Raw genomic sequence first — 57,671 nt, forward strand, 5'->3', positions numbered from 1 at the left:
CCTAGAACCTAGAACCTAGAACCTAGAACCTAGAACCTAGAACTAAGAACTACGCGTCAATTAAATCTTCAACACCAACAATCAGCCAAGGCGCATCATCGCTGGTGGCACGCTCTAAGTGCCAAATTTCTAAAATAGGCTGTTCTTTATTATCGCCTAAGTCACGGTACTTCCCTTTAAAACGTACACTTACTTGCCATTTTTGTGTGTCGGTATCGGCACGTACAAGTTCTGCATCAATAAACATCACGTCAGTTGCAACGCTGTCAATCGCTTCACGTTCCGCTTTAAATTCAGCGACTAGTTCAGGGCTTAAGTATTCAGCCATCGTTGCATAGTCAGCATTATTCCATGCTGTTTGCAATGTATGATAATGGCTACGCGCACCTTGTAAAAAGCCGTTAGTATCAAAGTTAGCGGGTAAATTAAACGGTACGTCATTGGTTTGACTAAATCCACTTGTAGTGGTGTGCTCAGGCGCAGTTTGTCTCATTTTCGGTGCAGTAAATGCTCCTTGGCCGTGCGCCATTACAGGGGCGTTTTTACGACGTATTATACCGATGATAAGTTTAAAGATAATAAAGGCAATACCTGCCATTAAAATTATCTCAAGTAGTTGCATCCCTTCAAAGTCATCGCCCATCATTGCGGCGATTAATCCACCGGCTAATAAGCCGCCAAAAATACCTGCCATCATGCCTTTTTTGCTTGATTTTGGTTTTGCAGCAGGGGCGAGGGTATTGGTATCTGTTTGTTGTTTTTGTGCGGTTTGTTGTGTTTCTGGTGTTTGGCCACGTTTTTTACTACCAAACTTTTTACGTGCTTGTGCATCAAAACTTGCAGTACATAGTAGAGCAAGCAATGAAAATATAACAATCAGGTTTTTCATGAAGTTCCTTAAAACAAATTAGAACGGCGATTCTAAAGTAGTTCAGGAATTAGATAAATAGCGACAAACGGAATTAGCTCTAAAATGCTCAGTAGCTTGGTCAATAGACTAATTTAAAAGCAATTATTGGTTAAAGCGGGAAGTATATAACGATTGTTTCGTGAAGGTATAAATTGCATTGCCGCCATAATAACGGCAATGCAAAAGGAAGGTTAATTTAACCAGCGGATCGCACCATTAATACGATCATTGTAATTTTCTAATGGCGCACCAAGACTTGCTACTAAAATAGTATCTGCGTCAGCACCACGGTTAATATGGCCTTCAAAACGATCGTCTTGAAAATCATCGTCGCCGATGCCAAACGATTGCTGTTTTGATGGCACTATAAATACCGTCATCGGGCCATAGTCTGATTCAAAAACCAGGTGTAATCCCTTTTGGCCTTTAAAGTCACAAAACATTAGGTAAGTCACTTTACCTGGCAATTCATCTAAATGGCCGCCTAACACAGCAAATTTTTCATTTACCGTTGCTAAGCTGATTGCTTCGGTCTTTTGCAGCGAATTAATTTCATAGTAAACATGAGCAAGCGCATGTTCGCCAGCTGCGTACGCGACATTTTGTTCGCTGCTAAATAAAAATGCTCCCACAGCCACTAATACTGAGGCTGCCATGGCAAGTGGTAAACGAGCACGTTTAAAACGTGTACTTGCCTCAACTACATTATCTGTTCGTTGCGGCGGTGTTTGCGCGCTGGTATCAGCTGGTGCTTGGTTGAGTTGCTCAGTTGTGACCGACTCGTTTTGTGCATGCGCTGCGGTGTTTGCTAAAATACGCTCGGCAAGACCTGCTGGCACCGGTACGTCAAGTGCATTGGCAAGCTCTAAATCAAAGGCCTGCATATCATTAATAAATTCTTGTCGCTCAGAGTGTTGCTCTGCAAACTCCACAAGCTCCTTATCTGTGCTGTTTGGGTGTGCGCTAATTCGGCGACGAAACTCGAGATCATCCATTAATTTGATGCCCCTTTAAGTTGTTCATCATCACGGCTCAATGCCTCTTTTAACTGGTTTCTGGCGCGGTATAAACGCGTCATAACCGTGTTTTTATTTAAATCTAATATTTCTGCTATCTCTTCACCGGAGCAGCCCATAACGACTTGTAATAATAATGGCTCGCGGTATTCATCAGGTAACTTAGCGATTTGACGTTGGATCACTGTTTGTTCCATTTCGTCATCCAAGGTGACACTTTTTTCGTCAACTAAGGTGTCGTTTTCAACATCGCTATAATCAAATTGTTTGCGTTCAAAACGACGGGCATTTTCCCGGCGTAAAATCGTCAATAGCCATGGCTTAGCTGCTTTTTGATCTAATAATGAATCCAGAGATCGCCAAGCACGTAAAAATGTTTCTTGGACAAGATCTTCGGCAATATTAGGGTCGCGGCAGAGCCAATAAGCAAAGCGATATAATTCGCTATGATAAACATGAACAAGTTTTTCATAGCGTGTTTTTTTCTCTGCCATATCAACTAAGACCTGACTTTTAGAGTTTTCATTTCCAAGCATAAGCACTTTTTTATTTATTTTAAGTTATTTACTATTTGAGCGCGGGGATTGCTCCCCGTCACTTAAACTCTATTTATAAAGTCCTTTTAATACAGCTTGTTGTGATTTTTTTTGTACTTTACGTTGCTCTTCTAACATGCCGACAATCGCAATTAAATCAACATCTGTATCATTAGGACTATAGAGTGCAGCCCTTAGTTTAGCAATATGTTGACTAAGCTGTGCATTATCAGCTAGTTGTTCGAGCTTGTCTATTGCACCGCTCGATTGTTTTGTTAAGTGCATTGCGTAACGATTTAGCGCCTGATAAAAGGCACTTACATCATTGCTTTTAGCGTGTTTCTTTAATTCATCTAATGAAATTGATGAATCACTATGGGTTACTGTCGGCTTTGCTTGCATCAAGCTGCGCTGAGATTGACTGCGCCACCATAAAATCAAGGTAATAAACCATAATAAATAACCAATCACACTGATAATAATTAACCATAGCGGATACTGATTTATCGGCGTTGCTTGATAACTTATTGCTGCAGCATCTGTTGTTGCGCTTTGTGATGGCGTAAGTGGCTGCGCAGCAACGGCTGCTGGAGTGCTTGTGCTACTAGGTGTTACTGTAATAGTACGAGCTGGTAGTGTTGCATAACTGATCCGGTTAATCTTGGTGTTATACCAAGGCACGCTTACCTCTGGCAGTGTATAAGTGCCTGGCATCTGTGGTAACAAAGCGTACGAGGCTGTTTGTTGTGATATTACACGACCATCGCGAACCAAGTGATTATTTTCTTTTTCATCTGGGTAACTGCGAATACCTTTGATTTCAGGCAGTTCAATATCAGGTAGTTGCTCTTTGGTGATACCAAGTGCAGTTAAGGTCAGCGTTCGCGTAATAGGTGTACCCACTTCTACTGTGTCGTCAGCGGGTTGCCATTGCTCATCTAAATTAACTAATTCACTAGGCAGCCATGCACCTTGGTAGTCACTTGGTATCGGTTTAATTTCAATATCGACATTATCACCCAGTGCAGATACATCTAATTGGCGATAGTCTTGGCGAATTCGACCTTGAAAAGTTGGTGCTTGAATCGTGTAACTACCACTTTTTTGGGGCTGTACTAAATACTCGCGAGTGATCACTAAGTAACGCTTACCATCAACAAGTTCATAGTTTTCAGTCTGCTTGCCGATTTGACTTAGCTGCGCATCGGGCATCGCGGGGGCACTTAAATTACCATCAAGTAACTCTTTGGCAAGATATAGCTTAACCGTGTAAAGCCCTGCCTCTTGAACAAATAGGCTGTCACTTGAAAGCGATGCTTTAATAAAAATATCGTTGTTTTGCTGCGCATCTTTACTGCGTTCAGCCACTTTTAATGCAATGGGCGCAGAGCTGACACCAGCTACACTAAATGCTGGGATTGTATAATCACCGGCAGTGCGGGTCATAAGTTTAATAGACCAAGTGGTTTCTTTTGAAATACTACCATTAATGATGTTTGTGCGGGTGCTGACACTGGTGCGGCCAACCACGAAGTCTTTTAACAGGACTGAGGTATCAGGTTGATCATTTTTTATGGTGTCATCTGCACTGATATTGAGCATAAAAAATTCACCCGCTAGTACCGGGTTTTTATCAACACTGGCTTGTAATTGCGTAACGGCCCACGAGGGCATAGCGCTGATAAGCAATAAACAACAGATTAATCGCATTACCATGATTTTTCGACTCCTTGTGGACGGCGTTGATTGTTTCGTTTTTGGGCTTCTAATTGCATTTTGTTACGTAACAGGATTGCGGGATCATCGGGTACTTTTCGCAATAACTGACTAAGCTGCTGCGCTTTCTCTTTCTCTTCGTTGGTAAGCTCTGCGGTTTGTGCTTGCATAGCTTGTTGCTTTGCCGCTTCTTCAGCTTGTTGCTGTTGTTCAGGAGTCATTTGTGGCTGCGCCTGCTTATCATCGTTTGCAGAGTCATCTTGGGGCTCGGTTTGCGCATCTTGTTGCTGTTGCCCATCAGTTTTATCACCTTGCTCAGGTTCCGCCTCCATTTGTGGCTCGTTTTGCTTGTCAGTTTGTTGATCAGATGGTTTGCCATCTTGCTGATCATCACTTCGCTTAGATTGATCGCCTTGTTGAGATTGCTGGTCCTGATTTGGCTGTTCACCTTGCTGTGACTTATCTTTATTTTGCTGATCTTGACCTTGTTCACCATCTTGGCTTTTTTGATCTTGGTTTTGTTCGCCGTCTTGGCCTTGTTGATTTTGCTGCTGTTGCTGTTGATTTTTCAATTGCTCAACGAGTGCCTGATTTTCTTTTGCTTGGGTAAAGTCGTCTTGCAAAGTTTGTGCTTGCTGATAGGCGGCAATTGCTTCGTCTAGCTTGCCTGCCTTTGCTAGAGCATTACCGTAATTATATAAACCAGTGGCGCTTTTATCTTGGCTAAATTGTGCCAATGCAGCATTAAAATTACCTTGCTGGTAAAGCGCCGCGCCTTTTAGTTGACTAGAATCTGCTGTGGCAGCTTGCTCATATTCACCTTGTTGATAGGCGTCCAGCGCACGTTGATCTTGATTTTTAAATACCGAAGGCAGCTCTACTGCATAAGCATTGTGTTGCGGTAAAAAGCTCACCACTAAAAATGCAGCTGCAAAAGCTCCTCGGCGAAAAATCCACAGCATCATTGGCAGTAAAATAAACAAGCCATAAATCCCCGCATCAATACGCCAGAGCGCTTGACTTTGTTTTTCATTTTTCAGTATTTCACTATTTGCACTGGGAGCAAAAATTTGAATATCGCGGGCACTCGGTTGATAAGTCGCAAATTTACCGCCACTGTTTCTTGCTAGACCATTAAGCATACTGATGTTGATGGTGGGCACCACAATTTGCCCGTAACTATCTTTTAAAAACCCACCTTCAGGAAGTTTAATTGGCGCGCCTTGCTCTGTTCCGATACCATAAATGTTTAATCGATAAGGGTTAGCGTCTGTAAATTGGCTGATATCTTGTTGCTCACTTTGTTCAATACCATCTGTTACTAAGATAATATCGCCTTCAAGATATCCGGCTTGTGTTAATAACTCTTTTGCAGCATCAAGCCCAGCAAGTACGTTGGAGCCTTTATCAGGCATGATATCTGGGCTTAAACTTGGGATCAGGTTTTCAAGCGTCGCGGCATCATTGGTTAGCGGCGAAATGGTATAAGCAGTGCCTGCATAGGCCACTAACGCAGTGTCACCTTCTTTAAATAGTTTGATCATATCCAGCGCTTTGAAGCGCGCTTGCACTAAACGACTGGGCGCAATATCCGTGCTGTACATCGATAGCGACATATCCATCACAATTACACGGGCATTTTTGCTTTGAAATACCGGCACTTGTTTTTCTTCAAAACTGGGCCCTGCGCTAAAAATGACGGCTAACACTGCAAAGAGGGCAATTAGCCACATGGGTTGCGTGTTTTTTTGGTTGTTGGTGTTGATCACAAATTTTGCTAAGTGAGCTGCTATTAATTCACCTTGGCTGGTTTTCTTGTGCTTTATTATTGCAATAGTAAACACTAAACACACAGGAACTAATAACCACAATACGGTCGGGCGGATAAATTCAAAGTCCATTAGGCCTCCTGTCTTAATGCTTTTGCACTGATAAACATAACGCGCAGACCAATCAAGGTCAGTGCAATTAATAAAGGGAAGTAAAATAACGCACTTTGTGGGCGAAAGGTTTGCTCATCAGCGCTGATCGGCTCAAGTTTATCAAGTTCTTGATAAATTTGTTGTAAGCCGGCAACGTCTTTTGCGCGAAAATAAAGGCCGCCAGTTTGTTCGGCAATACGTTTTAGCAGGGTTTCATCTAAACTACCTCCGCTCATGCCTCCCATATTAAATAAGCTAAAGCCACGCGGATTATCAGAGCCTACGCCGATGGTATACACTTTAATGCCTTCTTCGCGGGCAAGCAGTAGGGCTTCTTCTGGATCTAAGTTACCGGCGGTGTTTTGACCATCTGTTAATAACACCACAATGCGATTGCTTTCATCTTTACTGGCAAAACGTTTTACTGATAAGCCCAGTGCATCGCCAATGGCGGTGGCACGGCCAACCAAGCCTATTTGCGCTTCTGATAGCATTTGGCTTACGGTTTTAACGTCTCGCGTTAGTGGTGTTTGTAAAAATGCCGTATCACCAAATAAAATCAGCCCTAAACGATCGCCTTGACGTTGCTCAATAAAGTCACTTAATACCGCTTTTACCATAGTTAAACGGTCAACATATTGGCCCTGATAAGCCATATCTTGCTCGGTCATTGATCCTGACAAATCCACAGCTAGCATGATATCGCGGCCTTCGTTAGGTAAGGTAATTGGCTCATCAAGCCAGGTTGGGTTAGCTAAAGCGGTGACTAAAAGCAACCAAACCAACCATTCAAATATACTAATACCACGCGCCTGTTGCTGGACAACTTGCGCGCCTAAATTGTGTTTGGCGAAGCTTGGAATACGTAAGCGGGTATTGCCTTCACTGTGCACTGGCTTAAATAAGCGCAACAACCAAGGCAGCGGTAATAATACAAATAACCAAGGCCAGCTAAATTCAAACATTCAGCGGCTCCTTTAATTTAAATTGCACAATGGCGAGTTTTAATTTCTGTGCCAGCGCAGTTTGATTGCTTTGTGATTGATAAAGGCTCATCAGCTCGTGTTCAGTAAATTGTTGTCCGGTCAGCTTATTTAGAGTAATACACCATTGTTTCGTGCCTTGTGATGCAGCACTTTGCTGATAATAGTGTAAAACCAGGCGTTTAATTAAAATATGTAGTTGCTGGGCATCTTCTGCGTGTTGTTCACTGAGGGAAATAGCTTGGCGTTTAGCTTTTTTAAACTGCCGTGCCCGGTACAACTGGTAACTTATAAAGCTTACAGTTACGAGTAACACGACAATGATGAGCCACCAAATAGGTGCTAAAGGCCACCAAGAAACATGGCTTGGCACAATCACATCATGGAGGCCAGCTAATGGAGAGGTTTGCATATTACTTTCTCACTAATTGCAGCTCAAGAGGTGTGGCTGCATTGAATGATATTAAATTAAGACCCGATTTAGTTAAGCGTTGCATTCGTGTGGTAAATGCTTGCTCAGCAGTTTTAGCAAATTTATCACGAAAACTTTTATCCATCAGCGGTAACGCAAAGTCACTGCCGTTGGCGCTAACCGTTACTGTTTGTTTAAACGCCGGTAGCTGATGCTCAAATGGGTCGCTAATATGGCAGCCGATCAGTTCACAATGTCGACTCAGTATTTCTAGTTGTTTAAAACTGGCATCATCAAGGGCGCTAAAATCTGACACTAAATAGACTAAGCTGCCCGGCTTGGCTAAATGATTCAAACGTTTTAGATTATCACTGAGTTTATTGTCTGCGGGCTCATCAATCTGCGCGAGTGCTTGCTGGTGGTTATTACACAAATTGTGGCATAGTTTTAACACGGCTTTTTCGCGGGCGCTGGGCTTGAGCTCTAAATGACCGTGTTGATTAAACACTATGCCACCGATGCGATCGCCGCGTTGGCACGCTGACCACGCAACCAAGGCACTGATATGCGCAGCTTGCACAGATTTAAGTAATAGCTTTGAGCCAAACAGCATTGAATTAGAAAAGTCTGTAAACACAAACACTGGCCGTTCTTTTTCTTCTTGAAACAACTTAGTGTGTGTTTCGCCAGTACGTGCTGTAACGCGCCAATCAATTGAGCGAATATCATCGCCTTGTTGATAATGACGTACTTCAGCAAACTCCATACCACGGCCTTTATGAGGCGCGAGATATTGGCCGGTCAGGCTATTTCTAATTTTAACTTTTGGCGCAAGCTCTAATAAGCGAGCTTTCGCTTTATAATACATCAGCTCTTTCAAGCCTAAGTCGACCCCATGGCTATGACTTAGGCTGAGCCACTGTTGGTTATCTAATTGGCTTTGCATGGTTTATGGCACGGCAACAAGTTCTAAAATACGGCTAATGACTTGATCTTTAGTAACGCCATCGGCTTGTGCTTCATAACTTAAAATAATGCGATGGCGCAGAACATTATGTAACACAGCTTGAATATCATCTGGAGCAACAAAGTCACGACCTTGTAACCATGCATGAGCACGGGCACATTTATCTAAGGCGATGGTGGCACGCGGACTTGCGCCATATTCAATCCAGCTGCCTAATTGGGCGTCTAGTTTTGCGCCTTCACGCGTTGCAATAATAAGTTGCACTAAATATTGCTCAAGTGGCTCAGCTAAATACAGCCCTAAAATTGCTTTGCGAGAGGCAAATAAATCGCTTTGACTAATTTGTTGTGCTGGTGCTTGATGCTCGCTCAACGCTTCGCCACGGGTAAGGCGTAAAATATCAAGCTCATGCTCGGCGCCTGGATAATCAATACTTAGGTGGAGTAAGAAACGGTCTAATTGCGCCTCTGGTAGCGGGTAAGTGCCTTCTTGCTCCAGTGGATTTTGGGTTGCCATCACCATAAATAAATCCGACAGCGGATAAGTGTTTTTACCAACCGTGACTTGGCGCTCAGCCATGGCTTCTAATAAGGCTGATTGTACTTTAGCTGGGGCACGGTTAATTTCGTCGGCTAAAATTAGGTTATGAAATAGTGGGCCTTTCTCAAAAACGAACTCGCTGGTCTGTTGGCGGTAAATATCAGTACCGGTTACGTCAGCAGGTAATAGATCTGGGGTAAACTGTACGCGTTGGAATGAGCCTTCAACGCCTTTGGCTAATGCATTTACTGCGCGAGTTTTAGCAAGCCCTGGAGGGCCTTCTACTAATAAGTGACCATCGGCTAAAATAGCAATAAGTAGTGCTTGCGTTAATTCTGGCTGGCCAATAATTTGGCTATCTAAATAAGTTTTTAATTGTGAAAATACGTTAGTGGCCATAGTAAAAAAACTGTCCTGATTTGCAAGGTTTATAAAAGCTTAACTAGTAATATGGGTAAATAGTTTATAACACAAGTGTTAGACTCAAGTTTTCAAAATAGTTCGTTATTTTTTAACGATTTTTACCCTAGCATAGAAAGCGCAGTATTTTTTGTAAATATGCTAAAAAAAGCCTATGGTTGGTAACTAATTATACTATTTTCAATTTCGCTATTGGCTTTAGCACACGGGTTGTTTAGAATCGAGGAAACAAACAGGTCAGACCTGTCAGCGGGAGAGCATTAATGTCTGAGCAAAATATACTAAAAACAGCAAAGGGCGATCGTATTGCCATCGTCAGTGGTTTACGTACGCCATTTGCTAAACAAGCAACTGCATTTCATCATGTACCAGCCCTTGATATGGGGAAGTTAGTCGTTAACGAAATGCTTGAACGCCTTAACTTTGATAAATCTGAAATTGATCAATTAGTGTTTGGTCAAGTAGTACAAATGCCAGAAGCGCCAAACATTGCCCGCGAAATCGTATTGGGTACTGGTATGCCAGTATCTGTTGATGCGTACTCCGTATCACGTGCTTGTGCTACTAGTTTTCAGGCGATTGCTAATGTGGCTGAATCAATCATGGCAGGTTCGGTGCAAGTGGGTATTGCTGGTGGTGCAGACTCGTCATCGGTATTGCCAATCGGCGTAAGTAAAAAATTAGCAGGTAGCCTTGTTGATCTCAATAAAGCACGTACCTTAGGTCAGCGCTTAAAAATATTCTCTAAGCTGCGTTTAAAAGATTTATTACCAGTACCGCCTGCGGTTGCAGAATATTCAACTGGTTTATCTATGGGTCAAACTGCCGAGCAGATGGCAAAAACTCACAGTATTAGCCGTGAAGATCAAGATGCCTTAGCACATCGTTCACATACTCTTGCTAGCCAAGCATGGGCAGATGGTAAACTTGCTGATGAAGTGATGACTGCACATTTACCGCCGTATAAAAGTTTTATCGAACAAGATAATAATATTCGCCATAATTCAACGGTTGAAGGGTACGCTAAATTAAAACCAGCGTTTGACCGTCAGCATGGCTCAGTCACTGCTGCAAACTCAACACCGCTAACTGATGGTGCAGCAGCGGTATTAATGATGAGCGAAAGTAAAGCCAAAGCATTAGGCTATAACATTTTAGGTTATGTACGTAGCTTTGCATTCTCTGCCATTGGTGTGAATGAAGACATGCTAATGGGGCCGGCTCATTCAACGCCTGTTGCCTTAGCGAGAGCTGGCATAACGCTTGCCGATCTTGATTTAATTGAAATGCACGAAGCCTTTGCAGCACAAACGTTAGCGAACATGAAAATGTTTGCCTCAGATAAGTTTGCGCAAGAAAAACTCGGTCGCAGCAAAGCGATTGGTGAAATTAACATGGATAAGTTTAACGTTTTAGGCGGTTCGCTTGCATATGGTCATCCATTTGCAGCCACCGGCGCACGACTTATCACCCAAAGTTTACATGAACTCAACCGCCGTGGCGGTGGCTTAGCACTAACAACTGCGTGTGCCGCAGGTGGCTTAGGTGCAGCCTTTGTATTGGAGAGTGCGTAATGACACAGTCAGTATTTAATTTAGACGTTGATGATAGCGGTATTGCCGTTGTCACCATTGATGTGCCGGGCGAAAAAATGAATACCCTGCGCGACACTTTTGCAGATGATTTAACAGCCTTACTTGATGACGCAAAACAGCAGTCAGTGAAGGGCATGGTATTCATTAGTGGTAAAAGCGATAACTTTATTGCTGGTGCTGATGTAAAAATGCTTGATAACGTGCAAAGTCGTGATGATGCACTGGCGATCAGCGAATTATGCCACCGTGCATTTTTTGATATGAAAAAACTGCCATTTCCAACTGTTAGTGCCATTCATGGTGCGGCATTGGGTGGTGGTTTAGAATTTGCCTTGGCGTGCGATTATCGCGTATGTACAGACAGTGATATCACTAAACTAGGCTTACCTGAAGTACAACTTGGTTTATTACCCGGTGGTGGTGGAACGCAACGCTTGCCTAAACTGGTTGGTTTGCAAAAAGCCCTTGAGTGGACGTTAACAGGTAAACAAATTCGCGCTAAACAAGCTAAAAAATCGGGTTTGGTAGATGATTGTGTACCACAGACCGTATTGCTAAAAGTAGCAAAAGAATTTGCTTCAAAAGGTAAAGCGAAAGCGGCCAAGCCTAAGCTTGATCGTATTAGCCAATTATTAGAATCGAATCCGTTTGGCCGAAACTTCATCTTTAAAAAAGCACAAGAAAATGTACTGAAAAAAACCGGTGGTCATTATCCTGCGCCGTTGGCTATTATCAAAGCAATACGCGCAAGTGTTGAGCTGGATGAACTAAAAGCTTATAAAACAGAAGCGGAAGGTTTTGCTACTTTAGTAATGAGTAGCGAATCAAAGTCATTACGTGGGATATTTTTTGCCACCACTGAAATGAAAAAAGAGTGGCGCAACGACGACGCTCCAGCAATCACTAAAACAGCCGTACTAGGCGGTGGTTTAATGGGCGCAGGTATTGCCCATGTTAGTGCTGTAAAAGCCGGTGTACCAGTTCGTATCAAAGATGTTGCAGAGCAGGGCATAAGTAATGCCATGAATTACAGCTATAAAATTTTAGATAAAAAGCAAAAGCGCCGTATTTTATCTAAGGCTGAACTGCAACAAACTATGAACCGAATTACTGGTACAACTAACTACAGTGGTTTTAAACACATTGATTTAGTGATTGAAGCGGTATTTGAAGACCTAAGCCTTAAGCAAGGTATGGTGGTAGATGTAGAACGTGAATGCCAAGCAAACACAATTTTTGCTAGTAACACGTCATCATTGCCTATCTCACAAATTGCGGCAGAAGCTGCCCGTCCAGAGAATGTAATTGGCTTACATTATTTCTCACCAGTTGAGAAAATGCCATTGGTTGAAATCATTCCACACGAAGGCACCTCAGAAGAGACTATCGCCCGGATTGTAAATTTTGCCCGTAAGCAAGGTAAAACACCAATCGTTGTTAAAGATAGCGCAGGCTTTTACGTTAACCGTATTTTAGCGCCTTATGTGAATGAAGCGGCTAACTTATTACTGGCAGGTGAGCCAATTGAAAAGATTGATGCGGCACTCGTTGAGTTTGGTTTCCCTGTTGGACCATTAGCACTATTAGACGAAGTCGGCATTGATATCGGCTCTAAGATTGCGCCAATTCTTGAAAAAGAACTCGGTGATCGTTTTAAAGCACCCGATGCGTTTTCACGTTTAATTGATGCCAAACGCTTAGGCCGGAAGACTGGCCGTGGTTTTTATCTTTACGATAAGAAAGCTAAAAAAGTAGACGAATCAGTTTACGAATTACTCGGCGTGAGCCCATCACCACGTTTAAATAAAAGCGAAATTGCTAAACGTTGTGTGGCACAAATGCTTAACGAAGCTGCCCGCTGTTTAGACGAAGGCATTATTGCCAGTCCTCGTGATGGTGATATTGGCGCAATCTTTGGTATTGGCTTCCCGCCATTTTTAGGTGGTCCATTTAGCTATATGAATAAACTTGGCGCAAACAAAGTAAGCTCAGAAATGGCTACTTTTGCTAACTTTAACTCGGTATTTGCGCCGTGTGCAGCTTTAGTTTCGATGGCTGATGCTGGTGCAAGCTTTTATCAGCCTGAGTCTACACAGCCAAGTAAAGCAGTTGTGGTAGAACAAACCGTGGCGGCTACGCAAGACGTTACCGATGTAGAACCTGTCGAAGCGGTTGAGGCTCAAGAAGTTATTGTTCCGCCAGCGCCAGCTACTGAAGCTGAATCGGTAACCGACACGCCCCCAGCCGATGCAAGCGATGATAAAGTGAAATAGTATTTAATTGCTAGTTATAAAAACGCACGGATAGTTTGAAGTGCGTTTTTTTATGCCTAGAATTTAAAAAATTTAGTTGCTGAAATCATTTTGCTTTGTTGTTATAACAGGGGCATCCCTAACTGATACCGCGTAAAGACGAATAATGAACATCAGCACTGCAAGATTACAATTGAGGCTCCTTGAACAAGACGATTGGGCGTTTTTTTTAGCTTTGCATGATGAGCCATGCGTTATTGAAAAATGTTTTGACAGGCCTTCTGATACGCAAATACGTAATAAGTTTATGCAGCGGTTGGCGCCGGGGCACCCTACAGCCAATAAGTCTTTGTGTTTGATGATCATTGAAATAAAAACAGGCAAAAAAGTGGGCGTTACAGGGCTTACAACATCCTCATCAAACACTCCCGAAGTTGGTTATCTGTTAATGCCTGAGTTTTATGGTCAAGGTTATGCAACTGAAGCACTACAAGCATTTTTAACATGGGCGACGACAGCGTTTAACATTCAACAATTTACTGCTGTGGTTACGAAAGGGAATGTAGGCTCAGAAAAAGTGTTGGCTAAATGTGGCTTTAAGTTAGTTAGCGTTGAACCGTCAGCTTACGAAATTGGTGGGGTATTATTTGATGATCATCATTTTTTACTAACGTGTACGGAGTAAGGCTAAGTTGTACTGAACAAGTAGCTTGCGCAGTACAACATAAAATTGTGACTTACATATGAATTTCAATCGCTTTGCGATCTTTTTCCGGCATATTGGCAACCACTAAGTTAAATGAATTATCAATCATACGTTCAATTTCACCTTGCGGGATTGAGCCATCTAAAATAACAGTATTCCATAACCGTTTATTCATATGATAGCCCGGGATCACTGAAGGAAAAATATCACGAAGTGATTGCGCTTCATCCGGGTCGCATTTTAAATTCATCCACCAAATAGGGTTGCCGTCTTCGTCAGTTTCCCCTTCGTTGCCAACCGATAAAGTGGCAAACATTTTATGGTTTACTTTATATACATCAACTTCTTGGCCGAAAGGTTGGGTAACCATAACCAGAGGTTTTTTTGCTAAATACTCATGTGCAGTGTGCTGATCCATGATCCAGTCCTTGAAGTCATTTTTGGTAGTTTAACCATAGCAGCTTTTTCGTAGTTTAGTCATGAAAAATCGATTAATAGGTAAAATTTATGAGTAAATACAGGCCCTACGAGAAAAATAGCGGTATGTGATATTTTCTTATTGAAGAAAATCCAGTTCGTGGTATGTTTCTGGGGATTTATAAATTATAGGGAATACACTGATGCCAAAGGCAAGTGAAGTTAAAAAAGGTACTGCGATTGAGTTTAATGGCCGCGTTTTAGTGGTTAAAGATATTGTTCGTTCTGTACCACAAGGCCGTGCTGGTGGAAGTTTGTACCGTATGCGCTTATACGATGTAGTAACTGGTAGCAAAGTAGATGAAACATTCAAAGATAGCGACATGTTAAAACTAGCTGATTTAACTCGTCGTGAAGCAATGTTCTCGTATTTAGATGGCGAAGAATACGTATTTATGGATAACGAAGATTACACGCCATATAATCTTAATAAAGAAGCGATCAGCGAAGAAATTTTATTCGTCAACGAAGAAACCCAAGGCGTGCATGTCATTGTAATTGATGGCGCACCAGTGGGATTAGATTTACCATCAAGTGTTGAACTTGTGGTTGAAGAAACAGACCCTTCAATTAAAGGTGCTTCAGCGAGCGCTCGCTCTAAACCTGCACGATTATCAACTGGTTTGATCATTCAAGTGCCGGAGCATATTTCTACAGGTGACCGCATCCGTATTAATACCGCAGAGCATAAATTTATGGGCCGTGCTGAAAAATAAGTACGCTGCCTGTATTGATAAAAACCGACATCTTTGTCGGTTTTTTTATATCATTATAATTTATGCTCATTATTTGCCCGCAGTACTTTAAATCAGTGCATGCTTTGGTTACACTGCGCGCTCATTTTTTAAACTGAAAGAACGAGGCTGCTTTTGTATTTTCTGCTCAGCGTAGTATCTATTGTCGTTATGTATTCACAGGCAATTAAAAAAGGTATGCCAGTTAAACGCTGGTTGGTGCTAGCAGGGTTGTTAGGCCCCGTTGCATGGTGCTTGTTTAACTTACATTATCGTCGTGCACTAGTGCGCTGTGTGGGTATACAAGCGTGCACATGGCGACCATAGGCTGTCATTTATGCCTGTTGTACTAAACTAAGTGCCGCTTGGTTTTGTTGTTTCTTCAAAAATTCTGTAAATTCAGCTCGCGATAAAGGTTTTGAATAATAGTAGCCTTGCATCGTTTCGCAATTAAGCTCTTTTAAGATTGCAATTTGCTCTGCTTGCTCAACCCCTTCAGCCACCACATGTAAGTCTAAGTTATGTGCAATGGTAACTATTGAGTCAACCATATTACGGCCTCGCTCTGTTTGCATATCATCAATAAACGCTTTATCAACTTTTAGGGTATTAAGTGGAAACTGCTTTAAATATGCAAGTGATGAGTAGCCAGTGCCAAAGTCATCCATGGCTAAATGAATACCACGGGCACTGAGAGAGCGCATGATCGAAATAGCATCTTGTGGGTCGTCCATTACCGTACCTTCCGTAATTTCAAGTTCTAAAAAGTACGATGGCAAGGCGTGATTTTGTAAAATCACATCAATACGAGTAGTTAGATCCGGTAAGCTAAATTGTTTAGCAGACAAGTTTACCGCAACTCGGCCATTAAATAAGCCAGCATCCAGCCAGGCTTTAACATCACGGCATGCTTTATGAAGTACCACTTCACCAATTTCGATGATTTGCCCGGTTTCTTCTGCGATGGGAATGAACACGCCAGGACTAATAATGCCTTTTTTCGGAGTAATAAAACGCACTAAGGCTTCCATTCCAGTGAATTTACCGGTGCGGATATTCATTTTTGGTTGGTAGTAAACTTCAAAATGATCTTCTTTTAAACCAAATCGCATTAAGTTTTCAATTTGCAGGCGTTTTACTGCTTGGCGGTTCATGGTGTCGTTAAAGAATAAGTAGCTATTACCTTTCTTTTTCGCATGGTACATCGCAGTATCGGCATTTTTAAGCAGTAGTTCTGGGGTATTGCCATCTTCTGGGAATAACACAATGCCGACACTTGAAGTGATCACTAATTCGTGACCTGCCATTTTAAATGGCGTGGCAATGGCGGCTAAAAACTGTTTTGCCATTCTGGTAATGGTATGAATATCGTTAGTGCCAGACATAACTAAGGCAAATTCATCGCCACCTAAGCGGTAAAACACATCTTTTTCACGGGTGAGTTTACTCAACCGCATTGCTAGTTTTGCCAGTAAACTGTCGCCTAGTTGATGCCCTAATGAGTCATTAATTTTTTTAAAGTTATCTAAATCAAATACTAGTAATGCATGGTGGCTGTCTTGTTTTGCCAGCTTTTTAAGATCGGTAAAAAATAGATTTCGGTTAGGTAAGCCAGTTGTACGATCGCGATTTGATAAGTTATGTAGTTGTGATTCGGCTTTTTTACGCTCGGTTAAATCTGAATATACAATGACATAGTTACAAATTTGATTATGTTCATTCTTAATTTCATCGATTGAGATTTCAATCGGTAGTAGTTTTCGCTCACTGTTGCGCAGTTTAACTTCTTGTTGCCAATGGTCGGTAAGACGAACAGTATTTTTAATATCATCAATATAACTTTGCTCGTAACCTGGTAAGGTAAATGGCTTGTTTAAATAGTTATCTCGGTTCCCACCAAACTGCGATAAAAAGCTGGGATTAAGATCAACCAGGTTAAAGTTTTTATCGTAAATGGCTAATGCATCAGTGAGTGATTCAACACATTTAGCGAATAAGTTAAGGCGTGCCTCGGTTGATTTTAATTGCGTGATATCGCGTACCGTGCCAGTCATTCTTAGCGGGTTTAAATTGGTATCTTTTTCAATGATCTTGCCTCTGTCGAGTACCCAATGCCAGCGATCAAAGCTGTCTTTAATGCGATAGCTGGCTTCAAAGAAAGCGGTTTGCTCCGCAAAGTGTTGCTTTAACAGTAATTCAACTTGCGCTATATCATTAGGGTGAATAAGGGCTTTATTAGGTGGAACATCAATGATGGTATTTCTATCCATCATGTATTTATCGTTAATGCGCAGTACTTCACCAGTTTTGATATTCCAATCCCAAAGTGTGTCACCACTGCCTTCAACCGTGCTTTTTAAACGCCGTTCAGAAATACATAATTGGCGTCGTGAGCGGCGTAATTTGTAGATTGTGAATAATAAGTAAGGCAGCACTAACGTAACAAATGCACTCGGTAAATAAAGCATTAAAGTTTGCTGATCGACTAATTGCTCGCTATAGCCCAATGGGCTAAAGCAGAGTAATAATGAGGCGAATATGAATGTGTTGAATATTATTTTTATTATTATCATAGGGCACTTCTGTATTTTGCACTAGATAATCTAATTGAAGCACGGTGTTGTGTCAAAGAGAATGAGAAGAAATCAGCTTTTTTGTCGTTTTGTTTGTTTTAGGTACGCTTAGTAGCTCATATCTTGGTCTATGTTCTGCAAATGTCTCGCGAATATAAGTAACTATCTGCGCAAGACTAAGGTTTTCCAATGCTTCTAACAATTTTTGTTGCATATGAAAGTGATGATCTTGATTACCAATGGCAAGCCACAAGCGTTGTGAACGCAGCCGGAGGTTTTTATCTTTTTCGGCGATGTGGGTGGTTAAGCCATGTTTTTGTTGCTGCCATTGCTCTTCATTTAATTGCTCTAATGAAGCAAGGAATTGCTCAAGAAACGCATTATGACGCTCAAAAATCGCGGTTGCACTGTAGTTAGGTGACTGCACGTAGAAGGCGATGCCCGCACGAGTATTAAAGGGCGCATAACCTGCGCCCACTAGGTAGCCTAACTGTTGTTTGGTACGAAGTTCATTAAAGTAATCTTGATTAATAAGATGGTTTAGCGCCATCATTTTTACTTTTTCAACAACGTCATCGGTTTGTGCTTGGTAATAAATAACCATCGCATGATCGCTACAATTTAGGGTCAGTTGCGAGCGGGTTATTTTGTCTATTTCAAATAACGGACGGGTTAGATCTTCAATCGTTGCTGATTTAGCTAAGTGGTGAGCAATCTTTTTTTGAAACTCAATTGCATCACTTTCTCGCCAATTACCGTGCAAAAATGACTCTACATGCAAGGCATTAAAAAACTCGCGGCGAAAACAATTAAACTGATGAAAGCTGGTATCTTTAAGTGCCACAGCAAGCTGCTCTGGTTCTGGATTCCACGGCATTATTTTTGCACCCAGCACGCTAAATAATTCACCAACGGGTTTATTTTGATTGCTGTTACGCCAATGACGGACTAACTGTTTTTTATACTCGGCAAAACGTTTAGCGCAAATATCGACGTTAAATAACGCTTGGAGTAATTCATCAACTAATTCTAATTGGCTCGATGAGAGTCCCGCAGTGTGCAGGGTTAAACCACCTTGATGTGAGGTTAAGTGATAACTTAAACCAGCTAACTCTGCCGGGTAAAATTGTTCTGCAACACTATCCATAAATAAGTCTGCAAATAGACGAGTAAGTGCCATGTGTTTGATATCTTTAACAGCAAAGTCAGAATCCATCGCCAAATAAAAGTGCCCCTTGGCAACTCGAAAAGTGTTGTCTTGTTTAAACCAAAAATCAAAGCCAGGTTCTTTTACTAATAGTTGTGGGTGATTTTGTGGCTGCTCAACGTCATACAATGACACTTCTTTGGTTAAATAAGGGTTTGCTGTAGGTAATAGCATTTCTGGTAGTGGAGTATTAATTTCGCACAGCGCTTCCAGCCAACAGCTAGAAATACTTTCGATCCGATAGGGCGTGTGATACCACTGAGTGGTATGCTCAGGTTCAACATCAGGATGGATCAACACCAAGCGCATATTATGCGGCGTTAACCATTGCATTGCAGTTTCATGAGCCGTTTGATTAAAACCATCCATGAGATAGTCACCTTGCACATAATTGGCTTCATCGTAGTGTTGCATGTTGATGCTTAAATTACTGACCCAATCGATTAAGCGGGCTTTTTCTTGGTTATCAAAGGCGATTTGTAATAGATTCTTTTTATCTTGATATAAGCGCGGTAATTTATCGATGTTTTGATTAATTAAACAAATATATTCAAACACCATTTCAACGATGTCTTCATAGTATTCAATTCCTTCATCGGTCAGTGCCATGCTGATATTAAAATCTTTAAAGTTGCTACCGTTAATGCCACCTCCAGCAGAGAGGGCATTGATCCAACCTTGCGCTTTTAAAATAGAGTAAAGCGATCCTTGCCCTTCATACCCTAATAAATGCGCAATAAAACTAACGGTTTTATGGCGATAAAAATCATCAATATTAGGCATCGCAAAACTTACTATGAGTTTTTGCATATGCTTATGCGGTTCTATATGCAGTACTTTGCAAAGATCTTGCGCGCGATAAAGTGATGCCTCAATGACGGGTTTTGGTTGCTGCTGACCTTTAATATCATTAAATAATGTAGTTACCCATTGCACCATAGTGTCAATTTCTGCATCAGCGCAGATCACTAGGCTCATCCACTGGGCTTGATAATGGGTGTTAAAAAAATCTCGCAATTCTTTGCTTACACAGCCATTACGATCCGCTAAGGTTTGCTGATTACCCACTGAAAATTTAGCAAATGGATGAGCAGGATTAACGGTTTCTTTGTGTGCTTGATAGATGCGTCGGCCATCGTCTTTTATTTTTAATTTAAATTCAGCATCAATGGCATTACGTTCTTTTTCAGTTTCGCCAGGGTTGAGAGAAGGTGCAATAAAAAACCGGCTAAATTGGCTCAGTGCTTGTGCAAACTCTTGATTGTTAATATCGAAGAAATAACAAGTGTGCTCGGTGCCGGTCCATGCGTTGGTGTTGCCACCGGATTGGGAAACAAAATTACCAAACCCGCCGGATTCCGGAAATTGGTCTGTGCCTAAAAAAAGCATATGCTCTAAAAAGTGCGCGAGCCCTTGTCTATCAACAGGATCGTCAAAGTGACCAGCATTCACGGCCATCGATGCAGCGGCTTTAGTTGAATCTTTATCTTGCACTAACAGGACTTTTAGACCATTGTCCAGTGTGAGGGCACGGTATGTTCTGTTATCATTGCGGCTGATATTCAAATGATGCTCCTGAAACGTTAAGTTTACTCGTTAACAACAATGATAACTTCAGGGCTGCGATTAAATTGCTTGGCGATTTTTACCTGAATATCATAAGCGAAATGTGTGACGTTGTTTTAATATAGCGGACAAACAGGCAAACTGGCTACTGTTTTATATTCTTTAATCGGTTGATTTTTTATGAAAACAATCTTAATAATGCGCCACGGCGAAGCAACACCGATGCAAGCTGACGATGCAAGTAGAAATTTGACCTCGGTTGGCCAACAACAGGCCGAAAAAATGGGTTTATGGTTGCAAGTAACGCATACCCCAACGGCATTGTTAGTAAGCCCTTACATTCGTGCTCAGCAAACAGCTGAAGGAGTAAAAAAGCATAATGCTTTTTTATTCGAAGAAACTTGCAGCGATATAATCCCTGAGGGCAATCCACAAATTGCCGCCGATTATCTAGAAACTCTCATCGCGATGCATCCACAATGCGATACCTGGTTGGTCGTAGCTCACATGCCAATAGTTAGTTATTTAGTTGACCAATTGAGTGCTGGGAATATGCCGATATTTAACACTGGAGCGGTTGCCGTATTGAGTTACGATGAAAGTCGCCATAAAAGCCAATACCTCAGTATTCATGCACCTAATAACGTAGCAGTTTAGCCTCATACCCAAACCTTGCGTTCCTTTTTAAATTTGCTAAATTAGCGACACACTAATTTAGCAAAGACAATTTTATGACAATTGAACGTATTCAAACCGCAACTCGCATGAGTCGTATCGTTAAGCACAATGGTACGGTGTACTTATGTGGCCAAGTATGTGCTGACGCAGAGCAGGGCATCACCGAACAAACGCAAACCATGCTTGATAAAGTTGAGTTACTTTTAAATGAGGCGGGAAGTTCAAAAGAGCATATGCTCAGCGCCACTATTTATGTAAAAAGCATGGATTACTTTGCCGATATGAATGCGGTTTGGGATGCGTGGGTACCAGCAGGTCATGCGCCCGCTCGTGCCTGCGTAGAAGCTAAAATGGCCCGCGATGCTTTGCTAGTTGAGATTTCAGTTGTTGCTGCAATCAAGTAACCCACAAGCATTTAAGGACTTAATATATCCAAATTAATGCGATGAATTTGCAGCCTTTGTATTAAAAGAGGTAAAGCTACTACCTCTTTTTTATTTTGCTTTGAGCATCATAATGAAGCAATACTAAAAAATGGTGATTTAGCTATCTTCACCAATTGGCAAGGTCCGTCAGTGCATGTATTGTAAAGACATTGCTGATACTTTTCGATTGCATAATGGGGATGAGTAATTTAACTTAAAATTTACGCTTGCTTTGGGGATTAATTCATGGGGTTGTTTCTTTTAAATAGAAAGTGCTTATTACTTATTGTTTTAACGTTTTCTTTAGTCGCATGTAGTGATAATTATAATGAAGAGTTTATTACATCAGCTTCTACGCTGAATAAGTCCAAAGCTTTAGCTCAACAGTTAGAAAATTTAAACTTGGTAACCTTAAGTTATCTTAAAGAAGAAATTTTCATCGTTAATAATATTATAATAAATGATAAGAAGAAAACGTATGGTATAGCTCCTGAAGGCGGGTTTTATGAAAGTTACTATATACAATCTGAAAAAAATGCATACGAAAATTGGGACACCATTACGAACAATTTCATCCCTTCTACTATAGTGAAAAGAGAAGATGTACTCGAATTATTATCGGCAATGAAAGCAATCGGCATTACGGATATTTATCATAATAGAACTAATGAAATTTTCACTTTGCAATGGGGAAGTTCAGTGATGAACGGTTATCAAGGTTTAATTTTTGGAGATAAAAGTAGATTAGGTGATGAATACAAAGCTAGTCGGTTTGACGATTTTAAAGAAGTAAATAAAGATACATTTTACTTTGCTGTCAGGTGAGTATTTCCACAGTCCATTCGAACCTTTTTGTTGAGTTGAATTACACTGGCAGTGTCTAAATTACTCCTTTGAATACCTCACGCTTGTTGTCAGTAATGTACGCCCGATGTTTACCTCAACTTAATACCATTTTGATTTAATACATGATCTATTTAAGCTAGAAGAGTTTCTTTCATAAATAACTTGAAACGATTCTATCTCGTTCTTGGAGGAAGCTAAGCCTTTGTTTATAATCAGGTACATTTGAACACTAATTAAATAGTATTGGTGTGATGGCTATAAAGAATTTGCTCAATATATTCCCTGAAGCGGGGATCGCAACATAAAATATCTTTAACAGCGAGGCTATTAATGCCGGTTGCGAGTTTGCTACAATTTTATAAAATCCTGGTGCGCCGATGAAAAATTTAAACGATTGTTTTGAAATAAAGATGACGTTAACCCTTAGCGTCTAAATTCATCACTTAGTGGTCAGTTTTTTTAAATAAGCAAAAACAAGGACAGACAATGAAATCTAACCCAGTAGTACTTATAACCGGAGCAAGCCGAGGAATTGGTGCTGCAACCGCAATTTATTTTGCTCGTCACGGTTATGATGTTTGTATTAATTATAAAACGGATCAACACAGCGCAGAAAAAATAGCAGATCAAGCACGCGGCTTTGCTGTAAAAGCCGAAATAGTGCAAGCCGATGTGTCTGATGAAACGCAAGTGCTGACCCTGTTTACAAAAGTAGATGAGTTATTTGGCAAATTAGATGTGCTTATAAATAATGCAGGTATTTTGAAACCGCAAATGCCATTACTTGAGATGGGAGCCTCGCGTATAAATGAAGTGCTAACCACCAATGTAACAAGCGCTTTTTTATGTGCCCGTGAAGCGATTAAGCGAATGCCCAGTGGCGGCAGTATAGTTAATGTATCATCGGCAGCGGCTAAAACCGGTTCACCAAATGAATATATTGATTATGCCGCATCTAAAGGAGCAATGGACACGTTAACCATTGGTTTAGCCAAAGAAGTAGCCAAGTTAGGTATTCGTGTTAACTCAGTGCGCCCAGGATTAATTTACACCGATATGCACCGCGATGGTGGTGAAGTAAATCGGGTGGAGCGTCTTAAAGACAAGCTGCCATTGGGTCGAGGTGGACAACCTGAGGAAGTTGCCGCTGCAATTTACTTTTTAGCCTCTGAGCAGGCATCGTTTACCACAGGTAGCTTTGTTGATGTAGCTGGCGGTTTGTAAAGGTTAAAGCAATACCGATAACCAAAAACTAAAGCTAATCACACTTAAAACCGTTGACAGTACAACTGCACCGGCTAATGTCACCTGATGTTGACCTATTTGACTGGCAATAAGGTAAGCATTTACACCAACAGGAGAGGCGCTTAATAGCACTAACACGTTCAAAATCTCTCTATCTAATTCAAATGCGTATGCACCGATTAAAAATACCCCAGCAGGAAGTAAAAAAATCTTCATTAACGAGGCGATTAATGCGGGTTGCCAGTTAGCTGCAATTTTGTAAAACGCTAAGTTGGCGCCTAATACAAATAACGCGCAGGCAATGGCGGGGGTCGCTAAAAGCTCTAAACCCTTTGCTAGGTTATCAAACAAAACAATGCCGCTGACATTTAATATTAGTCCGCAGCCGATGCTCAATACAATCGGATTCAGTACCATGCTCTTAGCAAAACTTGACCATGAAAATGCATGTTCGCTGCCCTTTGCGCCGATTAAATAGGTGAGTGCAAACAGCAATGTGCTATGAAAGGTAATGATCATAAAAGCGATGGCGATCATTTCTTTGCCAAGGGATGCAATGATGATAGGAATGCCCACCAACACCATGTTTGAGTAACTCGACGCTAAGCCAAATACACTGTGTTGTTGATAATTTTTTTGCTTAGCTAAATAACAGCGGTCAACCAAAATACCTAAGGCAAATACGCTCAGTACAGGAATATAAAAACTCAGAAAGGCCGATAAACTAATACTTTGCTGTAAATCGATTTGCGACATATTTAAAAATAAAAATGCCGGCAGGCTAATGTAAAAAGTAAACTTACTTAGCCCTGCAATGTGTTGCTGTTCAAAAAACTTTAATTTACAACAACTAAAACCAAGCGCAACAATGAAAATCAGCGGAAAGATGATAGAGAAAATATGCACTGCACTGTTGCCTTGAAATAGGGATAACGTTAACGCTTAGCGTCTAAATTCATCACTTTGTGGTAAGTTTATTAAAATAAGTACCGCACCTTTACCACCGTATTCAAGTGGCGCTTGGTGTATTGCTATGACATCTGGATGCTGTACTAAATATTGCGGCACTTTGTGTCTGAGTATATGTCCACCAATACCATGTACTACACACGCACAGTAGTAATGCTTCTTTTTGCACTCATGGATCAGTCCTGCGAGTTCATCTTTTGCCAACTCCTTATTTAAACCATGTAAATCAAGGGTTAAATCAGGTACAAAGTCACCTCGGCGTAACTGCTTTGCTAAAAAACGATCTTGACCGTCTTGCACATAATTAACCGTTCCGTTGGTATCAATATCTGGCACATATTCATCAGAAAAGAAAAATTCTGCCTGATGTTGCTTTTTTTGCTGGGCAAACAGCTTAGCTTGTGAGATTTTAGGTTTGTTAGCAAAGCGATGCGTGTCTTGTTTAAATACACGGGCACCATTAATACTTTGACGAAACATATCGATGTCGTCAGGGCTAATATCTGCGTTTGAGAGAGGATCTTTTTTCATAGCGGCAGTCTAAACAAAAAAACGCTAGAAATCGAGTGAAAACAGAGTAAAAACTGTGTAAAAAAGCGTTACAATAGGGCAATCATGGGGCCTTAATTGCGCCTCGATTGAATTGATATTTTCTAAAGCAGCAGGTAGATAACGAATATGAGCGAATTATTAATAGAAGAAGCAACCTTAGATGAAGCTGTAGCAGAACTGTCAACGTTACACGATTGGCTACGGTGGACCACGAGTCAATTTGCCAGCAGTGGTATTTTCTTTGGTCATGGAACTGATAACGCATGGGATGAAGCAGTCAACTTGTTACTGCCCGCGTTAAGCTTACCCATTGATGCACCAAAAGAATTAATGCATGCCCGGTTAACTAGCACCGAAAAAAACCGCCTTGCGGGATTAATTGCAGAACGTATAAATGATTTCACGCCAGTACCTTATCTGACTAATATTGCATGGTTTGCTAATATGCCATTTTATGTCGATGAGCGCGTATTGATCCCACGTTCACCTTTTGCAGAGTTAATACATAATCGCTTTTCACCTTGGCTAGCTGAGCCTGAATCGGTAAATCGTATTTTAGATTTATGTACCGGTTCTGGTTGTATCGCGATTGCATTAGCACAAACTTTTGCAGAAGCGCAGGTTGATGCCGTTGATATTTCTTATGAAGCACTCGAAGTTGCTGATATCAATATCACTGATTATCAGTTAAGTGACCGTGTATTACCTATTCAATCCGACGTATTCAGCGGTGTACCAGGGCAGAAATATGACCTGATCGTGGCAAACCCTCCGTATGTAGACGCCGAAGATATGGCTGATTTACCGCGTGAGTTCCACCATGAGCCAGAGCTTGGTTTAGCATCAGGCCATGATGGTCTTGATGTAACCCGTACTATTTTGAGTGAAGCGGCCGATCATCTAACTGATAACGGTTTGTTATTTGTCGAAGTTGGTAATTCTATGGTACACATGGATGCCCTTTATCCAAATGCGCCTTTTGAATGGGTTGAGTTTGAGCAAGGTGGATTTGGCGTATTTGTGATCAGCAAAAAACAACTCGTTGCATATTTCGCAGACTGATCACCACAAAAATCAAAGCCGAGCCTCAGGCTCGGTACTTAGTAGTCATTAGGAATGAGGAAAGTTAATGGCAGGTAATAGCATAGGGCAGTTATTTAAAGTGTCCACCTTTGGCGAAAGCCACGGCGTCGCCTTAGGCGGTGTTGTGGATGGCACGCCAGCAGGCCTTGAAATCACTGAGGCAGATTTACAAATCGATTTAGATCGTCGTAAGCCAGGGCAAAGCCGTTACACTACGCAGCGCCGTGAGAGCGATCAAATTAAAATTTTAGCGGGTGTTTTTGAAGGTAAAACCACCGGAACCAGTATTGGTTTATTAATTGAAAATACCGACCAACGCTCACAAGATTATGGCAAAATTAAAGACGTATTTCGCCCAGGTCATGGTGACTACACGTACTGGCATAAATACGGCCTACGCGATTATCGCGGTGGTGGCCGTTCATCTGCTCGCGAAACCGCTATTCGTGTTGCCGCAGGCGCTATTGCTAAAAAGTATCTAAAGCAATTTCATGGTATTGAAGTACGTGCGTGTTTGAGTCAACTTGGGCCAATTAAAGCTGAAAATTACGATTGGGATGAAGTTGAAAATAATCTTTTCTTTTTCCCAGATGCAAGCAAGTTAGACGCGCTTGACGACTATATGCGCGACCTTAAAAAACAAGGTGACTCAGTCGGCGCGAAGGTAAAAGTAGTGGCTAAGAATGTACCTGTTGGTTTAGGTGAGCCGGTATTTGACCGCCTTGATGCAGAACTTGCCCACTCACTGATGAGTATTAACGCAGTAAAAGGCGTTGAAATTGGCGACGGCTTTGATGTGGTTGAGCAAAAAGGCTCTGAGCATCGTGATGAGTTAACCCCTGATGGCTTTACCTCAAATCATGCCGGTGGGGTGCTTGCAGGTATCTCTACAGGGCAAGATATAATCGCGTCAATTGCACTCAAACCGACATCAAGTATTACGATCCCCGGTAATAGTATTAACACGAGTAATGAATCGGTTGAGATGATCACCAAAGGCCGTCACGACCCATGTGTTGGCATTCGTGCAATCCCGATTGCCGAGGCGATGATGGCCATTACTTTAATGGATCATTTACTACGTCAACGTGGTCAAAACCCGCATGTTCATCATGAGCATGGGCCAATAAATGGCTCTGTTTAGGGTTTAGTTAAAAGCATTTAGAATTATTTAAAAGCGCGATGTTAATCGCGCTTTTTTGTTGTGGTTATTTTAAGATAGACATTAAAGTTTCAGGAGCGGGATCAGGCTGTGTTTTTGATCTGTCCATTGCGCCAAATGTACTGTTGAATAAGGTGTTATCGGTGATAAGTCTGTCATGGCTATCGAATTTAAAAATGCTTGGTTATTCGTCATTACGACCCATTGTGAGCCTAACTGCGTACCGCTATAGTTAAATTTGATCAGAGATTTATCGAAGCGCTTACTGTGAGCTTGGAGCACTGGCATCAAATCAATATGATTATTGGATATATGGATAATTAATAAGCCGCCTTTTGTTAGTCGCTGCCAATATAACTGAAAAGCTTCCTCAGTCAGTAAATGGGTAGGAATAACATCACTTGAAAAAGCATCAATAATTAACGCATTCATTAACGGTGCATTATTTTTTTGCTCTTCAGTTAAGGTGATTCTGCCATCGCCAATAGCCACATCAATGCGTGCAGGGCTATCTGTTAAATATGAAAAATAATTCATGGCCATGTTATAAACCGCAGGGTTAAGTTCATAAAAGCGGATTTTATCGAACTTATCGCCAAACTTTGCTAAAACTCCAGCACCTAAACCAATAATACCTATATTTAAATCTTGTTGCTTTTTTAATGCTGACAATGATTTAGCGATACCAGTATGGTGATGGTAATAGCTGTTTGTGAGTTCAGTTTGTTTATTAAGTGGCTGTGAGCCATGAATCGTTGTGCCATCGATTAGGCGTCGTTCAGCAAGATCAGACGTTGTAATGTCTTTGACAGTGACATAACCGTAAAAATTTCTCTCAGACGCTAAGTTGTATTGATTAAAATTAACAAAAAGATAGCTATATCCTGTGCCCCAAATAACCAGCGTAGCCAGTAAAGCTATTTTATAGCAAGAGGACGTTTTCGTCGTCTGGGTGAGTAGCGTGTATATAAATAATGAAAGCGCTACAGCTAACGCCACAATGAATTCTGTTATTTGTTCAAACAGTAGCGGTGCGACTAAGGCACTGAGTAAACTGCCGATCACTCCTCCTAAAGCGATATATAAATAAAATACAGTAAGCAGTGAGCCATCTGGCGCGAGTTTTCGAAGTTCACCATGACAGATCATACAAACAATGAATAAAATAAAGCTGTAGATCACCAGTTGAGCTAAAGCATTAAATTGGCTGCCAAGGAAAAACATCATCAGCCCTGCGAATGCGCTAAATATTAATAAGTACGTCCAATGGGCGCGATTATAGCTTTTTGCGGATGCAAACGCATAACTGAAGGTCAGCAAATATATTACCAATGGTAAAGCCCATATCAGAGGCATAGGCGGGATGTTGATGCTGATCATCTGAGTTGTCGCGATCAACATCATTGAACTGGTTGCTGAGAACGCAATCCACAGCCAATTAGGTTTGACGAGCAAAGTCGTTTTTGACTTAGTAATAGCTTTATCAGCGATACTGCCATTACTAAATAATACATAAATTAGGCACAATAACAGTATGCAGTATGCAAATAACCCCACTGTCCAATAGCTCTTTTGCTCATCGATTGAAAATAAAACTTCAAAAATAAATGGGTAACTCAGCAAAGCAAGTAGTGAACCCAGATTCGAAAGCGAATACCATTGATAAGGTACAGTCATAGCGGTCGATTCAATATACCAGCGCTGCAATAGTACGCTGGTGGCACTTAGTAACATAAAGACTAAGCCAACCTGTAAAAACAATTTAGCAATCACTGACCACGCTGGTGTTAGTGATAAAAATAGACTGACTTCAATTGTGTTAAAAGTAATGATGCTCGATAAAGCCACTAACAATGTGTGTATAAATAATTGTCGTTTGAGCTGATAACGGCTTAACAAATGAGCATATAAATAGCCGAGTAACAGCATGCTTTGATAAAAAAATAGGCTGGTTGACCAAACCGAAGCGCCACCGCCAAACTCGGGTAGTAGCTCTTTAGATAAGATAGGTTGAATTTGAAAGAGTAGAAACGCGCTCACAAAAATAATGAATGTCGATAATATCCGTTGCATCTTTTTTATTACTTAGTAAATGGTGCCTAACCATTAACTGAACTAATTAATGCGGCAATGTAATAACCCTTGAGTTTATCTTAAGAAAATCTTAATCTATGATTTGTATGAATTTATTGGAGTTGTAAGTGGGTAGGTTTCGAATCGGGAATTTTGACGTCGATGTTAGCCGTGGTAAAATTTCCTCAGCTGAAGGCGTACAAATTGTCGAACCTAAGGTTATGGATGTGCTCCAATTTTTGTACTCTCATAGGGGCAATGTGGTTAGCCAGGAAGAAATTTTTGCAGCTGTGTGGCCTAATTCAGTGTTTAGCCCAAGTAATGTGCAACGCAATATTGCACTGCTGAGGAAAGCATTAAATGAAGATTCTAAAAATCCACAATTCATCATTACCCACCCGAAACGGGGTTATTGCCTTGAGCTTAACGAACAAACACGTTCTCACTGTGTAAAGTGGCCGTTGTTGGCTTTTATCGCCGTGACAATTGTATGTTTGGTTGGTGGTTGGTTCGCATTTGCAACGCAGGTTGTTAAAACTGATTTCTCTGCGTTGGTGCCTGTAACATCAAATGAAGCCAATGAATCCTCTCAATCGCAATCTAATAACGGCAATTATTTAGCATTTGTTCGCGGTGACAATGATAATCAGCATATCTGGCTAAAAGAATTAATGACAGGTAAAGAGGTACAATTATCCCAGCACCCATCGACCTACTATAGTCTAGGCTGGAGTCCGGATAATCGCGCATTGGCTTTTATAGAAAAACAAAATGATGTTAGCCAATTAGCGTATTTTAATTTAGACATGGTAACTCTAACGAGTTTAAATTACGCCAACGTACTGGAATTTAAAGAATATTTAGTTACCAGCCAGCAATTACAATGGACTAATAACAATCAGGTTTATTTTATTGAGCGACGAAAACATAAAAATGATACGCAGCTTTCGACCGTCAATATAGAAACTAAACAAAAACAGGTAATCAAAGCCTCAATGGGTCAAGACTGGTTAAAGTTACATGCGTTGTCGCCAGATCAAACGCAACTAGCGCTTGGTTATGAAGCAGGACAAAATAACTACCGTATTGAAATACTGAATTTAACGGATAATAGTAGTAAAACAATTGCCGTTATTGAAGATGGTATTCAGGGGCTTAGTTGGCACCCAAGTGGTGAATACTTGCTGATAAGCAACACAAATAATCTATTACTTATTGATCGTCAGGGCAACTCAACTGATATCGAATTTAATAATTATCAAGTTATTCGAGATGCTGCATTCACGCCATCTGGTGAGGAGATATTGATGGAGCTTGTAAATATTGATGTTGATATTTTGCGTGCAACTAGTGCAACACCTCAGCAGTATGAAAAGCTCGTCGATACCTCGTCGGTTGATTTTTTGCCGGTATTCTCACCTGATTCAACTAAGTTTGTCTTTGAATCCCATCGTTTTGGTTTAAAACAGCTATTTTTATATGAGCAAGGTAAACAAACGCTGATTTTTGCAAACCCTAATAATGAAGAACTGTTTGGGGTTGTTTGGTCAAAAAATGGCGAAGAAGTGATCACCGCAAGCAAAGATAAACTGTTTCGAATTGATTTAAAAAGTGGCGATTATCAAGAAATAGCCCACCATCATCATTCGTTTTATCTCAGAGAGAAGTTTTATAATGAAGATGCGATCTTGGTTTCATATCGCGCTGACGATGGCGTTACATTTCACCCAGCAAAATTAGACATGCAAACATTAAGTTTATCGCCATTCACTGGCCAAGGAGAGCGGCTGGCTTGTTATGCAATGGCTTTAGACAAACACGATCAGATTTATTTTTCAAATAACAAACAGGTATTTCGACTCGATCAAGATGGCAATTTTGCTCAAGTATGGCACGCAGATGATAGTGATATTATTGGTCTGGCGGTCGATGAGCAAACGTTGAGTATTACCTTAGAGCAAGAAGATGGTTATGAGCTTAATATGCTTGATTTACAAAGCGCTCACTCAGAAATACGCCATATCGCGAACGAGAAAGGTAATATGTTAATTAATGCTTCACACGATAATACGCAACTTTTATATCTTACTGAGCCAAAGCGAAAACGCACCTTAGTAAGGCTGCGATAGTCTTTAAAACCCAAGATTCACAAGGTAAGTGCATAATCTGCTGCTATTAGCTTTACTAACTCTCGTTTTATCGGGTTATGAGCGTGGTTTGCGTGTAATAGTACGATATCAATAACGGGCAAGGGCGGCAGAGTTGAGTCAGTAACCGTCACCAGCTCCTGAGTGTTACTTACCTCAGCCATCACACCAACGGCTAGATTGGCTTTTACTAATGCTGTGAGCGCACTGAGCGAGCCGCAGCAAGCAACAATGTTAAATGGGCGTTCAGCCTTTAGTAACCCTTCAATAGCCGCTTGATGAAATTTACAATCTCGTTGAAATATTGCAACTGGCAGGGTCATAGCGGATTGATAGTTAAATTCGGCACTTTTAACCCACACACCTTTGCTTGATTCTAAAAAATAACCTTCTTCAGAGCTGGGCGAGCGCGTCGCAATCACCATGTCTAGCAAGCCTTGATCTAGCTGTGTTTTAAGCTGGTTGGTCGGCGCGCAACTGATTTGTAAATCAAGTTGCGGTATATGTTTATGTAATAAAGCCACAACTTTAGGTAATACTGTGCCTGCATAATCGTCAGGACATGCTAAGCGCACGCGAGTTTGCCCACCACCGGTTTTAAGTTGTTTATAGGCTTCATCATGCAGTGCTAATAATTGTTTTGCGTAGCTGGCTAAGTGAACGCCACTTGACGATAGTACAAGCTGCCTGCCTTGTTTGATAAATAATGGATTACCCAGCTCTTGTTCGAGCTTTTTCATTTGCATGCTCACTGCCGATTGGGTGCGGCATACTTGTTGAGCAGCGCGAGTAAAGCTGCCCGTTTCAACAAAAGCGCAAAAAGTACGTAGGGCGTCTAAATCCATATTTAACTCATCTATCAATTTTACTTATGTATTGTATAAAAACTATTGGTAAGTAATTAATTTACTACTGCTCTATATTAGGGATATTAAACACTACTAAGGAACGCAAATGCAATTATTTATCGGTAATAAAAACTATTCGACATGGTCGCTTAGAGCATGGTATTTAATGAGTAAATTCAATGTTATTTTTACTGAGAAACAACTCGTATTAGACACCCCTGAGTTTTATGAAACGCTTAAAAACAGTTTTGCAGTACAGAAAGTACCCGCCTTAGTCGATGGCGACTTGCAGGTATGGGATTCATTGGCAATTTGTGAATACATCAATGATGCTTATTTATCTAATACAGCTTGGCCTATTGATACTGCGCAGCGAGCGACAGCCCGCAGTTTAAGCGCTGAAATGCATACCGGCTTTATGGCGCTGCGTAATGAAATGCCAATGAATATTCGTGCAACTCGCCTAATTGAGTTATCTGCGGCGGCTAAAAAAGACATTAGCCGCATTGATGAAATATTCAGCCAGCAACAACGTAGTTACCCAAATGCGTGGTTGTTTGGTGAGTTTAGTATCGCAGATGCTATGTATGCGCCTGTAGTACTTAGGTTAAAAACCTACCAAATTTCACTTTCAGCTTTGGCGGAGCATTATTGTCAGCATGTTTTAAGTTGCCCTACATTACAACAGTGGATCACCGAAGCGCTAAAAGAAACTGATATTGTTGCTTGCGATGAAGCAGGGGTTGATGTTACTTAAAGTAACTTGCCAAGCGATAAGGTTATGAGGATGTATGGAACAGATTAAGCTATCACACCAAGATACATTAAAGCGGCTAGAAAGGTTTAGTCGCTTTACCGACAGCAGTATTGGCATTCCTTTTACTCGGTTTAAGTTTGGCGTAGAGGCACTGATTGGTATTCTGCCTGGTATTGGAGATCTAGCTGGGCTAATTTTATCTAGCTATATTCTATTTGAAGCCCAGCGTCTAGGAGTTAGTAAGCGTATAAAATTACGTATCATAATAAATATGTTGATTGATTTTTTTGGTGGCCTAATTCCGCTTGTCGGTGATATTTTTGACGCTTACTTTAAAGCAAATACCCGCAATACCCGTCTACTGAAACGCTACTTAGTAAAACAATAACGATAAAAATAAGTTAGTTTTTATCGTTATTAAAAAAGTATTCTGCAATCACTTGTTTCTGTTGGCCAAACGGGTCTGAAATGCCAATCCCAATGCCGATTATTTTACCCTGCGCTTCAGGCGGGTGGGCTTGCATTTGTTTATTTAAAATAACGAGCTTAGGGCTTTTCTCGTTAGCTAATAATGTTAAATGCGGCTGAAAGTTCTGAAATACATTGGGGCTACCATAGCGCTCAAATGCCGTTAATTTGTTGGGGTAGTTTTTAACCCAGCTAGGGATTGTGGCATTTGTGTCGCGTAATGGCTCAATCGCCATTGTTACTTCATCTGCTAGCCTTTGTAGCTTAGGCGAATACTGTAAGTTAATAAATGCCCAATTACTTTGCGTAACACTAAAACCTTGCGCTGTTATAGCAAACTCTTGATGTTGCTCGGTGATACTTTTTACAGCACGTTTAATGTCTTCTTCTGAGCCTTCAACAAAGTCAGTTAAATACAAAGTAGCGTGCACTGGCTTACCTTTTTCATAAAAACTCATGATCCCTTCTTTTTTTAATGCATCACTAGTTTGCTCAACTAAGTTAATGATTGACTTGGAAGGGATTGCAAACACATTGATGCTGACACTTTTTGCAAATGAGGGCAGGGGGATACTTATCAGCGTAATTAAAGTAACAACTAAAAGCTTCGGTCGTTTTATAAAAAGTAATTTGAACATGGGTTTATAATTTTATTCTTAAATTCGGATAGTAAGTGTAAAGAGGATAAGGGTTATTACTTGAACAGTAAATAAAAGGAGCTAGATTGCAGCGAATACATATTTTTGGCTTAGCTAAATTTGCAAAGTAAAGGCAAGACAATAACGCATGGCTGCTTAGTCGTTATCAACTTTTACATTCTTGCTAAAAGCCCGTACAATTCGCCTCGATTTTAATGTGCATTTGTTGCATTTTACCGAGGCGAATTAATCAGACTTTTATGCATCAAATAGCCGATTTAACATCTATTTTTGAACGCACTTTTTACCACAGCCATAATACACGCTTGGTCAAAGGTGAGCATGAGCCTATTTATATTCCCGCTTATGTTAAAACGCCGTATCATCAAATTGTGTTTGCCCATGGTTTTTATGCCAGTGCACTGCACGAAATTGCTCATTGGCTGGTGGCGGGTGATAAACGTCGTTTACTCGAAGATTACGGTTATTGGTATTGCCCAGATGGCCGTGATAAAGCTCAGCAAGCAGAATTTGAAGCCGTTGAAGTAAAACCGCAAGCAATCGAGTGGGCGCTGAGTGTGGCTGCGGGGTTTGATTTTAATGTCTCGGTTGATAATTTAAATGGTGAGCAAACCTGTCGCTTTGATTTTCAGGCGCGAGTACACAAGCAACTTTTACAGTTACTAAAAATAGGCTTTAATCCTCGGACTACTGCACTTTTAAAAGCATTAAGCGAATTTTACAATACGCCATGGCCATTGAATGCCGGGCAGTTTGTATGGCAACATCCTCAGGAGTTAAGTAATGCAGTTTAAGTTAGGACTAATTGTAAACCCAGTTGCTGGTTTAGGTGGCAGTGTGGCGCTCAAAGGTAGTGATGGTGTTGCGGCTAAAGCTCTGGCGCTTGGCGCTGAGCCAAAAGCTAATTTACGCACTAAAGCAGCGCTTGAGGTGTTATTGCCTTATCAAGATAAAATAACAATTTATACTGTTAATCACTCAATGGGTGAAAGCACCGCTACAGATCTTGGTTTTAATACCGAAGTTGTGTATCAAAGCGAGCACCCCAGTAGTGCAGATGATACTGAGCGTGCAGCCAAGGTATTGCAACAGCTAGGTGTTGATTTAATTTTATTTGCTGGTGGCGATGGCACTGCGCGCAATATTTGTCATGCGGTTGAAGATTGCGTACCGGCACTTGGCATTCCTGCCGGCTGTAAAATTCATTCAGGGGTTTATGCAATCACGCCAAAGGCCGCAGGGCGGGTAGTCGAAATGCTGGTCAAAGGTGAACTAGTTACCTTAGGCGATGCCGATGTGATGGATATTGACGAAGATGCGTTTCGTCAAGGCACAGTTAAAGCAAAACGTTATGGTGAAATGCAAGTACCCAGTGAAGTACGTTATGTACAAGCCGTAAAAAATGGCGGTAAAGAAACCGACGAGCTGGTACTTGCTGATATCGCCGCCTATGTCGTCAGTGAAATGGATGAAGATACGTTATATGTAATGGGCAGTGGCTCAACAGTTGCAGCTATTATGCAAGAAATGGGACTTGAAAATACCTTATTAGGTGTTGATTTAGTTGCAGATCAAAGCTTAATTGCGCAAGATCTTACAGCTGAACAATTATTAGCGATGACCCATCAGCGCGACACTAAATTAGTGATCACGCTAATTGGTGGCCAAGGCCATATTTTTGGCCGTGGCAATCAACAGTTAAGCCCAGCACTTATTCGCGCGATAGGGCTGGATAATATTATTGTGGTGGCTACCAAAACTAAATTACAGGCTTTAAACGGCCGCCCGCTCATTTGCGATACAGGCGATAGTGAGCTGGATGATGAATTAAGCGGTTATATTCGTGTAACCTGCGGATTTAACGACCATATTATGTATGCAGTAGGCCATCAAGATTGATTGGTAGAAGACCCTGCAAAATCAGGAGAAGTAGAAGTGAGTTTAGTAAATTATATTGACGCAGCCCAACAGTATTTTGATGACTTAGTGATCAAAGCCACTGATGATGAGTTATTTGCCGGTGGTTATTTACGAGGCCATTTTGATTTAGCAGTAGGCTATGCGCAAGTTGAAGAGCTTAATCTTGAAATAGATGAGCTCAATGAAACCGTTGAAAAAAGTTTAGTGAAAGCGTATCGCAATGGTGAGCTTAACGAAGAAGATAAAGCCCTAGTAGTAAGATTATGGGAAGAAGTAAAAGCACTCGCTTAAAAGACTAAATAAAAAGTTATTTAAAAAAACGGCAACAATGCCGTTTTTTTGTGCATTGAGACTATTTAGTTCCTAAAAATGTATTTTCTGTTCACTTAAAATTTACCTCATTCCCTAGATACGCTAAAGTACCACTGACTAAATTCTAGGGAACAAGTGAAATGAATAATAATAATGATGCGGCAATGCCCTCGGGCATAGTTGCGCGATTTTTAAATTTTGTTGAGCGGGTAGGAAATAAACTGCCTGATCCGGCAATCATCTTTTTGTTTGCCATGTTACTAATTTGGCTACTGTCGTGGTGGTTCTCAGGTGTTACTTTTGACGCTATCGACCCTCGTACCGGTGAAGCTATTATTATTAATAATATGCTGGCGAGTGATTCGTTAGCGACCTTTTTATCATCAATGGTAAAAACTTTTACCGGTTTTGCACCGTTAGGTGTGGTGTTAGTGGCCATGCTGGGTGTAGGGGTTGCTGAACATTCTGGCTTTATTAATACTGGCCTTAAGTTAATGTTAAAGGTGACACCTAAAAAACTTTTAACACCGTCAATTATTTTAGTCGCCATCGTCAGCCATACAGCAACCGATGCAGGTTATGTGTTAGTCATTCCGTTAGCTGGTGTTATATTTTATGCAGCAGGGCGCCATCCATTGGCGGGTATTGCGGCGGCATTTGCGGGAGTCAGTGGTGGCTTTGGTGCAAACTTTATTCCGTCGGGGATTGATCCACTACTGCAAAGCTTTACCCAAAGTGCGGCGCAAATTATTAACCCCGCGATGTCGATTAACCCATTAAATAACTGGGCGTTTACCTCGGCTTCAAGTTTATTCATTATTTTATTAGGCTGGTACATCACCGATAAAATTATTGAACCACGTTTAAAAAATACCGAATTAGATGGTAATAAAGAAGACTTACCTGCATTTGAAGATGCCCGTAGCGACGAAAAACGCGCGTTTTTTATTGCAAGTACAGTGATGATTGCAGGTCTTGCTTTATTAGCCTATGTGTCAGCCCCTGCGGACTCTGCAATGCGAAGCGAAGATGGCTCTTTAACTAATTTTCGCTCGCCTTTAATGCAATCTATCGTACCGCTAATTTTCCTACTGTTTTGGATACCTGGTGCAGTGTATGGTTTTACCGTTGGCACCTTTAAAAGCTCTAAAGATATGATAGATGCCATGAGTAAAGCAATGGGCGGCATGGCGTATTATATTGTAATGGCGTTCTTTTGTGCCTTGTTTATTGCTGCATTTAGTAAATCAAACTTGGGAGCTCTGCTGGCAATTGAAGGCGCGCAGCTGTTAAAAGCCATGCAGTTACCAAGTGCGGTGACTGTTGTCGGTATCATCTTTTTAACTGGTTTTGTAAACTTGTTTGTTGGCTCAAGTTCAGCAAAGTGGGCGCTACTGGGCCCGGTGTTTGTGCCTATGTTAATGCAGTTAGGTATCTCGCCAGATTTAACTCAAGCGGCTTATCGCGTGGGCGATTCTAGTTCAAACATCATCACTCCTTTAATGCCGTATTTCCCATTAGTTGTGGTGTACTGCCAAAAATACGTCAAAGGCACGGGCATTGGCACGCTTATCGCGATGATGCTGCCATATTCAATCGCTTTTATGATTGGCTGGAGCTTATTTTTACTCGGTTACTGGGCACTGGGTATCCCGCTTGGATTAGACGCAAGTTACGTGTACCCAGCAGGCGCGCCTTAATAAAACACGGCTAAATATTTATGTGTAAAAACCTCGTCATTATAATGGCGAGGTTTTTTTGTGGTTAGTTTTATCCAGCCAGTTGTCAATTCGATCGTATACCCAGCTTGGTACGTATAAACCGGTAAATATATTCGTTAACTAGGTTTTAGTATGGCCAATGAACGCGCTGTTCCTACATCTCGATTTTCACGCTTTGCAAAGTTAGGCTCATTAGCAACCAGTGTCGCGAGTAATATGTTATTTGAGGGAGCCAAAAGTACTCTTTCAGGAAAGGGTTGGGATAATAAAAGCTTATTACTGCAGCCTAAAAACATAAAAAACCTAGCGACAGAACTATCACACTTACGCGGTGCGGCAATGAAATTAGGACAGCTACTGTCAATGGATGCTGGGGATCTACTCAGTCCAGAGCTTGCTCAATTACTTGCATTACTTCGATCAGACGCTAACCCCATGCCACACAAACAACTCATTACTGTATTAAAAGAGCAGTGGGGAGATGACTGGTTATCGCGCTTTTCACATATTGAGCTTAGGCCATTTGCTGCCGCTTCTATTGGTCAAGTGCATTTGGCCTACCATGAAAACGGCGAGCAATTAGCTGTAAAAATTCAATACCCGGGGATCGCAAAAAGTGTGGTCAGTGATGTTGATAATGTTATATCGCTGCTTACATTGTCTCGTTTATTACCTAAAGATCTTGATATTAAGCCACTCGTCGCAGAGGCTAAAATACAATTATTAGCGGAAGCTGATTATCATCGTGAAGCGCAGTATTTATTACGTTATAAAAATGCATTGGCAAAGAACCGACACTTTATTGTTCCTAACGTCTATAAAGAGCACAGTACTAAACAAATATTAACGATGCAGTATATTGAGGCTCAGCCTATAGAGGGAATTACCGATCTACCCAAAGCAGAGCAAAGCTTTGTGGCACAGCAACTTATTGCGTTATTTTTTAAAGAAATGTTTGAATTTAGACTGATACAAACAGATCCAAACTTTGCTAATTTTCATTATCAACCAGCCACACAAAAAATCGTTTTATTTGATTTTGGGGCAACCCGCGAGATTTCGCCTCAGTTGAGCCAAGCTTATCTAGCTTTATTTAAAGCAGGCAGTGAGAATAATCGTGATGGGGTATTAAATGCGGCCACTCAGATTGGTTATTTTAAAGATACATTGCGTGACAGTTATAAAGATAATGTCATAGAGCTATTTTTAATGGCGTGTGAGCCACTGCGTCACGATGGTGATTTTGATTTTAAAAATAGCCAACTGCCATCAAATATTAAAGATGCTGGGTTGCAACTTAGTGCACAAGCACAGCAATGGCATACACCACCAGTGGATGCATTATTTATTCACCGTAAACTTGCTGGTTTATATTTGATTGCGGCTCGCTTAGAAGCAAAAATAGATGTTAGAGCGTTATTTATGCCAATTTTATTAAAAACATGATTATTTTAGCGAATTCAAATACTCATTCATTCAATGCAATTGCTATCAACGACTATTGTGACTTCACAAAATCTTCCCCTCACGAAGATTTACTTTATTCCAAACACAAAAAAACCTTGTCACTTTCGTGGCAAGGTTTTTTTATTAAAGAGTCGTTGCTTATTTAGCTGTGAAGCTTACTGGGCGACGTTCTTTACGAGGACCGCTACGCTTATCACCGCGTGCACTGTCATCTTTGTTAAAGCTGCGTTTTTTGTCACCTGATGGACGCTCAGAGCGTTCGGCACGTGGTTCAGCAGGACCTTGATCTTGTGTTAATGTTAAGCCCATTGGACGTTTACAAATAAACACTTTTTGGAAATGATCAAGTACATCTTTAGGCATGTTTTGCGGTAATTGAACCGTACTGTGATTGTCGTGTAAACGAATATCACCAATAAACTTGCTTGAGATGTCAGCTTCGTTAGCGATAGCGCCAACAATGTTCTTAACTTGAACACCATGTTCACGACCTACTTCGATACGGTAAGTATCCATAGGGCCTGCATCACGGCTATTACGTTCACGTGGTTTAGCATCACGGTCACGTGCAGGGCGTTCGCTGCGTTCGTTACGACGACCACGGTCACCACGATCATTACGCTCACGTGGGTTACGGTCATTACGTTCGCTACGCTCACGTTGTTGGATCTTAACTTCTTCAACCTTAATTGGTGATTGTTGCTGTGCTAAACACAGTAACGCACCTGCTAGGTCTTCAGGAGCAAGTTCAAGCTTTTGCGCCATATTAGCTGCTACTTCATTAAAGAAAGTAATATCTTTATTTTCAAGCGCAATAGCTAATTTAGCTTGTAACGCTTCGATACGTTTTTCTTCAACAACTTTTGCAGTTGGTAGTTCAACTTGCACAATATCTGAATTCGTATGACGAATGATATTTTTAAGTAAATAACGTTCGTTATGTTTTACGAAAAGAATCGCTTTACCAGTACGACCAGCACGACCTGTACGGCCAATACGGTGAACATAAGCTTCAGAATCTTGTGGGATATCGTAGTTGATAACAAGGCTTAAACGGTCAACATCTAGACCACGTGCTGCAACGTCTGTTGCGATAACAACGTTTAGCATGCCACTTTTTAAGCGTTCTACTGTGCGTTCACGTGCTTGCTGGTTCATGTCACCGTTAAGTGGAGCTGCAGAGAAACCTTCGCGCTCTAATAACTCAGCAAGTTGTACTGTATCGTTACGTGTACGTACGAAAACAATAGCGCCTTCATATTGTTCAGCTTCTAAAAAGCGAACAATCGCTTTATTCTTGTGTACGCTGGCATTCCAAAACACTTGCTCAACAGATGATACCGTTGAGTTACGCGCAGATATATGAACCTGTTCAGGGTTATTCATATATTTGCTGCTGATGTTTTGAATTTGCTTAGGCATGGTCGCAGAGAAAAGACATGTTTGCTTTTCGCGCGGCGTTTTTTCCATGATGTTTTCAACATCATCGATAAAGCCCATACGTAACATTTCATCGGCTTCATCAAGTACAAGAGCTTGTAAGCTGTCAAACTTGATAGTGCCACGGTTAATATGATCGATTAAGCGACCTGGAGTAGCGACAATAACTTGCGCGCCACGACGAAGTGCACTTAATTGGATACTGTAGCTCTGGCCACCATAAAGTGCCAATACTTCAATACCACGAACATGTTTAGCATATTGTTCGAATGCCTCAGCTACTTGGATCGCAAGCTCACGGGTTGGTGTGAGTACAAGGATCTGCGGCTGCTTCACAGACGGGTCAATATTATTAAGTAATGGCAGTGCAAATGCTGCGGTTTTACCTGTACCCGTTTGAGCTAGTCCCAGTACGTCCTTTCTTTCTAGCAATAACGGTATACATTGAGCTTGGATTTCAGATGGTGTCTTGTAACCCAACTCTTCAACTGCCTTCAAAATTGCAGGAGAAAGATTTAGAGATTCAAACGTGACTGGTTCTGACATTAATACGCCTCAACGAATTTAAAGAGGCGCGCATTGTATAGGATTTACGAGGCAAATGCTTGTATAAATTGAAACTAATTTGTATGTAGTTGATGTTGGTCATAATTTAATCAATTTGATTGTGGGTAAATCAAATTGATTAACAAATTTTATACAGAACTTATTGATAAAGTCCAAGATTTTCTTTAGCGTAAGCTTCAAACTCAGTGAAACCACCGATGTGTACTTGGTCAATAAAGATTTGTGGCACGGTTGGGCAAGGCTTACCTGCTGATTGTTCTAAATCGGCTTTTCTCACGCCTTCTTTAATAATATCAACATAACGGTATTTAAAATCATCACGTTCATTTGCTAGTTTTGCAGCAACATCTTTAGCACGCACACAATAAGGGCAGCCTTCACGGCCAAAAATTACAGTTAACATATCGCTCTCCTCGATTTTATTTACATTCATCTTAACTAATTGAGAAAAAATAAACAGCGTAAAAAAACGATTGATGAATTCTATTTTAATGATTACATACACCTTTAATCAGTATTAAAGGTGTATGTGGGGTGGCTAATTAAAACTTAACACTAAAGCCAATTGAAGGGCGCATTTCAAAATCATCCTCGTTTTCTTTGATAATTAAATCATTAGTCGAGGTTACTTTCTGATAATCTAAATCAATGCTACTGGTGTTTGCTTGGCCGTAGGCGTTCATTAATTCTAAAATTAACACACCGTCTAAGCCCCAAAAGTCGGTTTGACGTTCAAAACGAAGATCAAGCCGATGATAAACATCGAAACGCTCAGAAAATGGATCACCATATTGTGGTAAAAAACGTCCTTCGAATTCGGAATTTTCTGTGACGCCAACAATCGGGGTGTAAGCTTGGCCGCTGCGGGCAGTAAAGTTAAAGCCGCCTTGCCATTTTTCACTGATTTGGTAATTAAACACCATGTTGACAACTAAAGGGGTATCAGCGTAATAATCCCGAGTGATATTTTGGCGTTGGTCAGTACGTTCACTTTTGGCATAACTAACTGCAAGCCAGCCATACCATTTATCAGTTTTATTTTTGTTTATTAATAGATCAACACCGTAAGCTCGCCCAGTTACATCATTACTGTAACGAATTGCTGCATCGGAATAATTGTTTAATGCCAACGGTAAATCGTCCATGGTTTTGTAATACCCTTCAATAGACCATGTCCATTCATCGGCAAGTTCTTGTGCAAAACCTAAACTGCTGTGTTTTGAGGTTTGCGAACGTAAATTCGGGTTGCCGTGTTCAGGCAATAGAGTGTCAATATCTTGCATGCGATTATAATGCCCGTATTTAGCATTGATGCTATTGTGATCATTAATAAAATAGCTAAGCGCAAGACGCGGCATCACAAAATCTTCATCAGTGTAATCATTGCTTTGATATTGCACGCCGACTTCGCTTTGCCATTGTTCGTTAATAACCCAAACATGGCTCACACCAACAAAGTACTTATCAAGGGCTAGCTTGTCTTTGCCCGTTATTCGCTCACCTTTGTTTAGATCGCAATCAGGATCGAGCTCGGTACAAAGATATTGAAAACTATCGTAACTGTAAGTACTGTCGTTATCAAAATAGGCGGCATCAAACACCAGTTGCTGGGCTTTAGTAACACGCCAATTTAATCGTCCTTTATAAGTGATTTGCTTTTGTTGTTCTTCATCAAAATAGCCATCACTTAGCGTGGCACGTTTAGCGTGGCACGTTTAGCGTGGCACGTTTAGCGTATTCCAATCGGCCAGAATGTTCGAGCGAACCAACGCCTAAGCGTAAATGAAAGTCTTTATTAAAGTGATCCCATAAAATACTTTGGCTGGTAAATTCACGAATAAAATCAGCATCGCCTTGATACTCAGGATTTTTTAGTGAAAGTTCAGCGCGTTGATTAAAGCCTGCTGCAACCGAGTCTTTTGCGCCTGTAAATGACACTGTTAGGGCGTTTTGATTGTTTATATCCCAGATCCATTTGCCTTGGTAATCATGATCATCTGGGGGGTCATTGATGGTGATACCACTGAGTTCACCATCGTCGTTTTCAAGCTCTTCACCTTTAGAGAAGAACAGTGGTAATGTACTTTTACGTGCTGATAAATAAAACGCGGTGTTCTGCGTGAGTTGCCCTTCAACAAAGACACCGGCATTAAACATTGTAAGATCAAGCGTGGTAGTAATCGGTTGATATTTAGGGTTACGCAGTGTTACGTCAAATACGGCACCGGTGGCGTTGCTGTAACTGGTGCCATAGCCGGCTGAGTAAAGTTGAAAATCTTGAATAATGTACTTGTTGAAAATAGAACTGCCGAAATCATGAAAAATATAGCCTGCAGGCATAAAATCCACTTCAAACAAATTATCATCGGGCGATGAGCCACGTACCGCCGGTTCACTCATTGAGCCGCCAGCGGCGACAACGCCTGGCAATGCAAATACTGCCCGCAGTGGATCGCCCATAGCACCGGGCATAGTGATCAGTTTTTCAGTATTTTCGGTTATTTCACTGGTAATGCTACTGCGTTTATAAACGGTTTCAAGACGCTCTATTATTTCTTCATTAGCATCAACGTTGGCGTGCGTTAAAAATGGCAAACACAACGCCAGTGGCGTTAAACGGTAAAGTGATGGCAAGCAGGTGGCTAACATGATTCTTCCATGGTTATGAGTAAGTGTGACTGCGACCTATAGTAATGAGAAAATATATAAAAATACGTAGTAAACTGTACGAAAATGTAGGGAGGTGTTACAAGCTGTTACATTTAGTTTTGAGCTCTGATAGTAATGCCTAATTGGCTTGAATAGCCCATTGAGCGTGCGGTTATTCGCAGTTGTTGATCAATTACATAGTAAGTAGGAAAGGCGCTGATTTTATAATTACTCTGGGTATTTTTATCGCCTAGTAAAATGGGCATTGTGAGTTTAAGTTCACTAACAAACTGCGCAACTGCTTGTTCATTTTTATAATCAAGTGCAATGCCAATGGCGTTGATATTAGAATCAACCAATGCCGCTTCTAGGTTTGGCATACTGTAACGACAGATTGTGCACCATGGCGCAAAAAAATAAACCACGGTGGTGTTACCTTTGAGCATCGCAATATCAATACGTTGTTCGCTGTCATTGAGCACAGGTAAATTAAAATATGGAGCAGGGCTGCTATCTGAGCTGAGTAAATTGCGTTGCTGATATGTAGTCACTACAAAAAACACCACAACTAACATAATTATATTGAGCAGCAAACTCGTTACTTTTTTCATATCGACCTCTAAAGCTAATTCCCCTTATTACTATTTAAAGACTTGAAAAGCAAACTTTGAGTCCTCACTTTATTGAGTAGGCAAAAAGAGATTTTGAAAAAAAATAAAACTTTTTTCAAAAATAATCTTGAAAACAATTTCGCCGTCCATATATAGTTTAGTGAGGACGCCTGATGGGTCCTAACTAAACAGAAGTAATTGAAATTTATATTATTAATTAAACTTTGCTTGCGCTTGTTCAACCGAAAAGCACATGCAAAATATCGCTTAAATATGAGGATATTATTATGCGTACAGTAGATTTATCACCACTTTATCGTTCATTCATTGGCTTCGATCATTTAGCATCTTTAATGGATGCGGCCGCTCGCACTGACAAGCAGCCAAGTTTTCCTCCGTATAACATCGAAGCACTCGATAAAGACAAATATCGCATTACTATGGCTGTTGCCGGTTTTAGTGATAATGAGCTGACGATAGAGTCAGAAAATAACACCTTAAAAGTTGCTGGCATTAAAGCCAATAAAGATGACAGCGCAGAGCGCAAATTTATTCATCAAGGCATTGCTGAGCGCAACTTTGAACGCAAATTCCAGCTAGGTGACCACGTTAAAGTACTCGGCGCTGATTTAGCCAATGGGCTACTTAGTATCGACTTGCAACGCGAGATCCCTGAAGCACTTAAACCACGTAAAATTGAAATTGGCAGTGGTAACTTGCTAGAAGGTAAATAACCATCCCTTTGACAGTGTTTTTCCCCTAATTTACTTGTTATTTTTAGTAGCCGCCTCAGTTGAGGCGGCTTTTTTAGCTTTGCTCAAACATCGGTTCCGCTTAGCGCACCATTAATCGCAGATGATTAATGATGCTGTGTTCAGTTAGTATCTTTACTTTTTAATTTGGCTTGCATGTCTTTTAAGGCAGCAATTTTATCAATAGCAACTTGCAGCTGCCGTTGAGGGAGGCCTTTTTGACGGCCTTTTTCGAGCAAGCTTTCAAGGTTAGTTATTTTTTGTTGAGCAGCTATTACAAAGCGTTGCTCAAGCTGAGTTTGCTGCTGTTTATGAAAATCGAGGTAAGCTTGATGATCGGTTAAGTCGCCTTGAAACTGACTCGCACTGATTGGATTTTTTGCGATGACAGGCAAGTAACTCGGTGTAGTAATGGGCGGCAGTTGTTGACTGGCATCAGTATTTTTTAATGAGGTGTGACTATCAATCGCCGCTTCAGCAGTCATATCTGGATTAATAGCTGTCGGTGCCGACGCATTATTTATTTGTGGCGCGGGCGTTACTGGCGTTAAATCATCAGCAGCGCGGATGGGAGCTATTTCGCGTTTTCGCTCTGTTGTTAAATTTATTACTAAAAAACCTAAACAAGCGACGCCTGTAATTATGTAGATAGCTTTTTTATTCATAGTTTTACTGCATTTTGTTGTTGCCAAGCCAGCCAATTTTGCTGATAGCGTTGCTGCGCTTTTTGTATTGCGATGGCTTTTTTAGCTTGATAGCGAACAGTTTCGTCAGTAGCGCTAAAGTAGTTATACTGATGGTTATCACTAATTATGACGACCCATAGACCTTCAGGTGAGCGCATCACCGCAGATAATTCTTCTGCTTTTAGCGTATAAGCCAGTTGCACAGCCCAATTACTTTTATTTTTGCGAGTTAGTTTATTGTGATACTTAGCATAAATGTCGTTTTGCTGTGATATATATAATGCATCTGTAAAAGAGCTTGCTTGTACTGTACTTCTAAAGCGAACCGCTTGGTCTCGCTCAGTAAACGCAGCGCCGTAAGCTGTCACTTCACTAAGGTATTTAAAGCGCGCTTTATTTGCCTGATAATAATATTTTATTTCTTTATCGGATATTTGTTGTTCAAGACTGTCTAGTATTGGGCTTTGAACGTGCATCATGTCTTTAATACCTAGCCAACTTTGAATCGAAGGCCTTAAAATATCACCTTTTGCTAGTTCTTCTAGGTGCGCGATACTGATCCCTTGCTTTAAAAGTAATGGCGTTGCTTTTAAAAGCAACGCCTCAAATTGTTGCTTTTTTATTACTTCAGTTTTGAATAAGTCACTTTCACCTTGGTGCAGTCGAAAGCGTACTTGCATAGATAAAGGGGCTATAAACTCATAAAGATTGACGGCGGTTGTAAAGAGCCCTCTGAGCTCGGTGCGCTGCATTTTATTGATTTGTTCAGCGTTGTATTGGCCATCAGCAGGGTAGCTAGGCAATACTTTGAGCAGCCACTGGGCATTATATTGTGTGAGATTACCTCCTTTAACATAGGATTTTGATAAATTTAGTTGCGTGTCAAATATGTTCATCAAATAGCGCTCAACATGGTACTGCGTGCTAAAGCCTACCGCAGATTGACGTTCAAGCAGCTCAGGCATATGTTGTTCTGCTTGATATAATAAAAATTGATTTTCAAACATATGTTTACGAACGTCTTTGCGACTAATGTTGGCATTGTATTGTTGATAAACTTGCTGCATTAAACGCACTTCAGCATCGTTATATTGGTTAAATGATGCCATTGTTAGGCTGCTATAAAGCAGTCCTAATAATAACAAAATACAACTGCTCAGCGCTTTCATTGGCGCACGACCATGGCATGATTAAGTAGGTGCACAACCATGGCAATCGCATGTGGGATCACTTGTTTTGCCGTATTTAAGCGGTCGTAATGGTCTTGTGAATTAAGCACAATACCGCCTTGAGCATAAGAAAAAGCGCCACCTTGTGTCAGTAAAGGGCGTACGTCTTGACTGTTTATATCCAGTGCTGAAAATGTTTGCATGGCTTGTGTAATAAGGGCAGAGTCATTGAGTTGTTCCTGATCATAGTAGTCTTTTACCCAGCTTTCCCAGCTTGAATGATTGAGATCAGATGTGGTCCAAGTATGGTGTGGTTGTAGTAAATCAGTTGTATGGAAAACAAAACCTAACACTTGTGGGTTGCCACTTTGCAAATAGCTTTGATACCAGTATTGACCTAAATTATCAATTGGCTGAAAAGGCATTTCTTCAAAGTCATCGTACATGTTGTAATTTGATTGGCTGTCAATTCGGTAATTAGCTTCAGTAATACCATAGCTGTTGTACTTTGATGAATCGGCATTAAACCAGCCTGTTTCACCGCCTTGACCGTCATCAAGGTAGTCACCTTTTAACCAGCTTGAAGCCAAGTTATCAACGGTGCCCCATACCGTCAGTTTTTGGTAATTGTAGCCACCAAAGTCGTTACCGTGTTGATCAGCCCCTTGGGTATGGTTTTGGAAATGCCAATAGCTGGTATATTTAACAATACTCTCTGCTGCTCCCCATATTGGTGCTTGAACACATGACCCCGTTACAGCACCACAAAAGAAGGTGTCTTCAAAGTCATCCACATCATAGGCTGCTTGGCCTAGTACTTCGGCTAACTGGGTTACCGTCATATTATTTTGTTGAGCGTATTGGCTTAATGCCGAAAACTGTGTGCTGCTTGGGTGCTGCTGCATGTAGTTCACTGCATCGATGACGATACGTTTATGTGTTTCTTGGCTAAATGCCTGTGCTTGGCTTGTACTGATCAGTAATAATGCCGTTAAAAACTGTTTTTTCATCGTGTTCTCATAGTGTTGTGGAGTAATTTCTAATATTAGAAAGTAGGGTGATTACACTATAATTACAAATTAATTAAACATTTAATTAACAATATTACCTAATATGATACTTCTGTTAGAGTTTTTCTATATTATTTAGGCACCATTGCGCTCGCTCTAAAATAGCGTGCTGTTGTGATGTATCTTGTTTTTGCCAATTTTTATAGACCATGCCAATACGTGGGTTACGAGCTAAGCGGGCTTCATGGGTGTGCATAAATTGCCAATATAAACTATTAAAAGGGCAAGCCGTGTCGTCACTTTTTTGTTTTACGTTATAGTGGCAGCTGGTGCAGTAATCACTCATTTTGTTTATGTAGTTACCGCTTGCGGCATACGGTTTTGTAGCGATTAGGCCGCCATCTGCAAATTGACTCATACCACGGGTGTTAGGCATTTCTACCCATTCAATGGCATCGATGTAAATGCCCAAATACCAGCTATCAACTTCATTTGGATCAATACCGGTTAATAAGCAAAAGTTTCCGGTGATCATTAAGCGTTGAATATGATGCGCGTAGGCGGTCTCTAAGCTCTGCGTGATTGCCTGTTTCATACAGTTCATTTTTGTTTTGCCACTCCAAAAATAATCTGGTAACAGACGAGCAGCCTCAAGTTCATTTTTACTCGCGTAATCAGGCATATTTTGCCAATAAATACCTCTTACATATTCTCGCCAACCTAAAATTTGCCTAATAAACCCCTCAACTTGGGCAAGCGTGATCTGTTCTTGGCGTGCCGCAAACTCAGCCAGTACTTGCTTAATAACTTGCATTGGGTGCAGCATTTTTGTGTTAAGTGCAAACGCGATACGACTATGATACAAGCTCCATTTGTATGAGCTCTGACAGGTCATCGCGTCTTGAAATTTTCCGAAACAGGGGAGTAGATGAGTGCAAAAGTAATCGAGTAATTGTTTTGCTTGAGCACGACTGGTTGGCCATAATAAAGTTGCTGAACAATGGCCAAGGGTATTTACCTGGTGTTTTTTTATGCGCTGTAAAATAGCTTCAATATTATTGGTAAATATTTTTGGTTCAGGGATAGCAGCTAAATCAGTTTTTTTTAATTTGTTACGATTGTCTTGGTCAAAGTTCCATTGCCCGCCTAGTGGAGCATTATCTTGCATCAATATGTCAAAGCGCTTGCGCATCATGCGATAAAAAAATTCCATTTTCACATGCTTATCTTTTTTAAAATGGTCGCTGATATCAGCAAAAGGTAATAAAAAATGTTCGCTGTCTGTGGCACTAACATTAAAGTCACTGCTGTTTGCAAACTCTTGCAGTTGAGTTTTTAATCTATACTCATCAGGATACTGATATTGGATTTGTTGACACTGATATTGCTTCGCCAAGCGTGTTAGTAATGAGGTAATGCATGCGTCATCGTGGGTATCATCGAGTGTTAAATGAAGCACATTTAATTGTGCTTGTTTGAGCGCAGTCGCAAAGTTCTCCATTGCCGCAAAAAACGCCGCTACCTTTTGTATATGGTGTTTTACATAATCTGTTTCTTGTTTTAATTCAGCAATGACATAAAGGTATTGTGTTTGATCCTCTTCTTTATACCAACTGTGATTGGCATTAAGTTGGTCGCCAAAAATAAATCTCAGAGTATTATAGATCATTAATTTTGCTCAAAATTATTTTATACGAATTAAATTGTCGATTAGATCGCATTTATTAATACTGATAGTCGTGGTATAGGTATTAATACGTAAACAAAGGAGTGTCGCCTTATGAATCAATATCAGTATGCTATTTGCAAATTTAAAATTGTTTTACCTTGTCTCATTGCACTTTGCCATGTTAGTTCTTTGCATGCCACAGTCTATCAGTGTGAAAAAAAAGGCGTCGTGGAATTTAGTCAATTTCCATGTGGTGATGATGCGAAACTAATCTCTGTAAAAGAGCAAAACCCAAGCTTATCTAGTCAGATTGTTGCTAATGAAAATATTGATACCTCGGGCGTTGATAGTTATATTCGGACTCGGCAAATTGATGCTGATATTCAACAGCATCAAGATAAAATTGATAGCTTAAGCGAGAAAATGAATCAGCAAATTGCCGCCTTAGGTGAGCAATCAGATGCGCAGTTAAATAATTTATCTGGTGCAAAAAAAGAAACTGCAATAGCTAATCAAATGACCAGTATTTCAGAGCGCTATAACGTTTTAATTGCACGTGAACAGCGGGATATTGATCGACTCTTAAAAGAAAAACACGCTTTGCCTGCGTCGAAAAACACGTCTGAAATTGACCAACAATCAACCCAGAGCAAAGGTATTGATTCGTTCATTCGGTCACAAGAAATCAAACGAGATGTTGAACAGCGACAATCAAAAATAGATACTTACCAAGCTCAAATGGATCGCCAAATAGCAGCCCTCGAAGCTCAGGCTAAAGAGCAACCGAATAACTTAACTGATGCGACTTTTGATAACTCCTTATCTAGAAAAATGAGTGCGTTAACATCAAAATATGCAACTTTAATCGATGTTGAACAGCACCAAATAGATCGTCTTCTACAAGAGTTAGCCAGTATAGAATAATGCATGTAGGTTATTTGCTATGAATTCACTTGCTGCTGCACGGACTTGTTAATTGCAACAATATTACTGGTATTAAATAAATAGCTTTTCACTATGCTGTTAAACATCCTGAGTGCATAACGCCACGCTTGTTCTAGGTTTAGCGTAAATTCTCGGCCCAAATGAATTTTTAGCGCAGCTATAAAAGCATCACATAATAAATCAACATCCAGACAAGTGAGGCCAGATTTACTTAGGTTGTTGGCATGATAATGAATAAAAGGTAATACAGACAATAAGCGATCTAAGTGGGTAATAGTGCGTTCCAATGAGCAATACAACAAATAACTTTTTTCACTTATTTCATCACTGCTAGGCCATTGCATTGTCAATGCATGACGTTTTAATTGCATATGAAAGGTAACAGTAAAACAGTGAAAGTTGGGTTTTATTATTGCGATACTTCGTAATAACATTTTTTGATGATGAGCAGAAATACTCATAATAAGCCCTCTCTAAATAGCCTTAAATATGCAGATTGCCATTAAAAACTTAGTATAGACGCTGTGTAGGAAAGAGTGAGTAAATCGATGGAAATTGCGCAATAGCGTGCTTTATTAATGCCAATAAGGCTAGGGCGTGTTGACCTTTGTGGATTGAAATTTGTTCAATCTAGGGGCGATTTAATCGCGGCGCGAGGTTTGTAACCTAGTGGGCTAAGTAAAAATCGAGCAACAAAGAGTTAATCGCCCCTAGGAAGAACCCTTTGGGCAGCGCATGTTTGGAATTTATACTGCGTTATCGCCTATTTATGGGGAACAACCACACTACATAGACTCTGCCTTGCCTAAATACCAAACATACTGCTGCAAAATTAATCACAAAAGGTCAACACGCCCTAGGGCCTTTATGTTGGTTTTTAAAAATCGCACTTGGTGTTCCGTTATAGCGAATTGTTCTGACCTATAATTTTGTACTTTATAGTCTAGTCATTCTTTACCAGTTTTTGGTTGCTAATTACGCCAAGCTTCTTTATAATAGCCGCCATTGTCTAGCTCACTTAATTAGCTGCTAGGCAGGTATCAGGTATTTTGATACCAGTTGGCGCGGGATGGAGCAGCCTGGTAGCTCGTCGGGCTCATAACCCGAAGGTCGTCGGTTCAAATCCGGCTCCCGCAACCAAGTTTTTAGATAAATTATTAGTTTAATTAATATTTCTAAATTCTTGAAGCCAAACTTTTGAGTAGCGATTTTAGTTACTGATTTGAAGTCGCGCATTCTATGTAATGCGCGTTTTGCGTTTAAGCCTTTGGGTTTAATTTAGATGGTGTTAGCTATCCGCAACCAAGCTTGGCCCATGGCCACACAGTTTTATGCTTTAGGTGTGACGCCCCGCTTGGTTCGGGGCGTTGTTGTATCTGCACCACTTGATTTTAAATCAAGGTATAAGCTAAGTATTTTAGGGCTATAAGCCCTTTTTTTGTTTGTATGGAGAATTTTCGTGACAAAACTTGAGCAAGATTTATTAACCATGCTTTCACCGTCAGTTGAAATGTTAGGCTTTGAATTACATGGTCTAGAGTTTGTGCAAGCGGGTCGCCATTCTACGCTTAGGGTCTATATCGATCACGAAGCGGGGATCTCGGTTGATAACTGTGCTGATGCAAGTCGTCAAATAAGCGCAATTTTAGATGTCGAAGACCCGATTACAAATGAATATGATTTGGAAGTATCGTCTCCTGGTGTTGATCGTCTATTATTCAAACAAGATCACTACGAGAAGGCACAAGGAGAGGAAGTACGCGTGCGTACTAAGCTTCCACAAGATGGTCGTCGTAATTTTAAAGGCGATCTAATAGCAGTTAGCAGTGATATGATCACACTTTCATATGACGGTACTGAGCAGTTAATTATGCTCAGTAACATTGAACGTGCGAACATCATCGCAAAGTTTTAATCCGAGTGCGAAGGAATAGGGCAAGCGAGGCATAACCCATGGCAAAAGAGATATTATTGGTTGCTGAAGCCGTTTCCAATGAGAAAGCGGTTCCAAAAGAAAAGATTTTCGAAGCGTTAGAGTTCGCATTAGCGACTGCGACTAAGAAAAAACATACTGGTGAAATTGAAGTACGCGTTGCAATTGACCGTAAAACAGGCGATTACGACACTTATCGTCGTTGGCAAATTGCTGCAGTACTTGAAGATGGTTCACTGGAAAACCCTTACAGCGAAATCACGTTGGAAGCGGCTCAGGTTGATGACCCAGATCTTAAGATTGGTGATTTCATCGAAGAGCAAATCGAGTCAATTAAATTTGACCGTATTACTACACAAATGGCGAAACAAGTAATCGTACAAAAAGTACGTGAAGCTGAGCGCGCACTTGTTGTAGAAGCTTATAAAGATCAACAAGGCGAGTTAGTAACAGGTGTTGTGAAAAAAGCAACGCGTGACGCAATCGTATTAGATTTAGGTAACAATGCTGAAGCGGTTATTTACCGTGATGACATGTTACCACGTGAAAATTTCCGTCCTGGCGATCGTATCCGTGGTTTACTTTATGAAGTAAAACCTGATGCTCGTGGTGCACAGTTATTTGTAACACGCTCTAAGCCAGAAATGCTGATGGAATTATTCCGCATTGAGGTGCCAGAAATTGGCGAAGAGATGATTGAACTACGTGCAGCGGCACGTGATCCAGGTTCACGTGCTAAAATCGCCGTTAAATCTAACGATAAACGTATCGATCCGATTGGTGCGTGTGTTGGTATGCGTGGCGCACGTGTACAAGCAGTGTCGACTGAACTTGGTGGCGAGCGTGTTGATATCGTACTTTACGATGACAACCCAGCCCAGTTCGTTATTAATGCAATGTCACCTGCTGAAGTTGCTTCAATTGTAATGGATGAAGACACCCATTCAATGGATATCGCTGTTGAAGCTGATAACCTAGCACAAGCAATTGGTCGTAACGGTCAAAACGTACGTCTTGCTAGCCAGTTAACTGGTTGGGAACTAAACGTAATGACAGTTGAAGAAATGCGCGCTAAGAACGAAGCGGAATCTGATAAGTTAATCAACTTATTCACTGAAAACTTAGACATCGATGAAGACTTTGCAACATTACTTATCAACGAAGGTTTCTCAACCCTTGAAGAAGTTGCCTATGTACCTGCGTCTGAGTTTTTAGAAATTGATGGCTTAGATGAAGATACTGTTGATTTGTTACGCTCACGTGCAAAAGATGCATTAACGACTAAAGCACTTAAAACAGAAGAAAGCCTTGATGGTGCAGAGCCTGCTGAAGACTTATTAGCACTAGAAGGGTTAGAGCGTCACCTTGCGTTTGTTATGGCAAGCAAAGGGGTTGTTACGCTAGAAGACTTAGCAGAGCAAGGTATTGATGAATTAGTCGATATTACAGAGCTTTCTCCAGAGAAAGCGGGTGAGCTAATTATGGCTGCGCGCAACATTTGTTGGTTCGCAGACGAGTAAGTTATTAACGGAGGTATTAGAGACTATGGCAGAAGTAAATGTTGAAAAACTAGCCGGGGATATTGGTACAACTGTTGATAAATTGCTTCAACAATTATCGCAAGCCGGTATCACTAAGCAAGCGGGTGATAATGTAACTGAAGCTGAAAAAGCAAAGTTACTTGATCATTTAAGCAAGCAGCACGGCGGCACAGGCTCAGATGGCCCAGCACGTATGACATTGCAACGTAAGAGCAAAAGCACATTAAGTGTGACGGGTTCTACAGGTCAAGCAAAGTCAGTTCAAGTTGAAGTACGTAAAACACGTACTTACGTGAAGAAAAGCGCGGTTGAGCAAGAGCAAGAGCAAGCGCGTATAGCAGCAGAAGAAGCCGCTCGTCGTGAACTTGAGCAACAAGCTGCAAAAGAAGCAGCTGAGCTTAAAGCAAAACAAGACGCAGAGCGCAAAGCCAAAGAAGAGGCTGACCGTAAAGTGAAAGAAGAAGCTAAACGTAAAGCAGATGCTGAACGTGTAGCAAAACAGAAGCAGATGACCCCAGAACAAACCGCGAAGTCTGAAAAAGATCGCGTTGAAGCTGAGCGTCTGCAAAGAGAAGCAGAAGAGGCCGCATTGAAGAAAGCTGAAGAAGAAGCGAAACGTCAAGCAGAAGAGGCAAGAAAGCTAGCAGAAGAAAATTCAGCTCGCTGGAAGAAAGAAGAAGAAGAACGTAAGAAGCGCGAAGAAACCGCTGATCACCACCTTACGACTTCTACTTACGCACGTGAAGCAGAAGATGTTGCTGATGCGCGTGATGAGCAAGGCACACGCCGTGCTAAGAAAAAGAAAAAAGCCCCAGCGAAGGAGAAATTTGTTCCTTCAAGAGGCAAGAAAAGCAAGCTAAAAGCACCAGCTTCATTACAACATGGCTTCCAAAAGCCAACGGTTGACGTGAAAAACGAAGTGCGTATTAGCGAAACAATTACAGTTGCTGAGCTTGCATCACGCATGGCCGTTAAGGGCGCTGAAGTTGTAAAAACAATGATGAAAATGGGTGACATGGTTACCATTAACCAAGTGATCGACCAAGAAGCTGCACAGTTAGTTGCAGAAGAAATGGGCCACAAAGTTATCATTGTTAAAGAAAACGAATTAGAGCAAACAGTACTAAATGACCGTCATGAAGATGGTAAATCTGAGCCACGTGCACCAGTAGTAACTGTAATGGGTCACGTTGACCATGGTAAAACGTCAACGCTTGATTATATTCGTTCAGCAAAAGTGGCCTCTGGCGAAGCCGGTGGTATCACACAGCATATCGGTGCTTATCATGTTGACGTAAATGGTAACATGATCACTTTCTTGGATACTCCTGGTCACGCGGCGTTTACGTCAATGCGTGCTCGTGGTGCTAAAGCAACAGATATCGTAATCCTAGTGGTTGCAGCAGATGATGGTGTAATGCCACAAACTAAAGAAGCGGTTCAGCATGCGCGTGCAGCTGGCGTTCCTTTAATTATCGCTGTTAACAAAATGGATAAAGAAGGCGTAGACCCAGATCGCGTTAAGAATGAGCTTGCTCAACTAGACGTTATTCCTGAAGAGTGGGGCGGTGATACACAGTATGTGCATATTTCTGCTAAAACTGGTTTAGGTATTGATGACCTTCTTGAAGCGGTATTAAACCAATCTGAGTTGTTAGAACTTACTGCTCCAACTGTGGGTATGGCTGCTGGTGTTGTTATTGAATCTCGTCTTGATAAAGGCCGTGGTCCAGTTGCTTCTATCCTTGTACAATCTGGTACGCTTAACCAAGGTGACATTGTATTATGTGGTCTTGAGTATGGTCGTGTTCGTGCAATGCGCGATGAAAACGGTAAAGACATCAAGTCTGCAGGTCCTTCAATCCCAGTTGAGATTTTAGGTCTATCTGGTATTCCAGCAGCGGGCGACGAAGCAACTGTAGTTAAAGACGAGCGTAAAGCCCGTGAAGTTGCACTTTACCGTCAAGGTAAATTCCGTGATGTTAAACTAGCACGTCAGCAAAAAGCGAAGCTTGAAAACATGTTTACTAACATGACTGAAGGCAATGTATCTGAAGTTAATGTGGTACTTAAAGCAGACGTTCAAGGTTCAATCGAAGCAATCTCTGATTCATTGACTAAACTGTCAACAGATGAAGTTAAAGTGAAGATTGTAGGCTCAGGCGTAGGTGGTATCACTGAAACTGACGCAACCCTTGCTGCAGCATCTAATGCAATCGTGGTTGGCTTTAACGTTCGTGCTGATGCATCGGCACGTAAAGTAATTGAGTCTGAGAACTTAGACTTACGTTACTACAGCGTTATCTATAGCTTGATTGACGAAGTGAAGCAAGCTATGTCTGGTATGTTAGCACCAGAGTTCAAGCAAGAGATCATTGGTCTAGCTGAAGTTCGTGACGTGTTCAAGTCACCTAAAATTGGCGCTATCGCTGGTTGTATGGTTACTGAAGGTGTTATTAAACGTAGCGCACCAATTCGTGTACTTCGTGATAACGTGGTTATCTACGAGGGTGAGCTTGAGTCACTTCGTCGCTTTAAAGACGATGTTGCTGATGTTCGTAACGGCATGGAATGTGGTATCGGCGTTAAGAACTATAACGACGTTCGCGTTGGTGACCAAATCGAAGTATTCGAAACAGTTGAAGTACAACGTACACTTTAATTGTTCGTAAGCTAAGATAATAAATGGGGGCTCAGCCCCCATTTGTGTATCCATTATTTAAATAACTTATTTATATTTCTCAATGAGTTATAATTTTTAGAGTAGAGTCTAATGAGAGAGTTTTCTCGTACTGATCGTGTTGCTCAGCAAATTCAAAAAGAAATTGCTGTTAT

At 41.0% G+C, this 57,671-nt stretch carries 51 protein-coding genes and 1 tRNA gene (1 of these 52 running past the window's edge); 25 read left to right on the top strand and 27 right to left on the bottom strand.

The features are described from left to right. Positions 1-49: 49 nt before the first annotated feature. The 9 genes from H5203_RS12385 to H5203_RS12425 all read right to left on the bottom strand — a co-directional run bounded on the left by H5203_RS12385 (position 50) and on the right by H5203_RS12425 (position 9,401). On the bottom strand, positions 50-889 hold the full coding sequence (locus H5203_RS12385; RefSeq protein WP_145240341.1) for a Tim44 domain-containing protein: 840 nt from the start codon (positions 887-889) through the stop codon (positions 50-52). A gap of 212 nt (positions 890-1,101) precedes the next feature. Then, positions 1,102-1,905 carry a DUF3379 family protein gene (locus H5203_RS12390; RefSeq protein ID WP_182758351.1) on the bottom strand — a complete coding sequence of 268 codons (804 nt, stop codon included), beginning with the start codon at positions 1,903-1,905 and terminating at the stop codon, positions 1,102-1,104. Beyond that, entirely contained in the window at positions 1,905-2,462 is a 558-nt protein-coding gene (locus H5203_RS12395; RefSeq protein ID WP_149983044.1) for a sigma-70 family RNA polymerase sigma factor, read from the bottom strand. Before H5203_RS12395 ends, H5203_RS12390 begins: the two co-directional genes overlap by 1 nt. A 69-nt stretch (positions 2,463-2,531) precedes the next feature. Then, on the bottom strand, positions 2,532-4,178 hold the full coding sequence (locus tag H5203_RS12400; protein ID WP_182740091.1) for a BatD family protein: 1,647 nt from the start codon (positions 4,176-4,178) through the stop codon (positions 2,532-2,534). Further along, positions 4,172-6,079, bottom strand: a complete 1,908-nt coding sequence (locus H5203_RS12405; protein ID WP_182819818.1) for a VWA domain-containing protein — start codon at positions 6,077-6,079, stop codon at positions 4,172-4,174. The genes H5203_RS12400 and H5203_RS12405 overlap by 7 nt, the downstream gene beginning before the upstream one ends. Then, the gene (locus H5203_RS12410; protein ID WP_145240351.1) at positions 6,079-7,065 is read right to left on the bottom strand and encodes a VWA domain-containing protein; all 987 of its coding nucleotides are present in this window, start codon (positions 7,063-7,065) and stop codon (positions 6,079-6,081) included. The genes H5203_RS12405 and H5203_RS12410 overlap by 1 nt, the downstream gene beginning before the upstream one ends. Continuing rightward, positions 7,058-7,495 (bottom strand): DUF4381 domain-containing protein, encoded by a 438-nt coding sequence (locus tag H5203_RS12415; protein ID WP_145240353.1) that lies wholly within the window; start codon positions 7,493-7,495, stop codon positions 7,058-7,060. The genes H5203_RS12410 and H5203_RS12415 overlap by 8 nt, the downstream gene beginning before the upstream one ends. Position 7,496: 1 nt before the next feature. Further along, positions 7,497-8,441, bottom strand: a complete 945-nt coding sequence (locus H5203_RS12420) for a DUF58 domain-containing protein (RefSeq protein ID WP_145240355.1) — start codon at positions 8,439-8,441, stop codon at positions 7,497-7,499. Positions 8,442-8,444: 3 nt separating this feature from the next. Beyond that, positions 8,445-9,401: a MoxR family ATPase gene (locus H5203_RS12425; RefSeq protein WP_064667661.1), complete on the bottom strand. Its 957-nt coding sequence runs from the start codon at positions 9,399-9,401 to the stop codon at positions 8,445-8,447. Between the two features lie 284 nt (positions 9,402-9,685). On the opposite strand from H5203_RS12425, the gene fadI reads away from it, so the two are divergent. From fadI to H5203_RS12440, 3 genes are all read left to right on the top strand, one after another. Further along, on the top strand, positions 9,686-10,996 hold the full coding sequence (gene fadI, locus H5203_RS12430) for an acetyl-CoA C-acyltransferase FadI (protein ID WP_145240359.1): 1,311 nt from the start codon (positions 9,686-9,688) through the stop codon (positions 10,994-10,996). Continuing rightward, positions 10,996-13,290 (top strand): fatty acid oxidation complex subunit alpha FadJ, encoded by a 2,295-nt coding sequence (fadJ, locus tag H5203_RS12435; protein ID WP_182819819.1) that lies wholly within the window; start codon positions 10,996-10,998, stop codon positions 13,288-13,290. Before fadI ends, fadJ begins: the two co-directional genes overlap by 1 nt. A gap of 145 nt (positions 13,291-13,435) precedes the next feature. Continuing rightward, entirely contained in the window at positions 13,436-13,954 is a 519-nt protein-coding gene (locus H5203_RS12440) for a GNAT family N-acetyltransferase (protein ID WP_182819820.1), read from the top strand. 52 nt (positions 13,955-14,006) lie between these two features. On the opposite strand, the gene H5203_RS12445 is transcribed toward H5203_RS12440, so the two are convergent. Then, positions 14,007-14,393, bottom strand: coding sequence for an MmcQ/YjbR family DNA-binding protein (locus H5203_RS12445; RefSeq protein ID WP_145240364.1), 387 nt, complete (start codon positions 14,391-14,393; stop codon positions 14,007-14,009). Between the two features lie 202 nt (positions 14,394-14,595). On the opposite strand from H5203_RS12445, the gene yeiP reads away from it, so the two are divergent. After that, positions 14,596-15,168 (top strand): elongation factor P-like protein YeiP, encoded by a 573-nt coding sequence (yeiP, locus tag H5203_RS12450; protein WP_145240366.1) that lies wholly within the window; start codon positions 14,596-14,598, stop codon positions 15,166-15,168. Positions 15,169-15,521: 353 nt separating this feature from the next. On the opposite strand, the gene H5203_RS12455 is transcribed toward yeiP, so the two are convergent. Continuing rightward, the gene (locus H5203_RS12455; protein WP_257326390.1) at positions 15,522-17,654 is read right to left on the bottom strand and encodes a bifunctional diguanylate cyclase/phosphodiesterase; all 2,133 of its coding nucleotides are present in this window, start codon (positions 17,652-17,654) and stop codon (positions 15,522-15,524) included. Between the two features lie 157 nt (positions 17,655-17,811). After that, entirely contained in the window at positions 17,812-20,532 is a 2,721-nt protein-coding gene (locus H5203_RS12460) for an insulinase family protein (protein WP_182731359.1), read from the bottom strand. Between the two features lie 180 nt (positions 20,533-20,712). On the opposite strand from H5203_RS12460, the gene sixA reads away from it, so the two are divergent. The 4 genes from sixA to H5203_RS12480 all read left to right on the top strand — a co-directional run bounded on the left by sixA (position 20,713) and on the right by H5203_RS12480 (position 23,705). After that, entirely contained in the window at positions 20,713-21,189 is a 477-nt protein-coding gene (gene sixA / locus H5203_RS12465; RefSeq protein ID WP_182819821.1) for a phosphohistidine phosphatase SixA, read from the top strand. A gap of 74 nt (positions 21,190-21,263) precedes the next feature. Beyond that, positions 21,264-21,614: a RidA family protein gene (locus H5203_RS12470; protein ID WP_149983028.1), complete on the top strand. Its 351-nt coding sequence runs from the start codon at positions 21,264-21,266 to the stop codon at positions 21,612-21,614. 267 nt (positions 21,615-21,881) lie between these two features. Then, positions 21,882-22,460 carry a hypothetical protein gene (locus H5203_RS12475; RefSeq protein WP_145240375.1) on the top strand — a complete coding sequence of 193 codons (579 nt, stop codon included), beginning with the start codon at positions 21,882-21,884 and terminating at the stop codon, positions 22,458-22,460. 507 nt (positions 22,461-22,967) lie between these two features. Next, the gene (locus H5203_RS12480; RefSeq protein WP_182761601.1) at positions 22,968-23,705 is read left to right on the top strand and encodes an SDR family oxidoreductase; all 738 of its coding nucleotides are present in this window, start codon (positions 22,968-22,970) and stop codon (positions 23,703-23,705) included. A gap of 3 nt (positions 23,706-23,708) precedes the next feature. On the opposite strand, the gene H5203_RS12485 is transcribed toward H5203_RS12480, so the two are convergent. Together H5203_RS12485 and smrB are read right to left on the bottom strand one after the other, a co-directional pair. Continuing rightward, positions 23,709-24,632: an AEC family transporter gene (locus H5203_RS12485; RefSeq protein ID WP_182819822.1), complete on the bottom strand. Its 924-nt coding sequence runs from the start codon at positions 24,630-24,632 to the stop codon at positions 23,709-23,711. A 36-nt stretch (positions 24,633-24,668) separates the two neighbouring features. Beyond that, positions 24,669-25,226: an endonuclease SmrB gene (gene smrB, locus H5203_RS12490; protein WP_145240381.1), complete on the bottom strand. Its 558-nt coding sequence runs from the start codon at positions 25,224-25,226 to the stop codon at positions 24,669-24,671. A 147-nt stretch (positions 25,227-25,373) separates the two neighbouring features. Between smrB and prmB the strand changes: the two genes are divergently transcribed. Further along, positions 25,374-26,309: a 50S ribosomal protein L3 N(5)-glutamine methyltransferase gene (gene prmB / locus H5203_RS12495; protein WP_145240383.1), complete on the top strand. Its 936-nt coding sequence runs from the start codon at positions 25,374-25,376 to the stop codon at positions 26,307-26,309. A gap of 67 nt (positions 26,310-26,376) precedes the next feature. Further along, positions 26,377-27,474, top strand: coding sequence for a chorismate synthase (gene aroC / locus H5203_RS12500; RefSeq protein ID WP_145240385.1), 1,098 nt, complete (start codon positions 26,377-26,379; stop codon positions 27,472-27,474). 81 nt (positions 27,475-27,555) lie between these two features. On the opposite strand, the gene H5203_RS12505 is transcribed toward aroC, so the two are convergent. Next, positions 27,556-29,565 carry a fused MFS/spermidine synthase gene (locus tag H5203_RS12505; protein ID WP_182758343.1) on the bottom strand — a complete coding sequence of 670 codons (2,010 nt, stop codon included), beginning with the start codon at positions 29,563-29,565 and terminating at the stop codon, positions 27,556-27,558. Positions 29,566-29,693: 128 nt separating this feature from the next. Here H5203_RS12505 and H5203_RS12510 point away from each other — a divergent pair, with 128 nt between their 5' ends. Beyond that, the gene (locus tag H5203_RS12510) at positions 29,694-31,694 is read left to right on the top strand and encodes a winged helix-turn-helix domain-containing protein (RefSeq protein WP_145240389.1); all 2,001 of its coding nucleotides are present in this window, start codon (positions 29,694-29,696) and stop codon (positions 31,692-31,694) included. 17 nt (positions 31,695-31,711) lie between these two features. Here H5203_RS12510 and H5203_RS12515 read toward each other — a convergent pair whose 3' ends face one another. Continuing rightward, positions 31,712-32,557, bottom strand: a complete 846-nt coding sequence (locus H5203_RS12515) for a LysR family transcriptional regulator (protein ID WP_145240391.1) — start codon at positions 32,555-32,557, stop codon at positions 31,712-31,714. A gap of 109 nt (positions 32,558-32,666) precedes the next feature. Here H5203_RS12515 and H5203_RS12520 point away from each other — a divergent pair, with 109 nt between their 5' ends. Continuing rightward, positions 32,667-33,317, top strand: coding sequence for a glutathione S-transferase family protein (locus H5203_RS12520; protein ID WP_145240393.1), 651 nt, complete (start codon positions 32,667-32,669; stop codon positions 33,315-33,317). Positions 33,318-33,351: 34 nt separating this feature from the next. Then, on the top strand, positions 33,352-33,705 hold the full coding sequence (locus H5203_RS12525) for a DUF4112 domain-containing protein (protein WP_182819823.1): 354 nt from the start codon (positions 33,352-33,354) through the stop codon (positions 33,703-33,705). Positions 33,706-33,718: 13 nt separating this feature from the next. On the opposite strand, the gene H5203_RS12530 is transcribed toward H5203_RS12525, so the two are convergent. After that, positions 33,719-34,318 (bottom strand): DUF1045 domain-containing protein, encoded by a 600-nt coding sequence (locus H5203_RS12530; protein WP_310736561.1) that lies wholly within the window; start codon positions 34,316-34,318, stop codon positions 33,719-33,721. Positions 34,319-34,683: 365 nt separating this feature from the next. On the opposite strand from H5203_RS12530, the gene H5203_RS12535 reads away from it, so the two are divergent. The 5 genes from H5203_RS12535 (at position 34,684) to H5203_RS12555 (ending at position 39,843) form a co-directional block, all read left to right on the top strand. Continuing rightward, entirely contained in the window at positions 34,684-35,238 is a 555-nt protein-coding gene (locus H5203_RS12535; protein WP_182819824.1) for an elongation factor P hydroxylase, read from the top strand. Continuing rightward, positions 35,228-36,343, top strand: coding sequence for an ATP-NAD kinase family protein (locus H5203_RS12540; RefSeq protein WP_182819825.1), 1,116 nt, complete (start codon positions 35,228-35,230; stop codon positions 36,341-36,343). Before H5203_RS12535 ends, H5203_RS12540 begins: the two co-directional genes overlap by 11 nt. A gap of 36 nt (positions 36,344-36,379) precedes the next feature. After that, entirely contained in the window at positions 36,380-36,655 is a 276-nt protein-coding gene (locus H5203_RS12545) for a YfcL family protein (RefSeq protein ID WP_145240403.1), read from the top strand. A gap of 161 nt (positions 36,656-36,816) precedes the next feature. After that, the gene (locus tag H5203_RS12550; protein ID WP_145240405.1) at positions 36,817-38,376 is read left to right on the top strand and encodes an AbgT family transporter; all 1,560 of its coding nucleotides are present in this window, start codon (positions 36,817-36,819) and stop codon (positions 38,374-38,376) included. Between the two features lie 153 nt (positions 38,377-38,529). Beyond that, positions 38,530-39,843 (top strand): AarF/ABC1/UbiB kinase family protein, encoded by a 1,314-nt coding sequence (locus H5203_RS12555; RefSeq protein ID WP_182819826.1) that lies wholly within the window; start codon positions 38,530-38,532, stop codon positions 39,841-39,843. A 159-nt stretch (positions 39,844-40,002) separates the two neighbouring features. Here H5203_RS12555 and H5203_RS12560 read toward each other — a convergent pair whose 3' ends face one another. From H5203_RS12560 to H5203_RS12575, 5 genes are all read right to left on the bottom strand, one after another. Further along, positions 40,003-41,850, bottom strand: coding sequence for a DEAD/DEAH box helicase (locus tag H5203_RS12560; RefSeq protein ID WP_145240410.1), 1,848 nt, complete (start codon positions 41,848-41,850; stop codon positions 40,003-40,005). 160 nt (positions 41,851-42,010) lie between these two features. After that, positions 42,011-42,274 carry a GrxA family glutaredoxin gene (locus tag H5203_RS12565; protein ID WP_182819827.1) on the bottom strand — a complete coding sequence of 88 codons (264 nt, stop codon included), beginning with the start codon at positions 42,272-42,274 and terminating at the stop codon, positions 42,011-42,013. A gap of 139 nt (positions 42,275-42,413) precedes the next feature. Next, the gene (locus tag H5203_RS22925) at positions 42,414-43,472 is read right to left on the bottom strand and encodes a TonB-dependent siderophore receptor (protein WP_259401946.1); all 1,059 of its coding nucleotides are present in this window, start codon (positions 43,470-43,472) and stop codon (positions 42,414-42,416) included. A gap of 100 nt (positions 43,473-43,572) precedes the next feature. Further along, the gene (locus H5203_RS22930; RefSeq protein WP_259401947.1) at positions 43,573-44,520 is read right to left on the bottom strand and encodes a hypothetical protein; all 948 of its coding nucleotides are present in this window, start codon (positions 44,518-44,520) and stop codon (positions 43,573-43,575) included. Positions 44,521-44,633: 113 nt separating this feature from the next. After that, positions 44,634-45,131, bottom strand: a complete 498-nt coding sequence (locus H5203_RS12575) for a TlpA disulfide reductase family protein (RefSeq protein WP_145240416.1) — start codon at positions 45,129-45,131, stop codon at positions 44,634-44,636. A 287-nt stretch (positions 45,132-45,418) separates the two neighbouring features. Between H5203_RS12575 and H5203_RS12580 the strand changes: the two genes are divergently transcribed. Next, positions 45,419-45,865 carry an Hsp20 family protein gene (locus tag H5203_RS12580; RefSeq protein ID WP_145240418.1) on the top strand — a complete coding sequence of 149 codons (447 nt, stop codon included), beginning with the start codon at positions 45,419-45,421 and terminating at the stop codon, positions 45,863-45,865. Between the two features lie 140 nt (positions 45,866-46,005). On the opposite strand, the gene H5203_RS12585 is transcribed toward H5203_RS12580, so the two are convergent. The 4 genes from H5203_RS12585 to H5203_RS12600 form a co-directional block, all read right to left on the bottom strand. Further along, positions 46,006-46,548: a hypothetical protein gene (locus H5203_RS12585; RefSeq protein ID WP_145240420.1), complete on the bottom strand. Its 543-nt coding sequence runs from the start codon at positions 46,546-46,548 to the stop codon at positions 46,006-46,008. Then, a complete protein-coding gene (locus tag H5203_RS12590; RefSeq protein WP_259401948.1) occupies positions 46,545-47,678 on the bottom strand; it encodes a peptidyl-prolyl cis-trans isomerase in 1,134 nt (377 codons plus the stop codon). Before H5203_RS12590 ends, H5203_RS12585 begins: the two co-directional genes overlap by 4 nt. Positions 47,679-47,734: 56 nt before the next feature. Further along, a complete protein-coding gene (locus H5203_RS12595; protein ID WP_145240424.1) occupies positions 47,735-48,748 on the bottom strand; it encodes a phospholipase in 1,014 nt (337 codons plus the stop codon). Positions 48,749-48,863: 115 nt separating this feature from the next. Next, positions 48,864-50,417 carry a cryptochrome/photolyase family protein gene (locus H5203_RS12600; protein WP_145240426.1) on the bottom strand — a complete coding sequence of 518 codons (1,554 nt, stop codon included), beginning with the start codon at positions 50,415-50,417 and terminating at the stop codon, positions 48,864-48,866. Positions 50,418-50,528: 111 nt separating this feature from the next. Between H5203_RS12600 and H5203_RS12605 the strand changes: the two genes are divergently transcribed. Beyond that, a complete protein-coding gene (locus H5203_RS12605) occupies positions 50,529-51,341 on the top strand; it encodes a hypothetical protein (RefSeq protein ID WP_182718633.1) in 813 nt (270 codons plus the stop codon). A gap of 17 nt (positions 51,342-51,358) precedes the next feature. On the opposite strand, the gene H5203_RS12610 is transcribed toward H5203_RS12605, so the two are convergent. Next, the gene (locus H5203_RS12610) at positions 51,359-51,823 is read right to left on the bottom strand and encodes a globin (protein ID WP_145240430.1); all 465 of its coding nucleotides are present in this window, start codon (positions 51,821-51,823) and stop codon (positions 51,359-51,361) included. A 602-nt stretch (positions 51,824-52,425) separates the two neighbouring features. Here H5203_RS12610 and H5203_RS12615 point away from each other — a divergent pair. The 5 genes from H5203_RS12615 to rbfA all read left to right on the top strand — a co-directional run. Next, a tRNA-Met gene (locus H5203_RS12615) sits at positions 52,426-52,502 on the top strand. A 319-nt stretch (positions 52,503-52,821) separates the two neighbouring features. Further along, positions 52,822-53,277 (top strand): ribosome maturation factor RimP, encoded by a 456-nt coding sequence (gene rimP / locus H5203_RS12620; protein ID WP_145240432.1) that lies wholly within the window; start codon positions 52,822-52,824, stop codon positions 53,275-53,277. A gap of 38 nt (positions 53,278-53,315) precedes the next feature. After that, a complete protein-coding gene (gene nusA / locus H5203_RS12625) occupies positions 53,316-54,815 on the top strand; it encodes a transcription termination factor NusA (RefSeq protein WP_145240434.1) in 1,500 nt (499 codons plus the stop codon). Between the two features lie 25 nt (positions 54,816-54,840). Next, positions 54,841-57,498 (top strand): translation initiation factor IF-2, encoded by a 2,658-nt coding sequence (infB, locus tag H5203_RS12630; protein ID WP_182731377.1) that lies wholly within the window; start codon positions 54,841-54,843, stop codon positions 57,496-57,498. A 111-nt stretch (positions 57,499-57,609) separates the two neighbouring features. After that, positions 57,610-57,671: the beginning of a 30S ribosome-binding factor RbfA gene (gene rbfA / locus H5203_RS12635; RefSeq protein ID WP_145240438.1), read on the top strand. The gene runs 397 nt beyond the window's last position; the window shows 62 of its 459 coding nt (coding positions 1-62); its start codon is at positions 57,610-57,612; its stop codon lies off the right edge, out of view.

The organism is Pseudoalteromonas sp. SG41-1, from assembly GCF_014164575.1.
Lineage (GTDB): Bacteria > Pseudomonadota > Gammaproteobacteria > Enterobacterales > Alteromonadaceae > Pseudoalteromonas > Pseudoalteromonas rhizosphaerae.

Bases quoted from the DNA above. Each gene is read 5' to 3' on its own strand.
- H5203_RS12385 (WP_145240341.1), bottom strand. From the start codon at position 889: ATGAAAAACCTGATTGTTATATTTTCATTGCTTGCTCTACTATGTACT.
- H5203_RS12390 (WP_182758351.1), bottom strand. From the start codon at position 1,905: ATGGATGATCTCGAGTTTCGTCGCCGAATTAGCGCACACCCAAACAGC.
- H5203_RS12395 (WP_149983044.1), bottom strand. From the start codon at position 2,462: ATGCTTGGAAATGAAAACTCTAAAAGTCAGGTCTTAGTTGATATGGCA.
- H5203_RS12400 (WP_182740091.1), bottom strand. From the start codon at position 4,178: ATGGTAATGCGATTAATCTGTTGTTTATTGCTTATCAGCGCTATGCCC.
- H5203_RS12405 (WP_182819818.1), bottom strand. From the start codon at position 6,079: ATGGACTTTGAATTTATCCGCCCGACCGTATTGTGGTTATTAGTTCCT.
- H5203_RS12410 (WP_145240351.1), bottom strand. From the start codon at position 7,065: ATGTTTGAATTTAGCTGGCCTTGGTTATTTGTATTATTACCGCTGCCT.
- H5203_RS12415 (WP_145240353.1), bottom strand. From the start codon at position 7,495: ATGCAAACCTCTCCATTAGCTGGCCTCCATGATGTGATTGTGCCAAGC.
- H5203_RS12420 (WP_145240355.1), bottom strand. From the start codon at position 8,441: ATGCAAAGCCAATTAGATAACCAACAGTGGCTCAGCCTAAGTCATAGC.
- H5203_RS12425 (WP_064667661.1), bottom strand. From the start codon at position 9,401: ATGGCCACTAACGTATTTTCACAATTAAAAACTTATTTAGATAGCCAA.
- fadI (WP_145240359.1), top strand. From the start codon at position 9,686: ATGTCTGAGCAAAATATACTAAAAACAGCAAAGGGCGATCGTATTGCC.
- fadJ (WP_182819819.1), top strand. From the start codon at position 10,996: ATGACACAGTCAGTATTTAATTTAGACGTTGATGATAGCGGTATTGCC.
- H5203_RS12440 (WP_182819820.1), top strand. From the start codon at position 13,436: ATGAACATCAGCACTGCAAGATTACAATTGAGGCTCCTTGAACAAGAC.
- H5203_RS12445 (WP_145240364.1), bottom strand. From the start codon at position 14,393: ATGGATCAGCACACTGCACATGAGTATTTAGCAAAAAAACCTCTGGTT.
- yeiP (WP_145240366.1), top strand. From the start codon at position 14,596: ATGCCAAAGGCAAGTGAAGTTAAAAAAGGTACTGCGATTGAGTTTAAT.
- H5203_RS12455 (WP_257326390.1), bottom strand. From the start codon at position 17,654: ATGCTTTATTTACCGAGTGCATTTGTTACGTTAGTGCTGCCTTACTTA.
- sixA (WP_182819821.1), top strand. From the start codon at position 20,713: ATGAAAACAATCTTAATAATGCGCCACGGCGAAGCAACACCGATGCAA.
- H5203_RS12470 (WP_149983028.1), top strand. From the start codon at position 21,264: ATGACAATTGAACGTATTCAAACCGCAACTCGCATGAGTCGTATCGTT.
- H5203_RS12475 (WP_145240375.1), top strand. From the start codon at position 21,882: ATGGGGTTGTTTCTTTTAAATAGAAAGTGCTTATTACTTATTGTTTTA.
- H5203_RS12480 (WP_182761601.1), top strand. From the start codon at position 22,968: ATGAAATCTAACCCAGTAGTACTTATAACCGGAGCAAGCCGAGGAATT.
- smrB (WP_145240381.1), bottom strand. From the start codon at position 25,226: ATGAAAAAAGATCCTCTCTCAAACGCAGATATTAGCCCTGACGACATC.
- prmB (WP_145240383.1), top strand. From the start codon at position 25,374: ATGAGCGAATTATTAATAGAAGAAGCAACCTTAGATGAAGCTGTAGCA.
- aroC (WP_145240385.1), top strand. From the start codon at position 26,377: ATGGCAGGTAATAGCATAGGGCAGTTATTTAAAGTGTCCACCTTTGGC.
- H5203_RS12505 (WP_182758343.1), bottom strand. From the start codon at position 29,565: ATGCAACGGATATTATCGACATTCATTATTTTTGTGAGCGCGTTTCTA.
- H5203_RS12515 (WP_145240391.1), bottom strand. From the start codon at position 32,557: ATGGATTTAGACGCCCTACGTACTTTTTGCGCTTTTGTTGAAACGGGC.
- H5203_RS12520 (WP_145240393.1), top strand. From the start codon at position 32,667: ATGCAATTATTTATCGGTAATAAAAACTATTCGACATGGTCGCTTAGA.
- H5203_RS12525 (WP_182819823.1), top strand. From the start codon at position 33,352: ATGGAACAGATTAAGCTATCACACCAAGATACATTAAAGCGGCTAGAA.
- H5203_RS12535 (WP_182819824.1), top strand. From the start codon at position 34,684: ATGCATCAAATAGCCGATTTAACATCTATTTTTGAACGCACTTTTTAC.
- H5203_RS12540 (WP_182819825.1), top strand. From the start codon at position 35,228: ATGCAGTTTAAGTTAGGACTAATTGTAAACCCAGTTGCTGGTTTAGGT.
- H5203_RS12550 (WP_145240405.1), top strand. From the start codon at position 36,817: ATGAATAATAATAATGATGCGGCAATGCCCTCGGGCATAGTTGCGCGA.
- H5203_RS12555 (WP_182819826.1), top strand. From the start codon at position 38,530: ATGGCCAATGAACGCGCTGTTCCTACATCTCGATTTTCACGCTTTGCA.
- H5203_RS12560 (WP_145240410.1), bottom strand. From the start codon at position 41,850: ATGTCAGAACCAGTCACGTTTGAATCTCTAAATCTTTCTCCTGCAATT.
- H5203_RS12565 (WP_182819827.1), bottom strand. From the start codon at position 42,274: ATGTTAACTGTAATTTTTGGCCGTGAAGGCTGCCCTTATTGTGTGCGT.
- H5203_RS22930 (WP_259401947.1), bottom strand. From the start codon at position 44,520: ATGTTAGCCACCTGCTTGCCATCACTTTACCGTTTAACGCCACTGGCG.
- H5203_RS12575 (WP_145240416.1), bottom strand. From the start codon at position 45,131: ATGAAAAAAGTAACGAGTTTGCTGCTCAATATAATTATGTTAGTTGTG.
- H5203_RS12580 (WP_145240418.1), top strand. From the start codon at position 45,419: ATGCGTACAGTAGATTTATCACCACTTTATCGTTCATTCATTGGCTTC.
- H5203_RS12585 (WP_145240420.1), bottom strand. From the start codon at position 46,548: ATGAATAAAAAAGCTATCTACATAATTACAGGCGTCGCTTGTTTAGGT.
- H5203_RS12590 (WP_259401948.1), bottom strand. From the start codon at position 47,678: ATGGCATCATTTAACCAATATAACGATGCTGAAGTGCGTTTAATGCAG.
- H5203_RS12595 (WP_145240424.1), bottom strand. From the start codon at position 48,748: ATGAAAAAACAGTTTTTAACGGCATTATTACTGATCAGTACAAGCCAA.
- H5203_RS12600 (WP_145240426.1), bottom strand. From the start codon at position 50,417: ATGATCTATAATACTCTGAGATTTATTTTTGGCGACCAACTTAATGCC.
- H5203_RS12605 (WP_182718633.1), top strand. From the start codon at position 50,529: ATGAATCAATATCAGTATGCTATTTGCAAATTTAAAATTGTTTTACCT.
- H5203_RS12610 (WP_145240430.1), bottom strand. From the start codon at position 51,823: ATGAGTATTTCTGCTCATCATCAAAAAATGTTATTACGAAGTATCGCA.
- nusA (WP_145240434.1), top strand. From the start codon at position 53,316: ATGGCAAAAGAGATATTATTGGTTGCTGAAGCCGTTTCCAATGAGAAA.
- infB (WP_182731377.1), top strand. From the start codon at position 54,841: ATGGCAGAAGTAAATGTTGAAAAACTAGCCGGGGATATTGGTACAACT.